The following is a 42,831-nucleotide window of genomic DNA, read 5'->3' as shown; positions in this document are numbered from 1 at the left end:
TGCAGTTTACAAAGAGTTTGAAAGAAGATTAAAGTTGCATGATGTCAGATTTAAGTTCTCGCAGAAATTACTAAGAAAAATTATTGAACATATTACAGCTTTAAAAATTGATGATGAATTAGTACCTATAAATCCATCACCGATTCAGAAGCAAATCCTTGATATTTTTGAAAATTGAAAATGTGTGCCTTATCGCGGAAGTCAGGAATTTTTTGAGATTACTACCCAATATATAACTTTAATTCCATTAAAAACTCAACGACTTCTCGGAATTTATATTTTAGTATGGACTGAAAAGTGACAGAAAAAAGTTGCAGCAGTCGGCACTTATGTGCCGATTCCGAAGGATGTAGAGTTTCATTGATATATACCATATCTAATTTTAATAAAAAAAGCTATACAAGCTTAGCTTCGCGTTTGCCCTCTTTTATCTCCCCGATCAGGTAAGATCCTTGTGCAGATGCCAAGACTTTCTCAACATTTGCTTCTTCAACGACAAGTATCATTCCGACACCCATATTAAATGCTCTAAACATCTCATCACGAGCTACATGCTCGCTCATAAGTTCAAAGATAGGAAGAACCCTAATAGCATCTTCTTTTACTTCTGCCATTAAGTTTTCAGGCAGTACACGTGGAAGGTTTTCTACAATGCCGCCACCTGTGATGTGTGCCATAGCTACTATCTCGTTTTTAAGTGCTTTGAATGTTTTGACATAGATATTTGTCGGCTCCAAGAGAGTTTCTATCAGCGGTTTACCATGAAAGTCGTCATCAAAGTTGAGTTTCATTTTTTCAAAGAGCACTTTTCTTGCAAGAGAAAAACCGTTTGAATGCAGTCCGGAACTTGGAAGTGCTATAAGTTTGTGTCCTGCACGAACCAAGCTTACTCTGTCCATTTCAGATTTTTCTGCAACACCGACTGCAAAACCGGCAAGGTCATAGTCATCTTCGGAGTACATTCCCGGCATTTCAGCTGTTTCTCCTCCAATAAGTGCACATTCACTGCGGATACATCCCTCTGCTATGCCTGCAACGACATTGGTTGCTACATTTACATCGAGTTTTCCGGTTGCATAGTAATCAAGAAAGAAACTCGGAGTTCCAAAGTTACAGATTAAATCATTAACACACATTGCAACCAAATCAATACCTACAGTATTGTGAATACCGCTGTCAATGGCAAGTTTGAGTTTTGTGCCGACACCGTCGGTTGCCGCAAGCATGACAGGCTCTTTAAAACCTTTTGGCAATTCAAAGGCACCGGCAAATGAGCCGATGCCTCCAAGGACTCCGGGAACTTTTGTACTTTTGACAAGAGGTTTTATATTTTCTACAAAACTGTTTCCTGCATCTATATCTACACCCGCGTCTTTATACGAAATTTGACTCATTATTTTGACTCCGAATCTTGTGGTAAATCACATTTTTTTGAAATGATACAAAGTGGACAGAAGTTAGTCAAGCCCGCAATGAGAGGAATAAGTCCAAGATAGAACCATACTATGCCTGTGATTAAGCCTGCAATAATGAGAGCAAGACCAAGTGCAATGCGAAACACTCTGCAAAACTTTCTAATTTTGTTATAATCCATTTTATACCTTTAAGTTTTTATAAATATTATGTAATTATAGCGATATTAAGTAAAATTAATCCAAATATGCTAAAATCGCTTTTAATTAATCTACGGGCAAAGCCCATAACAGGAATTTAAGAATGAAAGATTTTATATATAACGAAATGATGGTACATGTACCATTGTGTACACATAAAGAACCTAAAAATGTTTTAATCATCAGTTCAAACTCGGCAGGCTTTGTGCAAGAGATACAAAAATATAAATATGATGATATCAATTGCGATGTAATTTCAGCAGATATAAATTTGCTTCGTGAGGTTGCCGATGACAAATATGATGTAGTGATCTCAGAACTTGAGACAGATGCTGCAGTTTTAGCGCATTTTAATCGTGTGTTAAACGAAGAGGGACTTTTGGTAACAGCGCACCCTTCTTTGGATGATGTACCTGAAAACAAAAGAATTATGCAAATTTTAGGCAAATATGCAAAAATCATTATGCCATATAACCTAGGTAATGGAAAAACAGCTCTTTTGGCATCAAAAGAGTATCATCCAACAGCAGATATAATTTTACAAAGAACAGATCTTCTTGACGGTTTAGAATATTACAACTGTGATATTCACCCTGCTGCTTTTGCTACCGGAAACAATGTGAGAAAAGAGTATCTGGGCATTATTAAAAACTAATGGCTTATGAGTATGCTATTGCACTGACAGGCGGCATTGCTACTGGAAAAAGTACAGTAGCCTCACTGTTGGCACTGAACGGAATGCGGGTTATTGATGCAGATACGATTTCACATGAAATTCTCGATGACTCTGTAGAATGGGTGATAGAAACTTTTGGAAGTAAGTATGTAAACGGTACAAAAGTAGACAGAACAAAGTTAGGAAGTTATATTTTTTCTCATCCTGCCGCGAAAAAAACACTTGAAGCGTATCTGCATCCTAAAATACAGGCTGAAATAGAAAAACGCAGTGAAAAGCAGGATAAATTTCAATTCCCCTATCTTATAGATATCCCGCTTTTTTTTGAAAATTCCAATTATGATATAAAAGAGAGTGTTGTAGTCTATACTCCCGAAGATATTCAACTTGAGCGTTTTATGAAACGTAACGGTTACTCAGAAGAGGAGTCTTTGAAGCGAATTGCTTCACAAATGCCGATTGATAAGAAAAAAAACAAAGCGACATGGATTATAGACAATTCAAAAAATCTCAAACATCTGCAAAATGAGGTAGAGCAATTTGTAGAGAAGATAAAGGAGATATACAAAAAATGAAAATAAGCAAATACAGTGCAAACGGAAATGATTTTGTAATATTTCATGATGATAAAAAACAAGAGCGCAACGAGCTTGCAAAAGTCTTATGCCATCGTCAAGAGGGCATCGGAGCAGACGGACTGATAGTCATCGTGCCTCATGAAAAGTATGATTTTGAATGGGAGTTTTATAATTCTGACGGAAGTCATGCGGATATGTGCGGAAATGGCAGTCGGGCATGTGCCCATTATGCGTACAATCATAACCTTGCACCTGCAAAAATGCAGTTTATGACAGGAGCCGGTGTTATTGGCGCAGAAGTCGAAGAAAATACTCCCAAAAATGCTATGGTGACAAGCGAACTGACAGCTCCTGAGATTCTTGAAACCGGTATAGAATTTGGCGGACACTCTTGGTGGCTGATAAATACAGGTGTGCCGCATTTGGTACGATATACCGACTCTATAGAAGATTTTGACACAGAAGAGGCAAGAGAACTTCGCTATGTTTATAATGCAAATGTCAATATTATGCATGTAGAAAGCGGCAATTTGAGAGTCCGTACTTATGAACGCGGTGTGGAAGATGAAACATTGGCCTGTGGGACAGGAATGGCTGCCTGCTTTTACAGAGCTTACAAAGAGGGCAAAGTCAAAAACAATATTGAGGTTTATCCGACAAGTGGCGATACACTCTATTTGGGTGTAAATGAAAAAACGATTACTTTTAAGGGGCGTGTGAAAAAAACTTTTGAAACAGAGTGGGAAGTTTAGATTGCTAGGTTACATGTAAAGCTTATAAGCTTGAGGCTTTAGCATAGAACGTACGGGTTCCGAGGGAGCGTTGAGCCTAACCTGTACATTTTTAGGAATCGGTACTTCAGTGCCGACTGCTGCAACTTTTCTGCCACTTTCAGCCCAGACTGAAGTTTGGGTTCTGAAAAAGTCGATGAAACTTAACGGAATAAGCATTGAATTCTGGGTTTCGGTACCTGCATCGGCTTTACATGTAAGCTTGTAAAGCTATTTGCAAGCTTTGTTAACGAAGTTAAAGCAAAGCCCTTTAGAGCCCTGCTGCCTCTACGATTTTTGCCTGATGGTCTGCAATAAGCGGCTCGATGATTTCATCAAGCAGTCCGCCGCTCATAATTTCATTGAGTCTGTAAAGTGTCAAGTTGATTCTGTGATCACTGATACGGTTCTGCGGATAGTTATATGTTCTGATTCTTCCGCTTCTGTCACCGGTACCTACCTGTGCGGCACGTTGTGCAGCATCTTCGGCTTGCGCTTCTTGCATTTGTAAGTCATAAAGTCTTGCTTTTAAGACTTTCATCGCTTTTTCTCTGTTTTTATGCTGTGATTTCTGATCCTGATTAGTGACAACCAGACCTGTAGGCAGGTGAGTAATGCGAACAGCCGAGTCGGTAGTGTTGACAGACTGTCCTCCACAACCTGATGAGCGCATCACATCTATTTTTAAATCATTTTCGTTAATTTCAATTTCAACATCATCAACCTCAGGCATAACTGCAACTGTGATTGCAGAGGTGTGTACCCGGCCCTGACTTTCTGTCTGAGGCACGCGTTGCACCCTGTGTGTACCGCCTTCGTATTTCAACCTGCTGTAAACCTGTTCCCCTTTTATAAGTGCTATAACCTCTTTGTATCCGCCTGCATCTGAAGGAGAACTGCTTAAAAGTTCTATTTTCCAGCCTTTTAAATCTGCATAGCGTGTATAGGCATCAAACAGGTCTCCGACAAAGATTGCCGCTTCATCTCCACCGGCACCGGCACGAAGCTCTACAATGATATTTCTGTCATCATTGGGATCTTTTGGAAGAAGGAGCATTTTTATCTCTTCTTCCAAAACGGAAACCTGAGGTTCAAGTTCTTTAAGCTCTTCTTTTGCCATATCACCCATTTCCGGGTCTGAGAGCATCTCTTTTGAGTCACTGATTTCTTCTAAAAGTGCTTTGTACTCTTTTGTCTTTTCAACGATCGGTAAAAGGGAAGACTGTTCTTTGGAAAGTTCTGTCATCCGTTTGATGTCAGAGGTGATGTCAGGTGAACTTAGCAATTCGCTAAGTTCGTTATAGCGGTTGATAAACGGTGTAAGTTTATCTGCTAACATTTGTTGCTAGCCTTATATTGCGTTTACAGATTTGTGTAGACGGCTTACTTTTCTTGCAGCAGTCTCTTTTTTCAAGATACCTTTGCTTACAAATTTGTGAATTTGCTGGTTTGCAACTTTAAATGCTGCCTGTGCTTCTTCTTTGTTACCAGCTTCAACTGCTGAACTAACTGCTTTTACGATATTTTTAAGACGAGTTCTATAGAAACGATTACGTTCGGTACGAACGAGTGTCTGGCGAATTCTCTTAATTGATGACTTGTGATTTGCCATTTAATGAGTCCTTTTTGGAATTTAAGTGCGAAATATTACCTTAAAAATAATTAAAATTAAGTTAAAGGGTGGTAAAATACTTGAAATTGTCCTGAATGTTTACTTTCAAGCTTCAAAAAAAGAGAGCGAATGCTCCTTTTGGTCTGAGTCTCTTTTTTTAAATCTTGCAAGTAAACCGGCAAATCGAATATTTTGAGTGGAGTGAATATGAAATTATTTGGCACAGACGGCGTACGAGGCGAGGCAGGTTCTTTTTTAAGTGCTCCGGTTGCTATGAAGGTTGCTATGGCTGCGGGGATTTATTTGAAATCGTCGGCAGTTACAAATAAAATACTTGTAGGAAAAGATACACGCAGAAGCGGCTACATGATAGAGAATGCTATTGTAAGCGGATTGACGGCTATTGGGTATGATGTCATTCAGGTTGGTCCTATGCCTACACCGGCCATAGCATACATTACAGAAAATATGCGCTGTGATGCGGGGATTATGATTTCTGCTTCACATAATTCTTATGAAGATAACGGGATTAAGTTTTTTAACGCCCACGGGGATAAATTTTCCAGTGAGACAGAAAAAGAGATAGAAAATATATATTTTAACGATGCACTTCTTAATAACTCCCAGGTTACAGGCAAGGCAATAGGAAAAGCAAAACGTATTGATGATGTGATAGGGCGATATATAGTACAGCTTAAGAACTCTTTTCCTGTGCATATGACACTGCAGGGAATGCGTATAGTGCTTGACACGGCAAACGGTGCAGCTTATAAAGTAGGCCCGACTGTTTTGGAAGAACTTGGTGCCGAAGTGATTGTACTGCATGACAAACCAAACGGTTTCAACATTAACGAAGACTGCGGTGCTTTGCATACAAAAGATTTATGCAAGAGTGTTGTCAGATATAGAGCCGATCTGGGAATAGCACTTGACGGTGATGCTGACAGACTTGTTGTTGTAGATGAAACCGGAGAAGCAGTAGATGGTGACCATCTTCTGGGTGCACTTGGCGTTTACCTACATAAGCAAAACAAGCTCAAAGGCGGAGGAATCGTAACGACTGTCATGAGTAATCAGGGGCTTGAAGATTACATGTCAGAAAATGGTTTGAAACTTTTTCGATCAGATGTCGGAGACAAACATGTTTTGGCAATTATGAAAAAGCAGGACATTAACTTTGGCGGGGAACAAAGTGGGCATATTATATTTAGTGATTTTGCAAAAACCGGAGATGGACTTGTAGCAACACTTCAGCTACTTGCCTTATTGAATGATAAAAAGAAAAAAGCTTCAGAGCTTTTACGACCATTTCCTTTATATCCGCAAAAACTTGTGAACTTACATGTAAAGAGAAAAAAGCCTTTAAGTGAAATTGCTTCTCTGGATGAAAAGTTGCATGCTTTAGAGAAGAAAGGAATACGGCATTTGATCCGCTACTCAGGGACAGAAAACAAACTGCGTGTTCTTTTGGAGTGTAAAGAAGCTGATATCATGAATGAAAAAATGAATGAAATCGTAGAATTCTTTAAAAAAGCGCTCAATGAATAACAGTAATAAAATGTTACGCCTCTTGGCGATATTGCTCTTTAGTATCGCAGGTGTATTTATCATCGATCAAAATATTAAAAGTCTCTTTGTTGAGGGTTTTCGTTATTATACAGAGTGTATAGATCTGATACTTGTTTACAACAAGGGTGTGGCTTTTTCAATGTTTGCATTTTTGAATGAGTATTTAAAGTATATTCAGCTTTTGCTTGTAAGTGGTGTTTTGGTATATGTACTGTACCTCAAAAAGCTATGTTACGCTTTACCGGTGGGAATACTTCTTGGAGGGGCGTTTTCCAATATTTATGACAGGTTTGTTCATGAGGGCGTTGTAGATATGGTCTACTGGCATTGCGGATTTGATTTTGCTGTTTTTAATTTTGCAGATGTGATGATAGATTTTGCCGTTTTATGGCTGCTTATTTTAAATTTCAAACCAAATTTATGCAAAAATTAATCGCAAAAAAAGCACATTTTTGGTATGATTGTCCAAAATAATGGTGTATACAATACAGATAAAAGGAAATTGATGGAAATCAAAGCAAACAAAATTAATGGTGCAAATGCTCAAATTGAAGCAACAATCTCAAGAGATGAGGTGAATGAAAAGATAGAAAAAATTGCGAAACAACTCTCTAAAACTGCGAATGTTCAAGGTTTCCGTAAAGGGAAAGTTCCTGTTGCTATTATCAAAAAGCAATATGGTGAAAAACTTGTTGAAGATGCTGAAGCAGAAGCACTTCGTGAAGTTCTTGCAAAAGGCTTGACAGAGTTAAACATTGACAGTGCATCTTTGATTGGTGAGCCGACTATTTCTAAATTTGAGAAAAGTGATGATAAAATAGAGGTAGCCGTAAAAATAGCTATGCGTCCTGAAATAAATTTAGAGAATGTAAAATCTTTTGTTCCTGATTTTGAAAAACCTGAAGTGACAGATGAAGAGGTTGAAGAGAGAATTAAGGAAATCGCTGAAAATCAAGCGCCTTTGGTTGACATCAAGCGTAACCGCAAAATGAAAGAGGGTGATACTGCTGTTATTGACTTTGAAGGTTTTATAGACGGAAAAGCTTTTGAAGGTGGTGCTGCAGAGAATTTTGAGCTTAAACTCGGTTCGGGACAGTTTATCCCAGGATTTGAAGATCAGTTGATTGGCGTAAAAAGAGATGAAGAAGTTACAATCAATGTGACTTTTCCTGAAAACTACGGTTCAGACACACTTGCAGGAAAAGATGCCGAATTTAAAGTAAAAGTAAACGGTATTAAAGTAAAAGACGAGGTTGTTATAGATGATGAGCTTGCAAAAAAACTGCTTCCTGGTGAAGAAGATGCAACTTTGGAAAAACTTAAAGAAGAAGTAAAAAAAGCACTTGAGCAGGAAAAACTTGCAAAACTTTACAATGATGAGCTAAAACCGAAACTTTTAGAGACGCTGGTTGAAAAAATTGATTTTGATTTACCGGAGTTTGTCGTAGATCAGGAAATTGATATGGCTGTCAACAAAAAAGCATCGCAAATGAGTGAAGATGAAATCAAAGAGCTTAAAGAAAACCCTGAAAAACTAGAAGAACTTCGTGAAAGCTTTCGTGATGATGCAGTAAAAAGTGTAAAAGCGACATTCATTATAGATGCGTTGGCACAGGAGATGAGTATAAAAGTAGAAGAGCAGGAAGTGATGCAGACTATCTACTATGAAGCAATGCAAATGGGTCAAGATCCGCAAAAGGCATATGAACATTATAAAGAGGCAGGGTATCTTCCGGCAATTCAAATGTCAATGGTGGAAGACAAAGTGTTAACTGCTCTCTTGAATGAAAAGTCAGAAGCGTAAGCCATGAGCTATATTCCTTATGTAGTGGAAAAAACAGGACGCGGTGAGCGTTCTTATGATATTTTTTCCCGTCTTTTAAAAGACAGAATTGTGATGCTCAGCGGAGAGGTAAATGATGCTGTGGCATCTACTATTGTTGCACAGTTTTTGTTTCTTGAAGCAGAAGATCCCGAAAAAGATATCTATTTTTATATTAACTCTCCCGGCGGTGTTGTGACTGCGGGGATGGCTATTTTTGATACGATGAACTATATTCGTCCGCATGTTGCTACGATTTGTATCGGTCAGGCTGCATCTATGGGTGCATTTTTGCTCTCAAGCGGTGAAAAAGGCAAACGCTATGCATTGCCTCATGCCAGAATCATGATACACCAGCCTTTAGGCGGTGCACAGGGTCAGGCAACTGATATCGCAATTCAGGCAGAAGAGATTCTTCGCATGAAAAAAGAACTCAATGCAATTTTGGCAGAAAATACCGGGCAAAGCATTGAAACAGTTGAAAAAGATACAGATCGTGACAACTTTATGAGTGCTGCAGAAGCAAAAGATTATGGCATGATTGATGAAGTGTTAGTTAAGAACGACAAAGAGTAGGGAGAAAATATGGCAGGTGGATTAAAATCAAAAGTACAGAAAAACTCTAATGCAAAGACAACTGTCATAAAAAAACTGGATCTAGAGAGTTCTTCGAGTGATATTGAAATTTATGCAAAAGAGGTTTTAAATGCACTTATTGCAGACAATTTACCACCTACTCCCAATAACTTTTCACTCTATTTTGACAGACTTTTGGAAGATAAAAGCGAAAATCTTCGGAAGCAGATACACTCTATTTTGGAACTTGAAGAGAACAATGATGATGAAAATACTATTGTTTTGGAACAAAATCTTAAACAGGGATTTAGTTCCATCAAGCATATTCTTACGGTAACAGCCAACCTGTACAAAAATATGTCTTTAATGATAAAAATTTTAGAAAAAAGAAAAAAAGAGCTCAGTAATGTACCTAGTGAAAAAGAGGCTGTGAATATAATCGGTATTTTAGAGGGGGATGTTTCCAAACTGAATTCTATTTTGAAAACACAAAGCTCTCAAATGAAAACAATCTATGATGATACAGCTAAAATTGTTAAAAATGTTGAGAATGAGACAATATTTGACAATCAATTCGGAGTCTATAACAAACGTTATCTGCTTACAAAAATTGAGCAGGAAATTGGGCTTATTAAAGAATTTAATCATAAAAGTTCTCTTATTATGATAGAACTTTCTCGTGAGCTCAAGAAAAGCGTCAACAATGATAAGGCGGTTTTACTGATGACCAGAACAATTGCAAGACTGCTTTTAAAAACTTCAAGACGAAGCGACATTGTGGCACATTACGGGAATGGCGTCTTTGCAATGCTGCTGAAGCATACAGATATAGAGAGTGCCCAAAAGGCAAGTGAGCGACTAAGTGATTTGGTTTCAAACTCTAATTTCTTTTTGGCAGACAGAGAAATTCATCTAAAAATTTCTATCGGTGTGACAGATGTAAATCCTGAAAATTCTGTTGAAGAGATTGTAGTCAGTGCAATGGACGGTATCCAAAAAGCGTATGAAGATAAAAACAGTGATTATGCTGTCTCATTGAGATCATAAAAAGCAGGAAAATTTTTTAAGAGATGAAGTTAACTATAGTAGAATATCCGGATAAAAAACTAAGAGAAAAATCTTGCGAAGTCAAAGAGTTTGATGATTCTTTGCATGAATTGCTCGATGCCATGAACCCTTTGATGATAAGCACAAACGGTATAGGCCTTGCAGCGATTCAGGTTGGACATCCGATTCGGGCACTTATTTTAAATATTCCTGATGAAGATGGAGAGCAGCCTCCTGAAAACCTGCTTGAAATTATCAATCCGGTTATGACGCATAAAAGCGGAGAAACAACCTATCAAGAAGGTTGCTTGAGTGTTCCCCAGTTTTATGAAGATATTAAACGATATGAAAATATTATTATAAATTATCAAGACAGATACGGGAACACAAAAACACTCGAAGCAGATGGGCTTTTGGCTATAGCTATTCAGCATGAGATGGATCACCTTGAAGGTATTTTATTTATAGACAAACTCTCCTATGCAAGACGAAAGAAGTTTGAAAAAGAGTATAAAAAAATGCAAAAAGAGAAAAAAAACAACAAATAAAATGACAATTTGTCATATTATTCCTTACATGTAAAGCATTCAGCTAAGATAGAAGCAACTAGAAGAAGGTTGATTCAATGAAAAAAGTTCGCTGTGCAACATATGAGGGAATAGATGCCAAAGTCGTTGATGTGGAATCAACTTTGACGAAAGGACTACCGTCCTTTTCTATAGTAGGGATGGCATCGACTGCTATTACAGAATCAAAAGAGCGGGTAAAATCTGCACTCCTGAGCAATGATTTTTCTTTTCCTCCCAAGAGAATTACTTTTCTTCTGGCTCCGTCTGAACTTGCAAAATCGGGTTCACAGTTCGATTTGAGTATGGCTTTGCTCATACTTTTGAATGAGAGTGATGCAGACTTGAACGGCTGGTTTGTCTTTGGTGAACTGGGGCTGGACGGAAGTGTAAAAGAAAATATTCAGCTCTATCCTTTAATTCTTTCTTTGGCAAATCAGGGGCTTATATCGCAAGCTGTTGTGCCGTACGAATCACTGCAAAAGCTGTCAAAAATTCCAAATGTTTCATTTTACGGAGTTAAAAGTGTCAATGAGGCTGTCAGTCTTTTGAAAAATCAGGAGACTGCAACGCCAAATATAGAACAAAGTGAAATTGGCTATCCGTATTATCAGTTAGAGGGACAAAGGTATTATTATACAAAAGAGTATACAGAAGATTTTATCGATGTCAAAGGACAAGAAATTGCCAAAAGAGCGGCTTTAATAGCCGCGGCAGGGTTTCATAATATTATTTTTGAAGGCAGTCCCGGGTGCGGGAAGAGTATGATTGCAAACAGACTCCGTTATATTCTTCCGCCCATGACAGAGAGTGAAATCCTGGATGTTGCCAAGCTTGAAGTTTTAGAAGGGTATGAACCGGAATTCAAACCTCACAGAACACTGAAAAATCCACATCACAGTTCTACACCGGCAAGTATTTTTGGCGGTGGCAGTCATAAGGCAAAAATAGGAGAGGTAGGGCTTGCAAACAACGGTATACTGTTTTTTGATGAATTACCGCATTTTTCAAAAGCTGTTTTGGAATCACTCAGAGAACCAATGCAGGATGCAAAAATAAGAATTTCAAGAGTCAATTCAAAGGTAGAATATCCGGCTAAGTTTTTGTTTGTAGGTGCTATGAATCCTTGCCCGTGCGGAAATTTATTAGATTCACACAAAGAGTGCAGGTGCAGTGATCTGGAAATACAAAAATACAAAAACCGTCTCTCTGAACCATTTTTAGACAGAATAGATTTAAATGTGGTGATGCAAAATGTAAATGTCAATGATTGTCCAAGTTTTTCATCAAAAGAAATGCACAAAACGGTTATTGAAGCACATATATTTTGCCAAAAACGTGGACAAAAAGTATTTAATGCACATCTGTCAGATAAAGATATGGAGAGATTTTGCAAGATGGATAATACATCCAATACAATACTTCAGACTGCCATAGAAAGGTTTGCTTTGTCATTTCGAAGTATAAAAAAAATTCAAAAAGTTGCTCGGACAATAGCAGATTTGTCTCAATCGGGTTTGATTAAAAAAGAACATATGCTTGAGGCTCTTTCATACAGAAGAAGGTAGGTTAGTAAAAGATATTTATATATCTTTTACTTTCATTCAGTTACAATGGTTGGGATTGGTATTGTATGGAGTGTGCTTAAAATGAAGAGGAGAAAAGAAATATGCATGACAGAAGAAAAAAATCAAAAATATTACCGATCTTTTTTTTATTTTTGCAGATAACTGCATTTTTCTTTGCAAGCTGTTTCTTTTATCAGTTGGCAGTTATTATGGGGGTATCGGCTAATATTACAGTGCTGATTATAGCAATTGCCAGTGTATATGCCATAATAAAATTTTTTGCCAGGTATTTTGAAATTAAAAATCGGATAAAATATATGGACTATGAATATTTCGGAAAAAAAGAGAAGTGATAAAATTTGTTTTTATGTTGTGTATAAGCCCATCTCTGCTTGTTTTGAGTGATGAGCGTCTCATTATTAAAAAGAGCAAGAAGAGAGCAGCTACACATCAGCTGTCTGTAAAAGAGAAAAAAAAGAGATTTTTGATGTTGCTGGTTCCTATTATTCGTAAAGTACATAATGAACTGATGCAAAGATATAAAAGAATTGCAAAAGATATCGCGAATAAAGAAAACAGAGAAGAGATTGAGTTCTTGAAAAAAAAATATAAGGCGACAAGTGATGAGGATTTGTTGGCACGTTTGAAACCGCATCCTGTAAGCATTGTATTGGCTCAGGCTGCTATGGAAAGTTCATGGGCTACTTCGAGATTTTTCAAAGAGGCAAACAATGTTTTTGGAATGTGGAGTTCCCATTTAAATGAAAAACGTATTGCCGCAGGTAGAAAAAGAGGTGGTACACAGACGATATGGCTAAGAAAATTTGATACACTGGAAGACGCTATACGTGCCTATTTTGAGATGATTGCAACAGGAAAGGCATATCACAGGCTTCGTCAACTGCGTTTAGAGTATGATGATCCCTATAAAATAACACAGGGTCTTGATAAGTATTCTGAAATGGGAGAGGATTATATAAAGGTGTTAAACCAGGTGATTAAGTTTAATCATTTAACGAAATATGACCGCTAAAGTATTATTTTTGGGAGCTGCTGGGTTACGGAATAAATTTTATGGCAAAGAGTAAAATGATAGAGGTCTATTTAAAATAATTTTAGTTTTTTGGTTGCAGTAGTTTATTAAGCAGTGGAATAGTTGAGATGATTTTTACATCATGAAACGCCTCTGTTTACATGTGATGTCTGGGAACATGCCTATTATCTTGATTACAAAAATGAAAGAGCAAAATATCTGGATGCTTTTTGGGCACATATTAACTGGGACAATGCTTCAAAAGTATTTGCAGATAAAGAGCAGAAGAAAGAAGAAATAGGTTCCTGATTTATAAAAACACCTGTCGGCTACACATTGTAATATGTAGCCTCAGGATGGTATACAACAAGTGCCGAAGTTGACTGCTCGGGGTGTATTTGAAATGTTTCACTCAGTTCAATTCCAAACTCTTCCGGTTTTAAAAGATTAAACAAAGGACGGTTGAGCTCCAAGTCAGGGCAGGCCGCATAGCCAAAAGAGTAGCGGCTTCCCTGATATCTGTTCATGCGTACATCGGCGAGAGTGTTTCCTTCATCTTTTGCAATGTTGAGATCAAGGCGTATTTGTTTATGGGCAATTTCGGCAAGGGCTTCAGCAAGTTCAACCCCCAGTCCGTGAAACTGGTAATACTCCGTATAATCGCCTCTGTCATATATTTCGCGCTCCGCATCACTGATTTTACTGCCGGCACTCACACAGGTTAGGGCAATGACATCATGTCTGTCATTATGAAAAAAGTCACTGAGTGCGCGGTGGGGTTTTTTTCTCTGACGCGGAAAGGTAAAAACTTCTTCGGCACGTCCTATGATGTGTTCAAGCGGTTCGCGGTTGATATCTTCTTCTTTGAACCAGCCTTCGCTTTCATCAAAAATCAAAAGGGAGGTATCATCGCTTCTGCATGGCCAGTAGCCATAGAGTATGGTCGGCTCAAAAAGTTTTTCGTCTATAAAACGCTTTTTGAGTTTTTCATAGGCGGGCCATACAACTTCATCAAGCTGTTTTTGGTAGGCTTCTTTTGTCATGCCTTTTGAGGAGTAGCCCCAGCGGGATTTGAAAAGTATTTTATGGTTTATCCATTCAAAAGCCATCTCTATTTGCTGCGAGGTAAGTTTAATTTCGCGTCTGCCCCAAAACGGCGGTGTCGGTACGGGCACATCCCGTGAAGGCATTTTTATTTCAGACAACGGCGGGATAATAACCTCTTTGACTTCTTTACGCTCTATTTCAGGTGCATCAGGATGCAGATTGGTATCAAGATTACCGGCTTCTATGCGGCTCATGGCGGTGACACCGTCAAAAGCATCTTTGCAGTAAAAAATAGGGCCGTCATACGCAGGTCGGCAAAAATCATCTATAAAGGCACGTGTAAGAGCTGCACCACCCAAAAGAATCGGAATTTTAATACCTTTGTCCTGTAAAATATTTAAGTTTTCAAGCATCACCTGTGTTGATTTTACCAAAAGACCGCTCATACCGAGAGCCTGTGCATTTGATTTTTCCAATGTTTCAAGAAAGTTGTCAAGTTCTACTTTTATACCAAGATTGATGACCTTGTAGCCGTTGTTGGAGAGAATGATATCGACAAGGTTTTTGCCGACATCATGAACATCTCCTTTGACGGTTCCAAGAATAAGTGTCGTATCTGTCTCTTTTTCGATTTTTGGGAGATAGGGTTTGAGGTGATCAACCGCTTTTTTCATTGTCTCCGCCGATTGGAGCACAAAAGGGAGCTGCATCTGACCTGAACCGAAAAGTTCGCCGACAACTTTCATGGCATCTATGAGAATCTCATTGACTATTTTTTCAGGAGCAATTTTGTGACGAGCCTCTTCCACAAGAGGAATCATTCTGTCTTTGTCCCCGTCCATCAGGAGTTTGGCTATCTTCTCTTCATCGCTCATTTTGAGATAGGCTTCATCTACCGCATCATTGTCAACTGCTTCTTTGGAGGAGAAATGTTCTATAAAAGTAAAGAGCGCTTCGCCGTTTGGTTTGCGGTTAAAAATCAAATCATCACAAATTTCCTGATCTTCTTTGGGAATCTTGTTCAGGGGAATAATATGCTTTACATTGATAATAACAGAAGTCAGTCCCGCCTCAACACAATGATGCAAAAACATAGAGTTCAAATAGGGTCTTGCATCTTTGTCCAGTCCAAAGGAGATATTTGAAAGCCCCAGGATGGCTCCGACTTCGGGATGTTTTTGTCGAAGCTGGCGAATTGCTTCAATAGTGTTAATCCCTGCATCAAAATACTCTTCATCTCCGGAACCCAAAGTAAAAGTGAGTACATCAAAAACCAGATCTTCTTTTTTGATGCCGTGACGGTTTGTTGCGAGGTCGATAATGCGCTCTGCTACTCTGATTTTGTCTTCAACAGTCTTTGCCATTCCTTTTTCATCAATCGTCAGACAGACAAGGCTCGCCCCGAATTTTTTTGCCAACTGGCAAACTGCATCAAATTTCGGTTCACCGTCTTCCAGGTTCACAGAGTTGAGAATCGGCTTGCCTCCGATATGTTTGAGGGCAGTTTCAAGCCCCTTTGTCTGGGTAGAATCGGGCATAAGCGGCAGGGCAATTTTTTGGGCATACATTGCCATGACTTCTGTCATATCTTTTGTTTCATCACGTCCCGCAAATCCGACATTGACATCAAGAACATGTGCGCCTGCACGGACCTGCTGTTGTGCAACGGAAAGCGTTCCTTCATAATCTTCTGCCAAAAGCAGTTCGCGAAAAGCTTTTGAACCGGTTGCATTGGAACGCTCTCCGACAAGCAGCGGTGCGGGTTCCTGCATAAGCGGTACGGTATTAAAGAGTGACGCGATAGAGTTTTGTTGTGAACCTGATGGCGGTTTTGGAACAACACTCGAGACCTTGTTGACAAGTGCACGGATATGTTGCGGTGTCGTTCCGCAGCATCCGCCTAAAAAGCTTACGCCGTCATACTCTAAAAATTTCTCCTGTTGTGCTACAAATTCATCAGGTCCCATCGGATAATAAGTATAGCCTCCGCGGTTTTGCGGCAGACCGGCATTGGCATGCACACTGATTGGTTTGCCCCAGAGTTCACTGAGTGTTTTGACATGTTTGAGTACCTGCTCAGGTCCTGTTCCACAGTTGAAACCAAGAGAGAGAATATCAAAAGGCTCCATAATGGTGGCAATGGTTTCGGCATCTGTTCCTATAAGCATTGTTCCGCTGAGTTCGATGGTCACAGAAACCATGATGGGGATTTCGACCTCTTTTTGTCTGCAGGCTTCCTGAATGGCATGCAAAGCAGCCTTTATCTGCAGTGGGTCCTGTGCCGTTTCAATGAGAAATACATCAACTCCTCCGTCGATAAGGGCGAGACAAAATTCAGTATAGCCTGCATACATTTCATCATACGTGATATGTCCGAGAGAAGGAAGTTTTGTTCCCGGTCCGATAGAACCAAGACAAAAACGGGGATGCTCCGGTGTTGAAAAAGCTTCACACTGTTTTTTGACAAGTTCGGCTCCGGCACGTGTCAGTTCATATGCACGGTGGCCGATGTTGTATTCATCCAAAACCCAGGAAAAAGAACCAAAGGTATTGGTTGTGATGAAATCAGCCCCGGCAGTCAGATAGGCATGAAAAATATCATTCATAATTTCAGGAGCTGTAACATTTAAGAGTTCATTGCATCCCTCATTCCCTTCCCATGCCTCTTTTGGAATTTGATCATCACGCTGCTGCAGTTGTGTACCCATTGCCCCATCGATGATAAGCGGGCGTTTTTTGATAGTTTCCAAGATGTATTGTTTTGTTGTCATATATAAAATCTTTTTATTTAAATATTTTATTATTTTAACATTATTGGATATAAAATTTGCTGTATTATCAGTCTAAATTTCACTTTTTAAGTTCGAGAAATGCTAAAATGACGAAATAATAAAAAAAAATATTGACTTTTATCGTCAAATAAGTGTATAATGACGATGAAAATCAATTATTAGAGAGGTTTAATCGTTAAATGACTATTGCCTATATCCGTCCGGATAAAAATTTTTTATCTGCACATGAACAGTTGAAATATATAAATTCTTACACAACGACTAATAATCTTGTTGTTGATGATGAATTTGTAGATTACATATCGCAAAATAAACGTTTGGAAGATCGCATAAATGTAACATCTTATTTTCAATCTAAAGAAGAAGCTATACTGCTTATATATGATGTTTGGGTTTTAACTACAAATATGGAAGATTTAATTCAAATGGTAAGTTGTTTGTTGAAAAATAAATATAAAGTGCATATTATAAAACACTCTGTTATAATTTCACAAGAGAGCAGTGCAATGTTGATTTTAGGGCTTATGGATCAACTCCGGCAAAAATTGAAAAATGATGCTAAAAGAATGATAGGGAGACCAAAAGGAAGCAGATCCAGTTCTAAGTTTGATATTTATTTAAATGAGATTATAGAGTATATAAGAGAGAAAAAAAGTGTAAGTGAAATGGCACGTCTTTTAAATGTCAGTAGAAGTTCACTAAAAGATTACATTGAATCAAGAGAGTTAAAACAGATAGCTTCGGGTTCGTTGCTGACGCATACTCAAGAAGATGCCGAAGCTCAGGTTATTAATACAATAGTATGTCCAGATTAATTTAATAGGAGAAATAGATGAGTGAAAAGAAAAAAAGTATAGAGATACCTACCCCTTGGAGAATTAAACGCTATTATGTTTATGCGTTGGCGACAATAGTAGCTTTGGTGTTGCCATGGATTAAAGTCAATGGACACCACTTCTTTTTATTGAGTTTTGACAAAATGAAACTGGACCTTGCTTTTGTGCAGTTTGATATGCAAGAGTTGTATTTGATGCCATTTTTATTGATGCTTCTTTTTATTACTATATTTGGTATGACAGTTTTAGGCGGTCGTGTTTTTTGTGGATGGGTATGTCCGCAAACTGTGTTTCGTGTCATTTATCGTGACTTGATTGAAACAAAATTATTGCATTTACGAAAACGTATCGGAAACAAGCAGCAAGAACCGGATATGTCAAAACCTGAAAACAAAGTAAAAAAAGCGATAGCTGTTATGATATGGACTGTGCTTGCATTGATTGCAGGAGCCGATTTTATGTGGTATTTTGTTCCACCGGAGACCTTTTTTCAGTATTTAAGTAATCCTGGAGAGCATTTGACGATGATTGGTTTTGTTGTAGGGATTGCAGCATTTTTGATTTATGACATTGTATTTTTAAAAGAAAATTTTTGTATTTATGTCTGTCCATATTCCCGTGTACAGTCAGTACTCTATGATGAACACACAGTTATGGCGATTTATGACTTTAACAGAGGCGGACATATCTATGACGAGCATCACCATAAAAAATTTGAAAAACAAAAAGAGTTGCAAGCAGCAGAACCAAATGCCGAATGTACGACATGTGAAAAATGTGTAACAGTCTGTCCTACTCATATTGATATACGTGAGGGACTGCAACTTGAATGTATAAACTGTCTGGAATGTGTTGATGCCTGTACAACAGTTATGGGTAAACTTGGAAAACCATCACTCGTGACATGGTCAAGTGAGTATGAGATTGCTGAGAAAAAGGGAAAAACAAAATATTTCCGTCCAAAAATCATAGCATATATGGTTTTACTTGTGGGTCTTATGTTTGCACTTGGATATATGAGTACGACAAAAGAGCATATGCTGTTAAATATCAATAAAGAGACAAGACTTTATTCTGTCAAGCATCTTGCAAATAATAAATTTGCAGTTGAAAACTCTTATGTCTTTTTATTGCAAAATACTGAGAATGAACCAATGAAGTTTTTCTTTGAAGTTATTCCTCCAAAAGGAATGGAAGGGAAAATTCAAATAGTAAAACCGTCAAAACCTTTCAGAGTGGTACCTGGTGTTAAAAAGAAAAAAATTGTAACACTTAGAACAACAGAGATGTTGGTTGATGACAAACGCAAGGATACTATTATTCCTATTACTATTCATGCATATGCTTTGGATAAAGACGGAAAGCCTAGCAAACTTATTTCTGTAATGAGACATACAATTTTCGTCTTTCCTAAAGAGAATGTCCTTTTAGACTCAAAATAAATTTAATAATAAGAAATCACACCATGGTGTGATTTCTATCAAATTCTTCGCAAATAAATAATTTGTTTTCTCCTCAGCATAAAATTTGCTATAATTCGCCTCTATTTATAAATTTATAATAAAAGGTAATAACTATGGCATTCTCAAAAGAAAATAGAAAAGGTACTGTTTCAGGTATCATCTTTGTTGCAATTTTTGCAGCTGCTGCAACATCAATAGCGCAAATTGCATTTGTCAAATCACTTGGCATCTCTCCTCTTGTTATCGGTATAGTATTAGGTATTTTTTATGCAAATACTTTACATAACCATATTCCGAGTGCCTGGGGAACCGGTATTACGTTTTCAGGCAAAAAAATTCTTCGTTTTGCAATCGTATTTTATGGTTTTCGTATAACATTTCAGCAGATTATGGATGTGGGGCTCAGTGGTTTTACCGTTTCACTGATTATGCTTTCCACGACTTTTTTACTGGGAACATATTTAGGTATAAAAGCGTTTAAGATGGATAAAGACACATCAATGCTTACAGCAGCAGGTGCCTCTGTCTGTGGTGCTGCAGCAGTTCTTGCAACAGAACCTGTTTTAAAAGCAGAAGGGTATAAAACTGCAGTAGCGGTTTCAATGGTTGTGCTCTTTGGTACAATTTCTATGTTTTTGTATCCTGTTTTGTATGCATCAATTATTGAGCCGGCAACAGGATTTTTGCATATGACTCCGGAACAGTTTGGTATCTATACGGGTGGAACTATTCATGAAGTGGCACAGGTTGTAGCCGTGCCTGCTTCTATTCCAGGTGCACCTGAAATTATGGCAAACTCTGCAGTGATTGTTAAAATGACTCGTGTTATTATGATTGCACCAATGCTTATTGTTTTGGGAATTTATTTGTCTATGCAGGCAAAAAAAGAGGGAAAATCTGGCGGTAAATTACAGCTTGTTATCCCTTGGTTTGCAGTATATTTTATAGGTATGGCCGGATTTAACTCTTTAGATTTGGTACCGCATGCTATTGTTGATACTATCAATACAATTGATACTTTTCTTTTAACGATGGCAATGACAGCACTGGGTATGGGAACAATCTTTTCCAAATTCAAAGGGCTTGGTTTGGCACCGCTGTATACTGCCGGTGCGATGTTTGCATGGCTGGTTATAGGCGGTTTTGTGGTGACTAAGTTTGTAACAGCTGCTCTTTAGCAGCTGTTGCAGCTTTGGCAATGAAGCTTCTTAATATACTTATTTAAATAAATATTATATAATATTTATACTAGTTCACAAGGAGTTTAATTTTGTCATATATTCCAAATACATTAAACTCTTTTTGGCTTTGGAAAGAGGTTTATGTAAAACTGGGGATTTCTAATCCTGCCTATAAATATTGGAAAAACACTCCAACGTTAAAATTGAATAATAAATATATTTTTATTCAAAAACAGACACTTCCAAAAAAACATGAACATGTTGAAAATATTCTAACAGATCTTTCGGGATATTTGCCAATTAAATATGCATCAGATCAGTTACATGTAAATGAACACTTGTTCGTAAGTGATAAAATGGCACTTCATACAGAGTTTGAGTATAAGTTTGTCGAAGATGTAAAATTTGTAAATGTAAAAAGATTTTTCAGAGAATATGGAATTAAAGTGAACAAAAATTCCATTGTACAGTTAGGGAAAATCAAAGATTTGGAAATATCTTCGGATGCAATATTTTATAATTTGAAAAATGATTACGGATTGGTGGTATATAATTCATGAATACTTTTTTTATAGAGTTTCGAGACCCTCTTTTTTCCATTATTATTTTCTTTACCATTATATTTATAATTACTTTTTTTTCTTATTGGTGGGGGAGATATAAAAGAAAAGAGGACTCTAAACAAATAAGTAAATTTTTGGAACAGTTTCGTACCTTACCATCACATAACGAATTGAAAATTTTAATAGCTGAAGGAGGGCTGTCAGAAAAATCATGGCTGCTTCTTGCGAGTGCATACTATAAAAACGGCGATTATGAAAAAAGTATAGAGATATATAATGAAATATTAAAACTCGGAAATAAAAGAAATACGAGAGAAACAATGTTCTTACTTGGAAAAACATATTTTAAAGCAGGATTTTTAGAACGTTCCAAGCAGGTTTTTTTAGAAATTCTGAAAAAGAATCCCCGTACACCGGAAGCTTTGCATTATTTGCTTCTTGTGTATGAGTATATGAAAGATTATAAATCCGCTTTGGAAGTTTTAGAGCCGTTGGATGAACTTCAAGAAGATGTTATTCTTGAACGTGCATATCTGCATGTTTTGGAAGCTCTTGATTCGCCGAATATGACAAAAGAAGAAAAAGTCCAGAAGTTGTTGGAGATATATAAAAATACTCATCGTCTGGCTTATTTGATATTTGATTATATTTTTCAGGTAGATCCGCAACTTGCCTGGAAAAATATTGACATCTCTAAAAGCGAACTTTTGACAGAACTCTTCTGGCGATGTGATTCAAAAGATTTGAATTTGGATATAATTACAGACAATGGCTATCTGCGGGAACTTTATACTGCAAGAGGTGATGTGAAACTTGCATACAACAGCAGTATATTTGAGCTTGATGTGCTGATAAAACTTGAGGGAAAATCAAATGCAACACTCAGTTTTGAGTATGTGTGTGATAACTGTAAAGGGACATATCCTTTTGCTTTCAGCCGTTGCAGTTCATGTCATGCGATAGATACAGCAAGAGTGGAGTACAGTTTAAGTAAAGATTACGCTAAGGAATTCAGTGAAGAAAATAACTCTTTTCAGTGACGGCAGTGCCTTGGGAAATCCAGGTCCTGGAGGTTATGGTGTTATTTTGCGATATGGTAAAAGTGAAAAAGAGCTTTGGGGCTCGGAACTCCATACTACAAATAACAGAATGGAACTCAAAGGTGCAATAGAAGGGCTTCGTGCTCTAAAGGAGCCTTGTGAGGTCGATATAATTTCTGACTCCTCTTATGTGGTGAAAGGAATCAATGAGTGGTTGCAAAACTGGATTAAAAGAGATTTTAAAAAAGTAAAGAACCCTGATTTATGGAAAGAATACATAGAAGTGGCAAAACCGCATAAGATTCATGCCATATGGGTACGGGGACATGACGGTCATGAAGAAAATGAGCGATGCGATGTATTGGCAAAAGAAGCGGCGCAAAAAGCCAAAGAGGCTTTAACACAATGAGGAGAAGGTATTTATGCATAAAAATATAAAGACATTGGAAGAAAAATTAGGATATGAGTTTCGTGACAAAAAGCTCATTATCGAAGCGCTGACACATAAAAGCTATAAGCAGCCCTACGATAATGAGCGATTGGAATTTTTGGGTGATGCCGTATTGGACCTTGTGGTCGGAGAGTATCTTTTTAAAAAGTTTCGGACATCTGATGAAGGAAAACTCTCCAAAATTCGAGCATCACTGGTCAATGAAACAGGTTTTGACAAACTGGCACGGGCTTTGAATCTGGGTGATTATATACTGCTTTCAAATGCTGAAGACAATAATGGCGGACGCGAAAAATCTTCTCTGCTTTCAAATGCTTTTGAAGCTATAATGGGTGCAATATATTTGGAAGCCGGTTTGGCAGAAGTACGAAGAATAGCCATTGATTTAATAGAAAAAAATCATGATGAGATCTCTTTGGATTCTTTGTTCCGTGATTTTAAAACAACACTTCAGGAATTGACACAGGCCCGCTTCGGGATAACGCCGGAGTATAAAGTTTTGGCATCACGTGGTCCTGATCATCAAAAAGAATTTGAAGTGGGTGTATTTATAGAAGATAAAGAGTATGCCAGAGCAAAGGGAAAGAGTAAAAAAATTGCACAACAAGAGGCAGCGAGAGTTGCTGTAGATATGTTAAATAAGGAAAAAAAGTGAACAGTTTTGGAATGAAATTACGATTTTCAACATTTGGAGAGTCTCACGGAAAAGCATTAGGCTGCCTTTTGGATGGTGTTCCGGCGGGCTTGAATATTGATGAAGAATATATTCAAAGTGAACTTGACAGAAGAAAACCCGGAAAGAGTAAATTTGAAACTGCCAGAAAAGAAGCAGACAAGGTTGAAATCTTAAGCGGTGTGTTTGAGGGAAAAAGTACAGGTACTCCAATTGCAATGGTTATATACAATACAAACCAAAAATCCAAAGACTATACAAATATAAAAGATGTGTTTCGTCCCGGGCATGCAGATTTTACCTATTTTCACAAATATGGTATACGAGACTACAGAGGCGGGGGGCGCAGCTCTGCGAGAGAGACTGCTGCAAGAGTAGCAGCAGGGGCTATTGCAAAACTAATGCTTCAAGAGCTTGGTATTACAGTGCTTAGCGGTATCAGTGAAGTTGCAGGCATACAGGCAGAAGATTTTAATTATGAAGGTGCGAAGAAAAGTGTAATTTATGCACTTGATGCCAATAAAGAAGAAGCACAAAAAGCAGCAATACTTAAAGCAAAAGAGGAGCATGATTCTGTCGGCGGTGTTTCGCGTGTAGTCATCAAAGGCACACCCGTAGGTTTGGGGCAGCCTCTTTACTATAAACTAGACGCTGTTTTAGCGGATGCTATGATGGGTATTAATGCTGTAAAAGCTGTTGAGATTGGAGATGGTGTATTGAGTGCCAAGGTACACGGTTCTCAAAACAATGATCAGATACGTGCAAATGGATTTGAATCCAATCATTCGGGTGGAATACTCGGTGGTATCAGTAACGGGGAAGATATAGTGCTTAATGTCTATTTTAAACCAACGCCATCTATTTTCAAAGAGCAGCATACTGTTACAACAGCAAATGAAGAAGTTGATTTTTCACTCAAAGGCAGGCATGATCCTTGTGTTGCTATTCGCGGTACTGTTGTATGTGAATCAATGGCCGCTTTGGTTATAGCTGATATGATACTGCTCAATATGGGTTCAAAAATGGATGGTGTCATTAAATATTATAAATAATATTTAAAAATCATCATCTCCAAATTCTTTTTCCATTGCTTTTTGATACTTTAATTCTTCTTCTTTTTGGAGTTGTTGTTTTGTTAAGACGGCTTCATGAAGAAACGCACCGAAAAATGTCTTTGGTTCTAATTTTGCCAAAGCAAGATAAATACCGCTGATAAGGGCAATGATTGTTATACCTGCTACTGCTTTTTGTATAGGATTAAATCTCTGTATAGGTTCTTTTATTCGCATTTCACAGGTTCCGCCCGGGCAGAGTGTTGGATTTTTTCTTGTGATAAACTTGTAAATCATACAGCCTACACATATCGAAAAAGCACTTTCGAGAAACATTAATGCAAGGCACAGTACACAGATGAGTACTTTGTAAAAAGTAATATCCCAGTTGAGAACAAACCATTGCATCATAGGCAAAGATATCAGCCAGCCAAGAGTCCAGGCAAAGCGTTTTTGGAGACCGCCTACATATTCCGGTTTTTGATTTTGTACAGCCAGTTTTCCCAGCAGTAAAGAGGGCGAGTATTTGGGAGAAATCATCCTTGCTGTAAAGTCAATAAACAAAAATGTCAAGTAGACTCTTGCTACGATGACATGTCCAAATCCTATTCCTATAAAAATTACAAGCATTCCCAGCAAGCCAAGTATGCCAGCAGCAGCTCTTGCCTCACGCTCGTTAATGACGGTTACATCATAACCCGGAACTCTTTCTCCGTAGTCTAGTAAAAAACTTTTTAAATTCATAAAATACCTTTAGTTGTAATAATTATTCTGTCATTTCTTTTAAAATTTTGACAATCATCCCCTGGGCCTCTTTTAACGGACGGATAGATTCTTCGTCTTGTATGTCGAGTGTATTTATCCAGTTTTCAACACCCAAAAATCCCATATACATCTTTGATTCATTTTTTTTCTTGTAAAGATAAAAAGAACACGGTGCCCAGGCACCTGCTTCGGGATGAAGTTTTGAAACAGGGTATATTACATCAAATTTGCAAATGGAATATGTATGAAAAAAATCATATTCATGAAAATCGTAATCATCAAATATTTCTTCTTGCAGATTAGTATAGTTTGGAAACAAAAATCCCAAAGGTTCTAATTCACCTTCAAATTCTGCTTCAAAATCTTCTATATAGTCTTCCATTGGCAGGTCGGTCTTTACTTCTGTGGCCATATCAATTGCAAATGATTTTTTTGGAAATTTTACAGTGTAATTTAAGTCTTTAAAATGTCCGTCTGGCATTGCTTTTTTCAGTCCTGTTTGTATCAAAGCAGCATATTCTATTAGATCCGGATCATTTTTCGGGATACCTGTCGCTCTTGACATTCCGTTGAGCGTCAAGGTTGCTATATTCATATTGCCGTCTCTGTCTTCCCAGATAGACATAGTTAAAGGTGTCAATGCACCAAATTTTGGATATTTCTTGATAATCTTATATGTGAGTTCACTGTTTATATACATAGCAAGGTTGTAAGTTTTATAATGCACTTTACCAAATCTGGTTTTAAACGGCTTATTCATATCATTGTTTCCGGGAACACTCAGTCCAATGGCATCAAAAGCAGCTTCTATTGTTTTGGGAGTAACCTTTTTGTTTGTATTGTGTGTTGTAAAAACCTGCACATCCTGTGTTTGGACAGGTTTGGAAGGTGTTGCGGTAGATGTAGCATTACAGCCGTTAATAGACAGCGTTGCTAAAACAACCATTATCAGAGTGTATATCTTTTTCACTTAGTCTCCTTGAGTTTTCTATTGCATAATACGGATTAAATTTATACAGTGTAACTTTATCATTATTGTTATATAAATAATATTAATAGAGTCAAATACTTACTGTATCTCCGACTTTAATTACGCAAGGACCACTTATTATTTTTGCAAATATACCTCTGTCGTTTTTTAGCAGTTTAGGCAACTTTGGGTTTATGATGGACAAGCCTTTGCACAGAGTGCAGTTTTGTGTTATTTCCAATGTTGTATCACCTATTGTAAAGGTCTCCCCTGTATTTAAATGGTAGGGGTTGATATCAATTAAAATATTTTCGCCCAGTGCTCCGTCTGATAGGTTTATGTTTGTATCATATGCCATATTGTAGCTTTGGATAGAGGTAATTAAAATAGCTCTTTGATCATTTTTATTGTAAAATTTGTCATTTAGAATTCCGTGTTCGTCGGCATCTATATGAGAGGTGTTTATTCTTGTTTTATCTGTATCATTTTTTGTGATGAATAATTTCAGAACTTTACCCTGCAGGTTTTTCTTCATCTGTTTTTGCTCATTATTTGTATTTGTTGTAGTTGTTGTAAAAAATTGAGAGTATGAGAGCCAATGTAGTAATTGGCTCTTAAAAAAGAGGGTAAAATTATTTAATTTTACCTTTGCCTTTGTAAGTTTTACCTTTAAGGTCAACTGCTAACATTTCAACCTTATCACCTTTTTTACCAATTCCTTTAAATTGAAATTTGAAAATAGGATTTTTAGATAAGAATTGTGAAGTAGACATATCTAAAACAGTCTCACCATTGACTGTAGCAGTTAAATGAGTAATAAAGTTTGCGTTATCTCTGCTACCGGTTTTCTTTTCTGCCATATTGTAAGTCATCATTTGATGTTTAACCATTGCTTTAACTTTAACAACACCGCCTTTTAATTTTGCTTTTACTTTAATTCCAGCCATTGTATTTCCTTATTTATTTTATTTTTTTTGTATCAAAATGAGAAGGAATTATCCTTCACATCCACCAAGAGCAACATCAAGAGTTTTCTTAGCAGCGTATAGTTTGCCGTCTTTACCCTCAGCAACGATTGTTATCGTACCGGATTTAGCCATTTTGATTTTAATAGAATATTTGTTTACACTGTACTTGTTTGTTTCTACGACAAGTACTGCTGCTTCCGGATTTGCATCTTGAAATACAGAAATTGTTTTTACATCTTTGTCAGTTGAAAAATCAACCGGAATTGCACCACCGTTACTTGCAACATCAGGAGCAGTAAGTTTCACACCTTCCATTGTTAATGCATTTGAACCATACATTGCTTTGATAGCATCATCAACAGTTTTTGCTGTCCATACAGTCGGTTTGAGTTTTCTGTAGTCTTCTGCTCTTACACTTGCCGGTACAACCGCTAACGCCAGTGCGCCTAAAGTCATGCTTAAAAATTTTCTTCTTTCCATCATTTTATCCTTTTTGTTTATTTACTTTGGTTGATAATATAGTCAACAACTGATTTGAATTGTTTGTCAGAGAGTGATGAACCGCCTTTAGGAGGCATTCCTGTATCAGTCCCTTTTAAACCATTTTCATATACTTTATCCATTCCTTTTACAAGCAACGGTGCCCATGCGGACTTGTCCCCAGGTGCTGGAGCAGCACCTGTGTCATGGCACATTGCACAGTTTGCCGCATATGCTTTTTTCGCATCAAAACTGCTCTCTTCTTTCTCTTTTGGAAGATCTCTTACTGCAGACAAAGGCGGATGAAAGTCACTGATTCCGGCACCTTTTATATAAACAACTTCCGCAGTCGGTTCCTGGCAGTCTTTCATACATCTTGATGCAGGGTTTTTGACATCATATTTCTGTCCGCCAAAGTTTTTTGCATTTGCATAATACTTACGTACATTTTCAGGACCATTCGGACCAGCGATATCCGGTTCAAATCCGTCTCTGTTTGGCATTTTTATTTTTAGGAATTTTTCACGATTAAGTACATACTCATCATCAACTTCCACACCGTCTATTTCCATTTCATTGGCATTTAATATATATGCAACCAAAGCATATACTTCATCATCACTGAGACTGTCAGTCAACGGATGAGGCATCGCATCTTTGATGTACCACCATAGAGTACTTGCCTGTGGCCAGTATGTACCAAAAACACGTACTGGACCGTCAGTATCTGGTTTGATTCTTTGATTTGTTAATGTTTTATGCAATTCATAGGCATTTCCTTTGGATAAAGCAGGATAGCCACCGCCGCCTGAACCAAAGTCACCATGACACATGACACATTTTGCTTCATAAATATTTTCGCCTTCTTCTACACTTCCCTGACCTTCCGGTAAACCGGTACCGTCAGCCATGACATCAGAATTCCACTCATCATATTCCGCTTTTGTCGGAGTACGGCCATATTTTACATCTGCATTATGCGCATTTGTATTGACATAGTATGGTCCTGTTTTTCCGTTTACAACAGGATAGTCTACTCCACCGTCAATAGAAGCTTTTGTAGGTACATTTGAACCTGCAGGTGAAGCATTTTCCACACATGCAGAAAGTCCCAGTGACAATACAGCTGCAGTAGAAATTGAAATTAATAATTTTTTATTTAATGTAAACATCATTACGCTTTTCCTTCTATTACTAACTCGCCATTTGCTTTACGCCCTAATTGAGAACGTACTTCAACGTGAGTTATCTTTCCGTCTTTTTCAACTTTCCATGTTTCCACTGCATTTCTATGGTACACAGCTTCTACACCTACAGTAAGAATTTCCTGGTCAACTGTCGGTTGGATGTATCCTGCATCATCTCTGGCACGAGAAGTAAGGAAGAGTTCCTGTCCTTTTTTGTATGTATGCATATAGCTCCAGCGTGTCCAGCATTTAGGAAGAACCAAACCTTTGAGTTTTGCTTCAACATAATTTCTTCCACCGTCAAAAGAGAGATCCACACCTGTAATTGTTCCCATTCCAGACCATGCAAGACCTTCTATCTCTACTATGTCACCATCTTCCAGGTCTGTCCAGTCAATTTCCGGAGACGGAGAAGTTACTGTTGAGTTTACTTCATTTGCATAGAAGTGTTGGATAGCCTTTCCGGTTGGTTTCAAGACTGTGTATTTAGATGTTTCTTCTTTACAGTACCAAGGTTCACTTGCGAAGTCTAAACGTCTTAGCCATTTTACACAGAGATTGCCTTCCCAGCCCGGAACAAGTAAACGAATCGGATATCCTTGTTCAGGACGCAGTGCTTCACCATTTTGACCCCATACAATCATGGCATCATCCCAGACTTTTTCCATTGGAATGGTTCGACCCATTTTTGAGGAGTCTCCGCCTTCTGCAAGCATCCACAGTGCCTCTTTTTTTACACCCAGGTCTTTGAGGATGTCTTTAATGTAAACACCTGTCCATTCTGCACAGGACATAAAGCCTTTTGCAAACTGTAAAGAGTTGTATTGTGGACCTCTCCATTCTTGACCGCCGTTTGCAGGACACTCAATAAAGTGAGTACGTGTTACACTTGGGTAGCGCTTCAGCTGTTTCATAGTAAGAACCAGAGGTTTTTCAACCAAACCGGTAATCATAAGTCTGTGCTCATTCGGGTCAATATGTGCCACACCACCGTGACAACGACTGAAAAAGAGGCCGTTTGGTGTGATGATTCCGCTTGACTCTTGTAAAGGCGTAACCGCAATAGATGCTCTGAAGTTACCCGAAGCAAGGAGCTTCGTGTATCTTCTTGTTACATTATGCTCATACTTGGATGGCATTCCGTAAAGATTCTTTGTTACAGGATCTCCCCATTTTGTTCCCCACGGTGTAGGTTCTAAAATAGCGGGATCGCCTGCTTCTTCTGATGCCAGCAGAGAAGTTCCAGCAAGTGCAGTTACAGATAATGCAGCTGTTTTTCTGAAAAAGTCTCTTCTGCCAAGACTTGAGTCGTTACTGTTGTCAGTAGCAGACTCTACATCTTGTTGAGATTTTTTTATATCCACAATGTTCTCCTTGGTAAGTTGTTATTCTGTTTAATACTTTTAATATCTCATTAATTTCCAGGCAATACAAATAATTGCTGATTTGTATTATGCCATTGTATGCTTAAATTATAAATACATAGCAAAAGGTATTATACAAAAAAATGAGACAAAAATGTGATATTAGCACCTAAAATGCACTAATTGGTTACTTATTGAAACACTCTCCATATATAACTAAAAATAATATTTGTACAGGTTATTTTTGGAATAACATAAACTTATTAGATAATAAAAATTATTTTTCAACTATACCCAGCACAAGATAGGTTTCAGAGGCTTTGTCAATGAAAAACGGTATTATAAATCCCTGGTGCTCAAGGTCTTTTATGTTTTCATCATTAAAATAGACAGACTGCTTGTATTTTTGTGCTTTTGTCGGAATATTGATTATTACAGTATCCAAATACATTTTAAAGTTTTTTGTTGCCATAAAATCTTCTTTTGCGAATTTTTGCAAAATATCCTGTAGCTGTTTTTCAAACAGGTCAGTGCATAGTATTTGCATCATTTGGCCTTTTCGTTAAGCCAGTTTGAAAGTTTTTGTGTGCAAGGATAGAACTCTTTTACAGAGTTCTTGTCCTGTTTGTATTTTTCAAATGCTTTTTGCATCTTTTTTTTTGCATCTTCATTAATCTTTTGCATTATCTACTCGTCATCATCTTCTTCTTGGGTTTTTGGTGTATTGCCATAAATAGCATCCACTTCTTCTGAAAGTGAACTAATCTCATCTATTGCGTCTTCATAGGCTTCCACTTTTTCATCACAGTCCTCAGTGGCTTCAGCATTAGCTGTTGCTTCATGGAGAGAATCTTCTATCATATAGGCTTTAAAAGGCATACCGTAGTTGTAAACTATTTCTCCACCGTGTTTTCCTTGCAAAAGTGTTGTTGCTGTTGCTGCAAGTAAAAGAAGAATGGCCAATGCCTGCACAGCAAAATTTTTCATTTTATATCCGACTATCTGCACCAATGCGATAATACCCGTTGCTATTGCCAGATACAGCCCAAGCTCTTTATGTTCCAGGAGTTCTTCTTTACCGGCTTTGCTCAGATAATCAAAAATTTCCGGTCCGGCCTGATTCCCTGTATACCAGGCTACTGTCATTGCAAGTGCTGCCGCAAGTGTCATTATAAGAGAAGTTTTCGACATCATTTCACTTTTGCTGTAAAGATAAACAAGTCCAAAAACTGAAGCAACTACAGGTAAAGCCATCGCAAAGTGTACGGTTGCAGGGTGTAACATCATAGTAAATCCTTTGTATTTGAGTTTAGAAAATTATATTAAAACATTCAAATTTATTTTTTAGTTAATTATAATAATAAATTATCTTAAGATGAAATTTATCTATCTTTTTTTTCCATCGCATCTTTGGCTGACTTTATTGCACTGCCAAGTGCTGCCCGGGCAACTTCCCATGCCTGTATGCCCATTTTTTTGGCTTCCTGTGCCTTTGGCGAATGCAGGGCATTGTCTGCTTTCTTGGCTGCAATTTTTGCAAAGGCAGAAAACTTTTCTTTGATAACTTCAGCTGTTTCTTTGGAGATAAGAATAAGCTCTTCGAGATCATAACGCATTTCTTTGTTAAGTTCGAGAAGGATTTTTTTAATGTATTGTGAACTTTCGGAAGCCTGCGTGATGATTATCTGTGAAAAAAGTGTATCTGTCTGATGCAAATCTTCTATGATAGTATCATAGTCTTCGATAAGTATATGTTTGGCTTCTACAGGCATAAATGCAACTCTTTGTTTAAATCTGTCAATAGATTTGATCAATCCGCTTCGCATACCTTTGAGTGTGGCAGAGAGAATCTCTTGGGCTCTTGTCGGTGTTGCTTCTGCAACTTCTATAGTCGTTGCAAGAATTGTGGAGAGGATTTTTCTCACACGTATTGTATTGAGAGAACCTTCTTTTATAGACTCAAAGGTAATATCTTTTATAACCTCTTTGATTGATTCGTTTACATCACCGTCTGTATCTTTTTCCAGTGCTGTAATAATGGCTGATTCCACCATTTCGCTGAGCATATCATACAGATCAATGGACTGCAGTTTGATTTGATGTAACATATGAACAGCTTTGTCATCTTTGAGTTGCTCTTCAATAGCATTGAAAACCTCATATTTTGCTATTTGCAGCTCTTCTGATTTTTTGTGCAAAGCTCTTTCGATGGCTTCTTTTTGTTCCAAAAGCTTTTCAACCTCTTCTTTCAAAGTATGTGTTTCTTCTTCAACAAAAGTATTTGTTAAGGCTTTCATCTCATCCAGTGAGATGTTTTTCAGATCTACTTTTGCATCGGACAATGCATGTCCGATTCTTTTTTCTATACTTTTAAATTTATGACTGTATGCTTCTTTGAGTTTTGTTTGCAGGGTTTGATTTTGATCCATGGGTTACTCCTAAAGTACCATTTTAATATCTTGATGATTTTTCAAAGCATCATATATAAATTTTCTGTCATCTTCGTTATGAACAAGTAAATCAAGGTTCATGCTGACATATTTGCCTGTTTTAGACTTGTTTGAGTCTGTAAGTTTGTGTGAGCGTTCATCAATGACCTCTTTTATGGCATTTTGCAGAGCCTCTTTCTCACTTGCAATGACTTTATAGCACCAGTTACAAGGATATTCAAGTTCCAATTGTTTGTCTTTGAGTTTATCGTTTAAAGTCTCCACTTTTTCCTCCTGATTTAGATTCAAGTTGAACATTCTGTATCACCATTCCTTTGTCGATAGCCTTTACCATGTCATAAATTGTCAAAAGCCCGATGCTGACTCCTGTTAATGCCTCCATCTCAACACCTGTCTGTCCTGTGAGTTTCGCAGTAACTGTAAGCTTAAATCCGGGAAGCTGTGTCAGTTCTTCTACCTCACAGTTTATGCCGCTTAAATTTAAAGGATGACACATAGGAATGAGTTCGCTGGTTTTTTTCGTCCCCATAATAGCTGCAATAACGGCTGTTTGCAATACAGGACCTTTTTTTGTTTTTTCGCTGACTATGGCATCGTAGGCATCTTGACTCATTCTTATGATACCGCTTGCTATTGCTACTCTTGTTGTATTGTTCTTATCACTTACGTCAACCATTTTAGGTCTTTGGTTTTCATCAAGATGCGTTAAATTCATTACTAAACTGCTCTCTGTTAAATTATTTTTTACTATTATAGCAAAGTGCCGTTAATAATGCGTGAGAATTTCAAGAGCTTTTTGATAATCTTTAGGGTGATTCATATTTAAAAAGGGTTTTGAATCAGGAAAATAAACATAGCTTGTTTTGGAATTTTTTAAAAGAGAACCAAGTTTATGATTGTTTTCATGAAGCATCTGTAAAAATTTTGGTTGTAAATTTTTGGAATAGATCCCGCATAAGGGCTGTGCACCCTCATCTGTTTTGGCAATAACCGCATCAGAAGCAGAGTTGTCGGCAAGTATGATTTTTTCTATTTCTCTTTGGGAGACAAAGGGGGTGTCAACGCTCAGAACAAATATTTTTTCTGCACTGAATGTATCAAATACTGTGACAAACCCAAGAGTAGGAGCGAAAACAGAAGAAACTTTTTTATCTTCTATGAAGTTCGCATCAAAAGAAAAAACTGATTTGTTTTTGCAGGAGATATAGACCTTTGTAAAAATTTTACCCAGTCTGACGTATTGGTACTCTGTCAGGGTACTGAAACCGGCAAAAGGGAGAAGCGATTTGTCCTCTCCCATTCTGCTGCTTTTGCCGCCTGCAAAGATGACACAGGGAATATCGAACATTTAGTTGAGTGTTAAGTTTGCTTCAATACGTCTGTTTTGTGCGCGACCTTCAGCCGTTTTATTACTTGCAATAGGGTTAAGCTCACCCATTCCTACCGTTGTCAGTCTTGAAGCAGGTACTCCTTTTTGTACAAGAAGTTTTTTTACTTCATCGGCTCTTTTTTGAGAAAGTTTTTTGTTATAAGCTTCGCTTCCTCTGCTATCAGTATAGCCGACTATCTCAGCACTGTAGTTTTTGTATTTTTTCAAAAAGTTTGCAAATGCATCTATTTTTGCAAGAGATGTTTGCTTGACTGCATACGAATTGCTTTCAAAATGAATGTCTAAGTTAATCGTTTGAGGACATCCATCTACATTTACCGGAGTTCCTACAGGAGTGTTGGGACATTTGTCTAAAGAATTTTCTACTCCGTCATGGTCATCATCAAGAGAAATTTTGCAACCGTTTATATCAACTGTACTGTTTGGCGGAGTATTTGGACATTTGTCGAGGGCATCATAAATGCCGTCACCGTCACTATCTACTTCCGGTTTTTCTATGAGGATAACTTTTTCTTCGACAATTGTAACAACCTCAGGGATTGTTTGTGCTTTTTGTGCACCAAAAGAGTAAGTAAGACCGACAAGACCTACAAGGTTGCTGTCAGCATTTCCGGCATTGTTTGAAGCAATTTTTGCCATATAAATAGCTTCTAATTTAAGCGCCCAGTTTTGAGTAAAAGGGATTTTCACTCCTGCCCCTGCATCTAAAAACATACCGGTTTCATTATTCCTGTTTGTATCAGAAATATTTTCAATGCCTACACCCATTTTTGCAAAAGGGATGACGGTATGTGTTTTTTCAAAAGTATACACGCCATTAAAAGCACCACGGGTAATTTGTGTATCTCCACCTGACTTATAATCTACACCGCGAGAATGAAATACTGAAAATTCCGGGCTTATTTTACTTTCTAAAGTATTGAATTGTACTTCAACGCCTCCTGTAAAATAGCCGTCATCTTTAATGCCAAGATTGCCTTCTGCGATATCGTATCCTATCATTGGAGAGATTTCGTATTTGTAATCGCTCGCTTGAATCAGTGTCCCTGCTAATAAAAGTGGTAGCAAAAATCTTTTTTTCATAAAATGTTCCTTATTTGTTATTAATATATCATTATCTCGGGTCTGTAATATACCCTGTAATTGCTGATGCGGCAGCAACGGCTGAGTTTGCCAGATAAACTTTGGAAGAGCGGCTGCCCATACGACCGACAAAGTTTCTGTTTGTTGTGCTGATGGCTACTTCATTGTCCCCTAAAATACCCATGTATCCGCCGAGGCAGGCACCGCAAGTAGGATTGCTCACAACACCGCCGGCATCGACAATGATGTCGATATAGCCCAAATGGTTTGCTTCACGCAGGATTTTTTGTGTTCCCGGTGTGACAATGAGACGAACATCAGGATGGACTTTTTTTCCTTTGAGTATCTCAGCGGCTACTTTTAAGTCTGCAAGGCGACCGTTTGTACAGCTTCCGATAAAAGACTGGTCCACTTTGATTTTATCTTCGACCGCTTTTTTGACAGAGTGACCGTTTGACGGCAAGAAAGGATAGGCAATAACGGGGTCAAGGTTTGCAACATCAATCTCTAAAACCTGAACATACTGGGCATCTTCATCAGAGTAGTGAATGCGAGGCGCGCGGGCGAGGTTTTTGTCTGCCAAAAACTCTGCTGTAATCTCATCATAGGCTACGATACCGTTTTTTGCACCGGCTTCAATCGCCATATTGCACATAGAAAATCTGTCATCTATCGTAAGGTGCTTAATCGTACTTCCTGTAAATTCCAAGGTTTTGTACAGTGCACCGTCGACGCCGATAAGACGGATAATCTCCAGGATAATATCTTTTCCTGTTGTATATTTTCCGGGTTTGCCTGAGAGTACAACTTTGATAGATTCGGGTACTTTGAACCAGTTTCCGCCGGTAATCATAGCAAATGCAAGATCCGTTGAACCCATTCCTGTTGAAAATGCACCGAGTGCTCCGTGCGTACATGTATGTGAATCGGCACCGATGATGACATCACCCGGAACAATCAGCCCTTTTTCCGGTAATAAAGCATGCTCAATGCCCATATCCTTTTCATCAAAATAGTTTTTGAGTTGGTGTTTTTTTGCAAAATCGCGGGAAATTCTTGCCTGATTCGCTGATGCAATGTCTTTTGCCGGAATAAAGTGATCAAGAACGATAGAGAAACCGTCCGGATTTGCCAGTTTTTGTGCACCACTCTCTTCAAAAGCTTTGATAGAAATAGGTGTAGTAATATCGTTTCCGATAACCATATCAATATCGCAACGGATAATTTCACCCGCTTTGACTTCACGACCGATATGCTGTGAGAATATTTTTTCAGTTATAGTTTGCCCCATGATGGTTACCCTCTTATAATATAATTAATTTCGCGATTATAACATAAGAGATTTAAAGTGATATTTCAGGAGATGCTAGATTTGATATTTAATGGCTTTTTTAGTAAATTCGGTTGAACAAAAAAACAGAGCAATAAAAACAGGGTTAAATACGATAACATCATCTTCAAGCGTTTCAAAAACAGTAAAACTGAAACCTTCTCCGTCATTGGGATTTTGGGGAGTGATGACAAACTTCAAAGGTGCAAGTGCCCGCGACATGTTGATGATGTTCTTTTTTACTTTTGAATTTGTCCCGTGTAAGATATTGAAATCTTTTTCTTCAGCCTCTCTGTGCGCAACGAGAATATTTTGAATCAGATCTATTTTGTCTTTAAAAACTACTTTGTTCCATTTTATGATTGTATTGTTTGAAGCAATTTGGCAGTTCTTTTGCATAAGCGGATGCGGTTTTTTTGCACGCATGGCTTCAATGAGTGCAAGTAAATAGTTTACGCCACCTATGTTCTTGGCTGCTTTTGTTAAAAAAAGATGTAAAAACTCTTTTTTCTTTTGGTCTAGATTGTTAAAATTACACATTGTTTTTTCCTTCTTAATTTGTTATTATAACATTATTATTGGCTGTTTGAATTCTTAAACAAAATGTAAACTCAGTTTGGCTTAAGCAAATCATAATGACAAAACTATTATGATGTCAAAAGTAAAAGAAGACAAAAATAGTCTGATTTAAAATATAACCCAATTAAGAGGTAAAAATATGCAAGTTTATTTAGACAATAACGCTACTACAATGACGGACCCGCAGGTAGTAGAAGTAATGCAACCATTCTTTAGTGAAATTTACGGAAATCCCAATTCGCTTCACAAGTTTGGTACAGCATCACATCCATACCTGAGAAAAGCAATAGACCAGGTTTATACAGCACTCAATGCGAGTGACAATGATGATATCGTATTCACATCATGTGCAACAGAATCAAACAACTGGGTATTAAAGTCCATCTATTTTGACAAAATTGTCAATGGAGAAAAAGACCATATCATTACAACAGAAGTTGAACATCCTTCAGTGCTTGCTACATGCAGATGGCTGGAAGAGCAGGGCGTGAAAGTAACTTACCTTCCTGTCAATGAAGAGGGTATTGTTGAGTCACATACGGTAAAAAGCTTCATCACAGACAAAACCGCACTTGTAAGTGTTATGTGGGCTTCAAACGAAACAGGGATGATTTTCCCTATTAAAGAGATTGGTGAGATTTGTAAAGAAAAAGGGGTTCTTTTTCATTCGGATGCTGTTCAGGCAGTCGGAAAAATTCCTGTTGACCTACAAGATGTACATGTAGATTTTTTAAGCATGTCTGCGCATAAATTTCATGGACCAAAAGGTATCGGGGCACTTTATATTAAAGATTCACAGCCTTTGACTCCACTGTTTCACGGTGGAGAGCAGATGGGTCACCGTCGTTCTGGAACATTGAATGTTCCCTATATAGTAGGCATGGGAAAAGCTATCGAACTTGCTACAACAAATATTGAAGAGACAATGGCTTCTATTCGTGCAAAACGTGACAGACTTGAAGATGCACTTTTGGAGCTCAGTGATACTTTTGTTGTCGGCAGCCGTGAAAACCGTACACCAAATACAATTCTTATTTCCATAAGAGGTGTTGAGGGCGAAGGGATGCTTTGGGACTTGAATAACGGTCAAATCGGGGCATCTACAGGTTCAGCATGTGCTTCTGAAGATTTGGAAGCGAACTCTGTTATGCTTGCAATCGGTGCTGACAATGAACTTGCACACACAGGTATCAGACTATCACTTTCGCGTTTTACAACAAATGAAGAGATAGACTACACAATAGAGCATTTTAAGAGTGCGGTGGCAAGACTTCGTGCTATATCGAGTTCGTTTGCAAAAGTAGCACCGACTCCGGGCGGCGAAGCGGGGGAGTGTCATATTCCTCACCACATGGCACATTAAGAAGTAGTGTTGCCATGTTTTTCTCTATAAAATTCCGAGGGCGAATCCTCCCTACGGTCTGAGACTCTCTATTTTCCAGAGAAAAATATTATAGAAAAGCAACGAGTTGCGCGAGCTTTCCGCTGAGGAAAACCAAGCGTTAGCGTAGATAAAGGAATCGAGGTACCCCTTGAGGGTATACTTCCTTTGTCGTGATAAAATGGATGAAGGGTTTCCTTCATTTTATAAAATAAAATTAAGGGAGAATATTATGGCAAAAGCAGATATGTTAGGCGAGTCTCTATGGGACGCGTATTCAAATAAAGTAACTACATTAATGAACAATCCCCAGCATCAAGGGGAAATTACACCGGAAGAAGCTGAAGCACACGGAAACAAGCTCATCGTAGCAGATTTCGGAGCGGAGAGTTGTGGAGATGCAGTAAGACTCTACTGGGAAATTGATCCAAAAACAGACAAAATTGTAAACTCAAAATTCAAATCATTCGGCTGTGGTACGGCTATCGCATCAAGTGATGTAATGACAGAGCTTTGTATTGGTAAAACAGTACAGGAAGCGGTAAAAATTACAAATATTGATGTGGAAAAAGCACTGCGTGATGATCCGGATACTCCGGCAGTTCCACCGCAAAAAATGCACTGTTCGGTAATGGCATATGATGTTATTAAAAAAGCAGCTTCATTGTACCTTGGTGTAGATGAAGAGAGTTTTGAAGATGAAATCATTGTATGTGAATGTGCGCGTGTTTCACTCGGTACTATTCAAGAAGTTATTAAACTAAATGACCTCAAAACGGTTGAAGAGATTACGGACTATACAAAAGCCGGCGGTTTTTGTAAGTCTTGTATCAAACCGGGCGGTCATGAAGACAGAGAGTGGTATCTGGTTGACATTTTAGAGCAGACTCGCAAAGAGATGGAAGCAGAAAAAATGAAAGCAGCTGCAGATGCGATGAGTGCAGGCGGCGGAAATTTTGAAGAGATGACACTTGTACAGCAAATCAAAGCTGTTGATGCTGTCATTGATGAGAGCGTCAGACAGTTCCTGATTATGGATGGCGGAAATGTGGAAATCATAGACATTAAAAAGAATGATGACAACATTGATATTTATATCCGCTATCTCGGTGCATGTGACGGTTGTGCCTCATCTGCTACGGGTACACTCTATGCAATTGAATCAACACTAAAAGAAAAACTTTCTAAAAAAATCAGAGTTTTGCCTATCTAATTTTCTTCTCTGACTCTCCCTTGACGGGGAGTCCTCTTCTTGCTACAATACCTTCATGTATAAAAAGCTTTACTCAAAAATAACAGATGCCCTGGTCGACAACGGCTATATTATTTTAGAAAATGTGTTTGAACCTGCACTTGCAAAGCAACTTTTACAGATGTCACAAAATATCAGACAATACAAACAGGCGGGAATTTCCCATCACTCTACGATCAATACAAATCGCAGAAAAGATAAAATATACTGGATAGATGCAGAAAATGAGCCAACTGCCAGGTACCTGGATTTTATGAACGGACTTCAAAATTATTTGAACCGGCAGCTTTATCTTGGGATTAAATACTATGAGGCACATTTTGCTTTATACCAGGCAGGTGATTTTTACGAAAAACATCTTGATGCTTTTGGCGGTACAAAAAACCGTGTTGTTACGACTGTCTATTATCTTAACGAAGAGTATACGTCTCAAAATGGGGGAGAACTGGTCATGTATGACAAAAATGATAAACAAATGCAAACAGTTGCGCCTCTTATAAATACTCTGGTTGTATTTTTGAGCGAAGAGTTTCCTCATGAAGTTCTGGTTTCCAAGAAAGAGAGATACTCTATTGCAGGTTGGTTTAGAGTTGATGAAAGAGGAGTGAATATTTGAGCTTGCCATATCATGATGAAATTCAGAAACTCAAGCAGTATAAGATGATTTTGGATCATAACAGTATTGTCTCCAAAACGGATGTCAATGGCATTATAACCTATGTGAATGACAAATTTTGTGAAGCTTCCGGTTACTCCAAAGATGAACTGATCGGGAAAAATCATCGCATTATCAAACATCCTGACAACCCGGAACATATCTATCAACATATGTGGGATACGATAAAAAATAAAAAAATATGGCAAGGTACGCTTAAAAACAGAAAAAAGAACGGAGAGGCCTATTATGTAAAGTCAACTATTGCCCCTATTTTGAACTCCTATGATAAAATTATAGAATATATCGCTGCTAGAATTGATGTGACGGACCTTGTGCACAAAGATGAAATCATTAAAAATCAGTTTATGGACGAACTTACCGGTTTGCAAAACAGAACGGCATTGTTACACGATTTAAAGCTAAACGGAGAGAATAAAGCCTCTTTGGTTCTTATCAATATAGACAGGTTCTCAGATATTAATGATTATTTTGGATATGAAGTCGGAGATGAGGTGCTAAAAAGTTTTTCACAGACTCTGTTGCAGGCCCATAAAAAAGTCTACAGAATAAGTGGTGATGAATTTGCAATCTTGTGTGAGCATACATTAAACAATACGGCGAAGCAGGCAATTACAGCAATTCTGGATACCCTTCAAAACAGCAGTTACTCTTTTGAAGGGATGAACATCTCACTGTTTCTCTCTTGCGGCGTCTCCTATGGAAAAAAGAAAGATATTTACAAATTCTCCCATATTGCCTTAAAAGATAACAAAAGAACAAACAAAAAAGTGACATTTTTTAATGAAAATCCGGATCTGCAAAACCGTATCAAAGAAAATCTTGAAATAATAACAAAGATTAAAAATGCGATTGACAATGACAGGTTTGTCCCATACTATCAGGGCATTGTAGATAACAAAACACAAGAGATTGTTAAATATGAAGCGCTTATCCGCTTGCAGGAAAGAGACGGGAAGATTATTTCTCCTGTCTTTTTTTTGGAACATGCCAAAAAAGCCAAACTCTATACGCAATTGACAAAAATTATGCTTGAAAAAGTATTCCAAAAATTTGCTGATTCAAAGTGCTCATTTGCAATCAATTTTACACTTGAAGATATAGAATCACAAGAGGTTGTGCAGACTTTGGTGGAGAATCTGCAGAAGTATGCATGCGGAGAGCGGGTAACTGTAGAGATTGTGGAATCCGAGGGGATAGAAAATTTTGATGAGGTCTCAAATTTTATAAAAAAAGCAAAAATGTATGGATGTAAAATTGCTATTGATGATTTTGGAACAGGATATTCAAATTTTTCATATCTTGGAAAACTTGATATAGATTTTATAAAGATTGACGGTTCTCTGGTTTTGAATATGCATCAGGGTGGTGCTGAAATGGCAACCCTGGAAAGTATTTTGCATTTTGCGAAAAAAATGCAGATTAAGACAATAGCAGAGTTTGTTAAAGATGAAGAGACATATGAAACATTGCATCAAATGGGTGTTGACTATTCACAGGGGTACTACTTTTGCAAACCGCAGGAAAATTTGAGAGATTAAACAAATATAAGTGTAATTTTGGTTCCTAGATTTTCTTTGGACTCTATGTTTATTTGAAAGTTATACTCTTCTATGATACTCTGGACAATATTTAAACCGACTCCAAATCCGCCGGCATAGGAATTTGCCCGTACAAAACGGGTGAAAATTTGCTGCAGTTTTTCTTGTTTGATACCGATGCCTTCATCTTGAATGACAAAAGAGTTGTGTGTGGTTGTGATTTTTATCTTTGTGTTGGGATGAGAATATTTTATGGCATTGCCAAGCAGGTTGTTTATAATCATTTTTGCTTTTGTCGGTGCTATTTTAAGCGGACAGTTTTGCAAATCGGTTTGGACAGTAATATTTTTTTTCTCCACAAGTTCACTGAAATAAGCAATATCTTCTTTGATAATTTCATCAAACAGAAGAGAAACGGCCTCTTCACTCTCATTGTCAAAACTTAAAAAGCTGAGTGATGCATATATGTCATAAAGCTGTTTTGTACTGATGGAGATGTTCTTGACCGTTTTTTCATCATACTCCTTTTTTGCTTTTAATCTTGAAGTACTCATCATAATTGCTGTAATGGGTGTATTTAATTCATGGGTTGTGTCTTTGACGAAATCCTCTATCTCCTGCATTTTGTCTTTGAGCGGTTTGAGAAAAATATAGGATAAAAAGACGGCGATGACAATGATGAGAAAAGCTGTAATAATGACAGCATAGGCAATCTTGTTTTTTATCACTTCTATATTTTTTACACACTCGTCACTTTGTACAACAATGTACTTTACATGTAAATGTCCGGCTGTCCTTTGGGTGATTAGAGTGAAAATATCATCTTTCATGTAAAAATCTTTTGAAAAATCAACCGCTTGGACAACTCTCCCGTATAACAGGTGTTT

General features: G+C 37.7%; 47 protein-coding genes and 1 pseudogene (1 of these 48 cut by a window edge). 25 read left to right on the top strand and 23 right to left on the bottom strand.

The window, feature by feature from the left end; all coding sequences use genetic code 11:
• Positions 1-395 precede the first annotated feature (395 nt).
• Together purM and MNY28_RS10690 are read right to left on the bottom strand one after the other, a co-directional pair.
• The gene (gene purM / locus MNY28_RS10695; RefSeq protein WP_346389830.1) at positions 396-1,394 is read right to left on the bottom strand and encodes a phosphoribosylformylglycinamidine cyclo-ligase; all 999 of its coding nucleotides are present in this window, start codon (positions 1,392-1,394) and stop codon (positions 396-398) included.
• A complete protein-coding gene (locus MNY28_RS10690) occupies positions 1,394-1,594 on the bottom strand; it encodes a DUF2892 domain-containing protein (protein ID WP_151899275.1) in 201 nt (66 codons plus the stop codon). The genes purM and MNY28_RS10690 overlap by 1 nt, the downstream gene beginning before the upstream one ends.
• 122 nt (positions 1,595-1,716) lie before the next feature.
• Here MNY28_RS10690 and MNY28_RS10685 point away from each other — a divergent pair, with 122 nt between their 5' ends.
• From MNY28_RS10685 to dapF, 3 genes are read left to right on the top strand one after another with little or no spacing between them, the layout of a single operon-like run.
• On the top strand, positions 1,717-2,268 hold the full coding sequence (locus MNY28_RS10685) for a spermidine synthase (RefSeq protein WP_346389829.1): 552 nt from the start codon (positions 1,717-1,719) through the stop codon (positions 2,266-2,268).
• Complete coding sequence (gene coaE / locus MNY28_RS10680; RefSeq protein ID WP_151899277.1) at positions 2,268-2,864, top strand: dephospho-CoA kinase; 597 nt, start codon at positions 2,268-2,270, stop codon at positions 2,862-2,864. Before MNY28_RS10685 ends, coaE begins: the two co-directional genes overlap by 1 nt.
• The gene (dapF, locus tag MNY28_RS10675; protein WP_151899278.1) at positions 2,861-3,619 is read left to right on the top strand and encodes a diaminopimelate epimerase; all 759 of its coding nucleotides are present in this window, start codon (positions 2,861-2,863) and stop codon (positions 3,617-3,619) included. Before coaE ends, dapF begins: the two co-directional genes overlap by 4 nt.
• Positions 3,620-3,908: 289 nt before the next feature.
• Here dapF and prfA read toward each other — a convergent pair whose 3' ends face one another.
• Together prfA and rpsT are read right to left on the bottom strand one after the other, a co-directional pair.
• A complete protein-coding gene (gene prfA, locus MNY28_RS10670) occupies positions 3,909-4,976 on the bottom strand; it encodes a peptide chain release factor 1 (RefSeq protein ID WP_346389828.1) in 1,068 nt (355 codons plus the stop codon).
• A gap of 12 nt (positions 4,977-4,988) precedes the next feature.
• On the bottom strand, positions 4,989-5,249 hold the full coding sequence (gene rpsT / locus MNY28_RS10665) for a 30S ribosomal protein S20 (RefSeq protein ID WP_151899280.1): 261 nt from the start codon (positions 5,247-5,249) through the stop codon (positions 4,989-4,991).
• A gap of 207 nt (positions 5,250-5,456) precedes the next feature.
• Between rpsT and glmM the strand changes: the two genes are divergently transcribed.
• From glmM to MNY28_RS10615, 10 genes and pseudogenes are all read left to right on the top strand, one after another.
• Entirely contained in the window at positions 5,457-6,797 is a 1,341-nt protein-coding gene (glmM, locus tag MNY28_RS10660; RefSeq protein WP_346389827.1) for a phosphoglucosamine mutase, read from the top strand.
• Positions 6,790-7,251, top strand: a complete 462-nt coding sequence (gene lspA / locus MNY28_RS10655; RefSeq protein WP_346389826.1) for a signal peptidase II — start codon at positions 6,790-6,792, stop codon at positions 7,249-7,251. Before glmM ends, lspA begins: the two co-directional genes overlap by 8 nt.
• Positions 7,252-7,323: 72 nt before the next feature.
• Positions 7,324-8,622, top strand: coding sequence for a trigger factor (tig, locus tag MNY28_RS10650; RefSeq protein ID WP_346389825.1), 1,299 nt, complete (start codon positions 7,324-7,326; stop codon positions 8,620-8,622).
• A gap of 3 nt (positions 8,623-8,625) precedes the next feature.
• Positions 8,626-9,216, top strand: a complete 591-nt coding sequence (gene clpP / locus MNY28_RS10645; protein ID WP_151899284.1) for an ATP-dependent Clp endopeptidase proteolytic subunit ClpP — start codon at positions 8,626-8,628, stop codon at positions 9,214-9,216.
• Positions 9,217-9,225: 9 nt separating this feature from the next.
• Positions 9,226-10,263 (top strand): GGDEF domain-containing protein, encoded by a 1,038-nt coding sequence (locus tag MNY28_RS10640; protein WP_151899285.1) that lies wholly within the window; start codon positions 9,226-9,228, stop codon positions 10,261-10,263.
• Between the two features lie 23 nt (positions 10,264-10,286).
• Complete coding sequence (def, locus tag MNY28_RS10635; protein WP_346389824.1) at positions 10,287-10,811, top strand: peptide deformylase; 525 nt, start codon at positions 10,287-10,289, stop codon at positions 10,809-10,811.
• A gap of 77 nt (positions 10,812-10,888) precedes the next feature.
• The gene (locus tag MNY28_RS10630; RefSeq protein WP_151899287.1) at positions 10,889-12,397 is read left to right on the top strand and encodes a YifB family Mg chelatase-like AAA ATPase; all 1,509 of its coding nucleotides are present in this window, start codon (positions 10,889-10,891) and stop codon (positions 12,395-12,397) included.
• A gap of 101 nt (positions 12,398-12,498) precedes the next feature.
• Positions 12,499-12,750, top strand: a complete 252-nt coding sequence (locus tag MNY28_RS10625) for a hypothetical protein (RefSeq protein WP_151899288.1) — start codon at positions 12,499-12,501, stop codon at positions 12,748-12,750.
• A 14-nt stretch (positions 12,751-12,764) separates the two neighbouring features.
• A complete protein-coding gene (locus MNY28_RS10620) occupies positions 12,765-13,430 on the top strand; it encodes a glucosaminidase domain-containing protein (protein WP_151899289.1) in 666 nt (221 codons plus the stop codon).
• Between the two features lie 138 nt (positions 13,431-13,568).
• Positions 13,569-13,739, top strand: a pseudogene (locus MNY28_RS10615) (Fe-Mn family superoxide dismutase); the annotation flags it as partial.
• Between the two features lie 20 nt (positions 13,740-13,759).
• On the opposite strand, the gene metH reads toward MNY28_RS10615, so the two are convergent.
• Complete coding sequence (metH, locus tag MNY28_RS10610) at positions 13,760-17,248, bottom strand: methionine synthase (RefSeq protein ID WP_151899290.1); 3,489 nt, start codon at positions 17,246-17,248, stop codon at positions 13,760-13,762.
• Between the two features lie 200 nt (positions 17,249-17,448).
• Between metH and MNY28_RS10605 the strand changes: the two genes are divergently transcribed.
• From MNY28_RS10605 to aroC, 8 genes are all read left to right on the top strand, one after another.
• Complete coding sequence (locus MNY28_RS10605; RefSeq protein WP_151899291.1) at positions 17,449-18,084, top strand: recombinase family protein; 636 nt, start codon at positions 17,449-17,451, stop codon at positions 18,082-18,084.
• Between the two features lie 17 nt (positions 18,085-18,101).
• A complete protein-coding gene (gene ccoG / locus MNY28_RS10600; RefSeq protein WP_151899292.1) occupies positions 18,102-19,547 on the top strand; it encodes a cytochrome c oxidase accessory protein CcoG in 1,446 nt (481 codons plus the stop codon).
• A gap of 134 nt (positions 19,548-19,681) precedes the next feature.
• A complete protein-coding gene (locus MNY28_RS10595) occupies positions 19,682-20,746 on the top strand; it encodes a YeiH family protein (RefSeq protein ID WP_193150740.1) in 1,065 nt (354 codons plus the stop codon).
• A 92-nt stretch (positions 20,747-20,838) separates the two neighbouring features.
• On the top strand, positions 20,839-21,309 hold the full coding sequence (locus tag MNY28_RS10590) for a hypothetical protein (RefSeq protein WP_151899294.1): 471 nt from the start codon (positions 20,839-20,841) through the stop codon (positions 21,307-21,309).
• A 137-nt stretch (positions 21,310-21,446) separates the two neighbouring features.
• Positions 21,447-22,352, top strand: a complete 906-nt coding sequence (locus MNY28_RS10585; protein WP_346389823.1) for a tetratricopeptide repeat protein — start codon at positions 21,447-21,449, stop codon at positions 22,350-22,352.
• Positions 22,327-22,761 carry a ribonuclease HI gene (gene rnhA, locus MNY28_RS10580; protein ID WP_151899296.1) on the top strand — a complete coding sequence of 145 codons (435 nt, stop codon included), beginning with the start codon at positions 22,327-22,329 and terminating at the stop codon, positions 22,759-22,761. Before MNY28_RS10585 ends, rnhA begins: the two co-directional genes overlap by 26 nt.
• Before the next feature lie 13 nt (positions 22,762-22,774).
• Positions 22,775-23,458: a ribonuclease III gene (gene rnc, locus MNY28_RS10575; protein WP_151899297.1), complete on the top strand. Its 684-nt coding sequence runs from the start codon at positions 22,775-22,777 to the stop codon at positions 23,456-23,458.
• Positions 23,455-24,528: a chorismate synthase gene (gene aroC / locus MNY28_RS10570; protein WP_346389822.1), complete on the top strand. Its 1,074-nt coding sequence runs from the start codon at positions 23,455-23,457 to the stop codon at positions 24,526-24,528. The genes rnc and aroC overlap by 4 nt, the downstream gene beginning before the upstream one ends.
• Positions 24,529-24,531: 3 nt before the next feature.
• On the opposite strand, the gene MNY28_RS10565 is transcribed toward aroC, so the two are convergent.
• The 17 genes from MNY28_RS10565 to MNY28_RS10485 all read right to left on the bottom strand — a co-directional run bounded on the left by MNY28_RS10565 (position 24,532) and on the right by MNY28_RS10485 (position 37,055).
• The gene (locus MNY28_RS10565; protein WP_151899299.1) at positions 24,532-25,272 is read right to left on the bottom strand and encodes a DUF4395 domain-containing protein; all 741 of its coding nucleotides are present in this window, start codon (positions 25,270-25,272) and stop codon (positions 24,532-24,534) included.
• A 22-nt stretch (positions 25,273-25,294) separates the two neighbouring features.
• Positions 25,295-26,263 carry a DUF302 domain-containing protein gene (locus MNY28_RS10560; protein ID WP_151899300.1) on the bottom strand — a complete coding sequence of 323 codons (969 nt, stop codon included), beginning with the start codon at positions 26,261-26,263 and terminating at the stop codon, positions 25,295-25,297.
• Between the two features lie 91 nt (positions 26,264-26,354).
• Positions 26,355-26,798 (bottom strand): MOSC domain-containing protein, encoded by a 444-nt coding sequence (locus tag MNY28_RS10555; protein ID WP_151899301.1) that lies wholly within the window; start codon positions 26,796-26,798, stop codon positions 26,355-26,357.
• 97 nt (positions 26,799-26,895) lie between these two features.
• A complete protein-coding gene (gene soxZ, locus MNY28_RS10550) occupies positions 26,896-27,210 on the bottom strand; it encodes a thiosulfate oxidation carrier complex protein SoxZ (protein WP_151899302.1) in 315 nt (104 codons plus the stop codon).
• A gap of 48 nt (positions 27,211-27,258) precedes the next feature.
• Positions 27,259-27,711, bottom strand: a complete 453-nt coding sequence (locus MNY28_RS10545; protein ID WP_188110005.1) for a thiosulfate oxidation carrier protein SoxY — start codon at positions 27,709-27,711, stop codon at positions 27,259-27,261.
• A gap of 17 nt (positions 27,712-27,728) precedes the next feature.
• Positions 27,729-28,886 (bottom strand): c-type cytochrome, encoded by a 1,158-nt coding sequence (locus tag MNY28_RS10540; RefSeq protein ID WP_346389821.1) that lies wholly within the window; start codon positions 28,884-28,886, stop codon positions 27,729-27,731.
• Complete coding sequence (gene soxC / locus MNY28_RS10535; RefSeq protein WP_346389820.1) at positions 28,886-30,262, bottom strand: sulfite dehydrogenase; 1,377 nt, start codon at positions 30,260-30,262, stop codon at positions 28,886-28,888. The genes MNY28_RS10540 and soxC overlap by 1 nt, the downstream gene beginning before the upstream one ends.
• A gap of 277 nt (positions 30,263-30,539) precedes the next feature.
• Entirely contained in the window at positions 30,540-30,809 is a 270-nt protein-coding gene (locus MNY28_RS10530; protein WP_151899304.1) for a hypothetical protein, read from the bottom strand.
• Positions 30,809-30,946: a hypothetical protein gene (locus MNY28_RS10525; RefSeq protein WP_188110006.1), complete on the bottom strand. Its 138-nt coding sequence runs from the start codon at positions 30,944-30,946 to the stop codon at positions 30,809-30,811. The genes MNY28_RS10530 and MNY28_RS10525 overlap by 1 nt, the downstream gene beginning before the upstream one ends.
• Positions 30,947-30,949: 3 nt before the next feature.
• Positions 30,950-31,549: a DUF2231 domain-containing protein gene (locus MNY28_RS10520; protein WP_151899305.1), complete on the bottom strand. Its 600-nt coding sequence runs from the start codon at positions 31,547-31,549 to the stop codon at positions 30,950-30,952.
• Between the two features lie 95 nt (positions 31,550-31,644).
• Entirely contained in the window at positions 31,645-32,691 is a 1,047-nt protein-coding gene (locus MNY28_RS10515; RefSeq protein ID WP_346389819.1) for a DUF6781 family protein, read from the bottom strand.
• Between the two features lie 9 nt (positions 32,692-32,700).
• Positions 32,701-32,976 (bottom strand): DUF493 domain-containing protein, encoded by a 276-nt coding sequence (locus tag MNY28_RS10510; RefSeq protein ID WP_151899307.1) that lies wholly within the window; start codon positions 32,974-32,976, stop codon positions 32,701-32,703.
• Positions 32,957-33,427 (bottom strand): cyclic pyranopterin monophosphate synthase MoaC, encoded by a 471-nt coding sequence (gene moaC / locus MNY28_RS10505; RefSeq protein WP_346389818.1) that lies wholly within the window; start codon positions 33,425-33,427, stop codon positions 32,957-32,959. Before moaC ends, MNY28_RS10510 begins: the two co-directional genes overlap by 20 nt.
• Positions 33,428-33,478: 51 nt before the next feature.
• The gene (mobA, locus tag MNY28_RS10500) at positions 33,479-34,060 is read right to left on the bottom strand and encodes a molybdenum cofactor guanylyltransferase MobA (RefSeq protein ID WP_151899309.1); all 582 of its coding nucleotides are present in this window, start codon (positions 34,058-34,060) and stop codon (positions 33,479-33,481) included.
• On the bottom strand, positions 34,061-35,185 hold the full coding sequence (locus tag MNY28_RS10495) for an OmpA family protein (RefSeq protein WP_346389817.1): 1,125 nt from the start codon (positions 35,183-35,185) through the stop codon (positions 34,061-34,063).
• A gap of 31 nt (positions 35,186-35,216) precedes the next feature.
• Positions 35,217-36,476, bottom strand: a complete 1,260-nt coding sequence (gene leuC, locus MNY28_RS10490) for a 3-isopropylmalate dehydratase large subunit (protein ID WP_346389816.1) — start codon at positions 36,474-36,476, stop codon at positions 35,217-35,219.
• A gap of 75 nt (positions 36,477-36,551) precedes the next feature.
• Entirely contained in the window at positions 36,552-37,055 is a 504-nt protein-coding gene (locus MNY28_RS10485; RefSeq protein WP_346389815.1) for a hypothetical protein, read from the bottom strand.
• Between the two features lie 178 nt (positions 37,056-37,233).
• Here MNY28_RS10485 and MNY28_RS10480 point away from each other — a divergent pair, with 178 nt between their 5' ends.
• From MNY28_RS10480 to MNY28_RS10465, 4 genes are all read left to right on the top strand, one after another.
• Positions 37,234-38,457 (top strand): NifS family cysteine desulfurase, encoded by a 1,224-nt coding sequence (locus MNY28_RS10480; RefSeq protein WP_346389814.1) that lies wholly within the window; start codon positions 37,234-37,236, stop codon positions 38,455-38,457.
• Positions 38,458-38,707: 250 nt separating this feature from the next.
• The gene (locus tag MNY28_RS10475) at positions 38,708-39,688 is read left to right on the top strand and encodes an iron-sulfur cluster assembly scaffold protein (RefSeq protein WP_346389813.1); all 981 of its coding nucleotides are present in this window, start codon (positions 38,708-38,710) and stop codon (positions 39,686-39,688) included.
• Between the two features lie 55 nt (positions 39,689-39,743).
• Positions 39,744-40,343, top strand: a complete 600-nt coding sequence (locus MNY28_RS10470) for a 2OG-Fe(II) oxygenase (RefSeq protein ID WP_346389812.1) — start codon at positions 39,744-39,746, stop codon at positions 40,341-40,343.
• A complete protein-coding gene (locus tag MNY28_RS10465) occupies positions 40,340-41,944 on the top strand; it encodes an EAL domain-containing protein (RefSeq protein WP_346389811.1) in 1,605 nt (534 codons plus the stop codon). Before MNY28_RS10470 ends, MNY28_RS10465 begins: the two co-directional genes overlap by 4 nt.
• Here MNY28_RS10465 and MNY28_RS10460 read toward each other — a convergent pair.
• Positions 41,941-42,831: the 3' portion of a HAMP domain-containing sensor histidine kinase gene (locus MNY28_RS10460; RefSeq protein ID WP_346389810.1), read on the bottom strand. Its footprint extends 252 nt past the window's final position; only the last 891 of its 1,143 coding nucleotides appear in the window; the start codon falls outside the window, past its right edge; it ends in the stop codon at positions 41,941-41,943. The two genes, MNY28_RS10465 and MNY28_RS10460, sit on opposite strands and share 4 nt — an antisense overlap.

Source organism: Sulfurimonas sp. NWX367 (assembly GCF_039667065.1).
In the GTDB taxonomy this organism is placed as follows: domain Bacteria; phylum Campylobacterota; class Campylobacteria; order Campylobacterales; family Sulfurimonadaceae; genus Sulfurimonas; species Sulfurimonas hydrogeniphila.
This window is presented reverse-complemented; position numbering and strand designations above follow the sequence as displayed.

Coding starts and splice junctions, on each gene's coding strand:
- purM (WP_346389830.1), bottom strand. CDS start 1,394: ATGAGTCAAATTTCGTATAAAGACGCGGGTGTAGATATAGATGCAGGA.
- MNY28_RS10690 (WP_151899275.1), bottom strand. CDS start 1,594: ATGGATTATAACAAAATTAGAAAGTTTTGCAGAGTGTTTCGCATTGCA.
- MNY28_RS10685 (WP_346389829.1), top strand. CDS start 1,717: ATGAAAGATTTTATATATAACGAAATGATGGTACATGTACCATTGTGT.
- coaE (WP_151899277.1), top strand. CDS start 2,268: ATGGCTTATGAGTATGCTATTGCACTGACAGGCGGCATTGCTACTGGA.
- dapF (WP_151899278.1), top strand. CDS start 2,861: ATGAAAATAAGCAAATACAGTGCAAACGGAAATGATTTTGTAATATTT.
- prfA (WP_346389828.1), bottom strand. CDS start 4,976: ATGTTAGCAGATAAACTTACACCGTTTATCAACCGCTATAACGAACTT.
- rpsT (WP_151899280.1), bottom strand. CDS start 5,249: ATGGCAAATCACAAGTCATCAATTAAGAGAATTCGCCAGACACTCGTT.
- glmM (WP_346389827.1), top strand. CDS start 5,457: ATGAAATTATTTGGCACAGACGGCGTACGAGGCGAGGCAGGTTCTTTT.
- lspA (WP_346389826.1), top strand. CDS start 6,790: ATGAATAACAGTAATAAAATGTTACGCCTCTTGGCGATATTGCTCTTT.
- tig (WP_346389825.1), top strand. CDS start 7,324: ATGGAAATCAAAGCAAACAAAATTAATGGTGCAAATGCTCAAATTGAA.
- clpP (WP_151899284.1), top strand. CDS start 8,626: ATGAGCTATATTCCTTATGTAGTGGAAAAAACAGGACGCGGTGAGCGT.
- MNY28_RS10640 (WP_151899285.1), top strand. CDS start 9,226: ATGGCAGGTGGATTAAAATCAAAAGTACAGAAAAACTCTAATGCAAAG.
- def (WP_346389824.1), top strand. CDS start 10,287: ATGAAGTTAACTATAGTAGAATATCCGGATAAAAAACTAAGAGAAAAA.
- MNY28_RS10630 (WP_151899287.1), top strand. CDS start 10,889: ATGAAAAAAGTTCGCTGTGCAACATATGAGGGAATAGATGCCAAAGTC.
- MNY28_RS10625 (WP_151899288.1), top strand. CDS start 12,499: ATGCATGACAGAAGAAAAAAATCAAAAATATTACCGATCTTTTTTTTA.
- MNY28_RS10620 (WP_151899289.1), top strand. CDS start 12,765: ATGTTGTGTATAAGCCCATCTCTGCTTGTTTTGAGTGATGAGCGTCTC.
- metH (WP_151899290.1), bottom strand. CDS start 17,248: ATGACAACAAAACAATACATCTTGGAAACTATCAAAAAACGCCCGCTT.
- MNY28_RS10605 (WP_151899291.1), top strand. CDS start 17,449: ATGACTATTGCCTATATCCGTCCGGATAAAAATTTTTTATCTGCACAT.
- ccoG (WP_151899292.1), top strand. CDS start 18,102: ATGAGTGAAAAGAAAAAAAGTATAGAGATACCTACCCCTTGGAGAATT.
- MNY28_RS10595 (WP_193150740.1), top strand. CDS start 19,682: ATGGCATTCTCAAAAGAAAATAGAAAAGGTACTGTTTCAGGTATCATC.
- rnc (WP_151899297.1), top strand. CDS start 22,775: ATGCATAAAAATATAAAGACATTGGAAGAAAAATTAGGATATGAGTTT.
- MNY28_RS10565 (WP_151899299.1), bottom strand. CDS start 25,272: ATGAATTTAAAAAGTTTTTTACTAGACTACGGAGAAAGAGTTCCGGGT.
- MNY28_RS10555 (WP_151899301.1), bottom strand. CDS start 26,798: ATGAAGAAAAACCTGCAGGGTAAAGTTCTGAAATTATTCATCACAAAA.
- soxZ (WP_151899302.1), bottom strand. CDS start 27,210: ATGGCTGGAATTAAAGTAAAAGCAAAATTAAAAGGCGGTGTTGTTAAA.
- MNY28_RS10545 (WP_188110005.1), bottom strand. CDS start 27,711: ATGGAAAGAAGAAAATTTTTAAGCATGACTTTAGGCGCACTGGCGTTA.
- MNY28_RS10540 (WP_346389821.1), bottom strand. CDS start 28,886: ATGATGTTTACATTAAATAAAAAATTATTAATTTCAATTTCTACTGCA.
- MNY28_RS10530 (WP_151899304.1), bottom strand. CDS start 30,809: ATGCAAATACTATGCACTGACCTGTTTGAAAAACAGCTACAGGATATT.
- MNY28_RS10525 (WP_188110006.1), bottom strand. CDS start 30,946: ATGCAAAAGATTAATGAAGATGCAAAAAAAAAGATGCAAAAAGCATTT.
- MNY28_RS10520 (WP_151899305.1), bottom strand. CDS start 31,549: ATGATGTTACACCCTGCAACCGTACACTTTGCGATGGCTTTACCTGTA.
- MNY28_RS10515 (WP_346389819.1), bottom strand. CDS start 32,691: ATGGATCAAAATCAAACCCTGCAAACAAAACTCAAAGAAGCATACAGT.
- moaC (WP_346389818.1), bottom strand. CDS start 33,427: ATGAATTTAACGCATCTTGATGAAAACCAAAGACCTAAAATGGTTGAC.
- mobA (WP_151899309.1), bottom strand. CDS start 34,060: ATGTTCGATATTCCCTGTGTCATCTTTGCAGGCGGCAAAAGCAGCAGA.
- MNY28_RS10495 (WP_346389817.1), bottom strand. CDS start 35,185: ATGAAAAAAAGATTTTTGCTACCACTTTTATTAGCAGGGACACTGATT.
- leuC (WP_346389816.1), bottom strand. CDS start 36,476: ATGGGGCAAACTATAACTGAAAAAATATTCTCACAGCATATCGGTCGT.
- MNY28_RS10485 (WP_346389815.1), bottom strand. CDS start 37,055: ATGTGTAATTTTAACAATCTAGACCAAAAGAAAAAAGAGTTTTTACAT.
- MNY28_RS10480 (WP_346389814.1), top strand. CDS start 37,234: ATGCAAGTTTATTTAGACAATAACGCTACTACAATGACGGACCCGCAG.
- MNY28_RS10475 (WP_346389813.1), top strand. CDS start 38,708: ATGGCAAAAGCAGATATGTTAGGCGAGTCTCTATGGGACGCGTATTCA.
- MNY28_RS10470 (WP_346389812.1), top strand. CDS start 39,744: ATGTATAAAAAGCTTTACTCAAAAATAACAGATGCCCTGGTCGACAAC.